Origin of the sequence: Colwellia sp. PAMC 21821 (genome assembly GCF_002077175.1) — a bacterium.
In the GTDB taxonomy this organism is placed as follows: Bacteria; Pseudomonadota; Gammaproteobacteria; order Enterobacterales; family Alteromonadaceae; genus Cognaticolwellia.
The window spans coordinates 1,441,785-1,499,455 of sequence record NZ_CP014943.1; the positions used below are offsets into that span (position 1 = coordinate 1,441,785).

The following is a 57,671-nucleotide window of genomic DNA, read 5'->3' on the forward strand; positions in this document are numbered from 1 at the left end:
TGTGTACGTTAATACACAGGCTTAGGTTACCAAATAATTTATACCAAGTTGATTACTTAGCCGCGAGTAAACTCTGGATAGGCTTCCATACCACAATCAGATTGATCACAACCTTCATATTCTTCGTCTTCGCTAACTCTGATACCAATAACTTTTTTCAGCACAAACCAGACTACAAAACTGGTCGCAAACACCCATACAAAAATGGTTGCAGCGCCGATTAATTGCCCGCTGATGCTCGATGCACTGTTCGTTACAGGCACTAACAACAAGCCCAGTAAACCCACTACACCGTGTACTGATATTGCGCCAACCGGATCATCAATTTTTATTTTATCCAAGCCAATAATAGACAGCACAACAACAATACCCGCCATTGCGCCAAACAATGTTGCTTGTATAGGTGTTGGGGTTGATGGTTCAGCCGTTATGACGACTAATCCTGCTAACGCGCCATTTAACACCATGGTTAAATCTGCTTTTTTAAATAACACTTTAGCTAAAATCAATGCGGCTACAGCACCCGCTGCTGCTGAAGCATTAGTATTTAGAAACACCATGGCCACTGAGTGTGAGCTGGCAATATCGCCCAGTTTTAATACTGAACCACCATTAAAACCAAACCACCCCATCCATAAAATAAATGTCCCTAAGGTCGCCATAGGCAAATTAGAACCTGGTATTGCGTTTATTTGACCATTTTTACCGTATTTACCTTTACGTGCGCCCAATAAAATAACACCCGCTAGTGCCGCAGCGGCACCGGCCATGTGCACAATACCCGAACCAGCAAAGTCTGAGAATCCAAGTTCAGATAACGTATATAAACCAAAAACGGCATTGCCACCCCAAGTCCAGCTACCTTCCATTGGATAGATAACCCCCGTTAACACAACAGCAAAAGCTAAAAATGCCCATAGTTTCATACGCTCAGCTACTGCACCTGAAACAATTGACATAGCTGTTGCTACGAAAACTACTTGGAAAAAGAAATCAGATGCCGCTGAATATATTGCGGCACCGGTAAAACCATCTTCACGGGTAGAAAAATCGGCTAATACTTTTGCAGGGTCAACCGTTTCTATACCTGATAAAAACATGCCGCCACCATACATAATGTCGTAACCAACAAATAAGTACATCATGCAGGCAATAGCATAAAGCGCGACATTTTTAGTCAAAATTTCGGTGGTATTTTTAGCTCTAACTAAACCCGCTTCTAACATCGAAAAGCCTGCAGCCATCCACATTACTAGCGCGCCACAAATTAGAAAGTAAAAAGTGTCCATTGCGTACTGAAGTTGAAAAATATTTTGTTCCATGAGTTTGCTCCTATATCGCTTCTACGTCTTGTTCACCAGTACGAATGCGCACGGCATGCTCAAGGTCATAAACAAATATTTTGCCATCACCAATTTTTCCGGTATGGGCAGCTTCTGCTATCGCATCAACTAACCGCTGTACTACCTCATCGTTTACCGCAATTTCAAGCTTTACCTTAGGTAAAAAGTCCACTTGATATTCAGCACCACGATATAACTCGGTATGCCCTTTCTGGCGACCAAAGCCTTTTACTTCACTAACGGTTAGCCCTTCAATACCTATTTCAGAAATAGCCTCTCTGACATTATCAAGCTTGAATGGCTTTATGATTGCGCTTACTAGTTTCATGTTGCATTTCCTTAATTATTATTAACCTTTACATATCAAGCTTTATGCCAGAAAAAATAAACAATAAAAAACAATACCATAGCTATTTTTCAGTCCATATTCCCGCACCACGACAGTGCGCATGAAAATGATTTGTAAGCTGCTGGTGCAATATTCTTGCAAAAAATGATCTACAGGAAGTAATTTGAATAAGTAGAAAGGAGGTAACTGAAGTTAATATAAAATACCGGAGCGGTAGTTAGTTTTAAGAGTAAAGGCCTAAGCCTAGAACTAGATATATAGATATAGATATAGATATAGATATATAGATATAGAGATAGATATATAGATATAGAGATATAGATTTAATGTTTCGACACGTAATTTGAGTAAGCAGGGGAAGCTTATGTATAGACATAATTATTAAAAAATCATGGCAGAGCCTGGGTTTATAATTGATAAAACACTTAAGCGCTCAAAATCACAAAAATTAACAGCCCCTTGCAGCATATCTTCGTTTATTGGTAACTGCTGCATAGCATCTTCGGTTAAAATCAGTTCAATGGGGTGCATACTACAATCAAATTGACTCAACATAATTCTTTTCGCTAGATACAATAATTTAGTTTCATCGGTGCTGTAGGCAAAGTCATTATTGTCTTGGTTGCGAATAGGCTCGATAATGCTATACGGTAATTGCCATTGTTTTAAAAGCTCGGCCGAGCACTCACCATACGTAAAGCCAAGGCTTTGTTTTTGCTTATCCCAAGGTAATTCTGTCGCGGTGAACTTATTAGCCACTGTTGCTTTTTCAGGAGACGATTGTTGTATAACAAGCTCGCCCAAGTTATGTAGTAAGCCAATAATAAATAGGCGTTCCGCATTGGGGATTCTCAGTTGAACGCCAATGTATTTAACGATTAATGCACAATCAACACTTTTACACCAAAAATCATCTAAATAGTCCGGATCTACATTTAATTCCTTAAACGCACGGCTAGTAAAAAAAGATATCACGAGGTTATATACTTCGGTAATCCCCAGCACCAGCAAGGCTTTAGAAATGGTATCAATTTTCCCTGGATAATTAAAAAATGAGCTATTAGCAAGTTTTAATATGGTTCCCGACAATGCTGGATCTAAGATAATAACATCTGCGATGTCGTCAATCGTTGAATCTTCATCATCAATTAATTCCTTGATACGGATAAAAGAATCTGAAAGAACAAATATTTCACTGGCTTGTTGTGCATAATCGATAGCATTCATCATAATGATCCTAAAATCGCTTTTATCGCTATAAATAACTTAGCTAAAACTAAATCTACGAGTAATAAATTCAGTTTAGCCTATGTAATACCAAATAAAATAATTAACTTACCTGTAAATTAACATGATAAGACGTAAATTTACGTAAATTAATCACGCCAGTTTCAAAAATTAAATATTGTCCTTTAATACCGAGCAATACACCTGAAACCTCTGGTGTTTTATCAAAGTTAAAGGATGAAATTTTTGTTAAATACTCTTTAACAGGAAAATGTAAATCCACCACACTTTCATCTAATTCTGTTACAGCATCAGCACCGTACTTGAGGCTAACGCTTGCCAATTTTTCTGCAATTTTAGGCTTCAACTCTTCCGCTATTGCTTTTAAATCTAGCGCATCAGCACTGCCTTTAAGCATTGCTCGCCAATTTGTTTTATCGGCAATAAATTCAGCTAAGGCAATTTCAACTAGCCCTGACTGTAAGCGAGTACTCACTTTAAAAATGGGTAACGCTTGAGTCGCGCCTTGGTCAATCCAACGAGTCGGTATTTGGGTATGACGCGTAATACCGACTTTTAAGCCAGAGGTATTAGCTAGGTAAACATAATGAGGGATCATACAATTGCTTTCCCCCCATGCTGGCTCTCGACAAGTCCCCTGCTCGAAATGGCAAGTTTCTGGCTTCATAATACACATGTCACATTGTGCTAGTTTTTGCATACAAGGATAACAATAGCCTTGAGAATAACTCTTTTTAATTTTTCTGCCACAATGCTGACAATCGATATAACCACTAAAATTCAGTGTCAGGCGCTTCCCAATAAGTGAATTTAGCTCAACTTCTTGATCGCCCAATACCATGCGATAATTTACCGTACCATCTGAAGCTAAATCCGCACGCATTTTGCGCAGAGCACCTGTTTCTGTTTGTAACATATCTCAACCTATTATTTTTTCAGACAGTTATAATATAAAAATCGCCTACTAGCAGCCACCATTAATTCATTTTTATCTCGAATATCGCCCAAAAAATTGCGAAAATGAATTATTAGCTCACTGATCAGACTTTATTATTATGTGGTACGTATATTTTCTTCGTTGTGCCGACAATAGCCTTTATGCAGGCATTACCACCTCGCTTGAACGACGTTTAGATGAGCATAATAAATGCAATAAAAAAGCGGCAAAATATACCCGTATTCGTCGCCCGGTAACTTTGGCATATTCTGAGCCTCAACTAAATCGGCAGCAAGCAAGCCGCCGTGAGTATCAACTTAAACAGCTGAGTAAACATAATAAAGAACAACTGGTTAATACTTATACATTAAGCAATACAGCTGAAAAATAACCGCTTAATCCTCTAAAGGCCTTATTTTTACTGGTCAGCTTAGTGAGTTATATATTAATAACCTTCGATTTTAGCAAGGCATACTGATAGAATAGCGCCGATTTTAATAGCTTAAAGTGATGACAAGTATCCATGTTTTTAGAGAATTATTGCCGAATTACGGATGATAAAGTTAGTTTCACACGCCAACAGGCAAGTGACTTTGCTAAGCAAATTGCTGATGATTTTAATCCTTTACATAATATTGATGCTAAACGCTTTTGCGTTCCGGGCGACTTGTTGTTTTCATTAATATTGGAACGTGCCGGTTTGCACCAAGAAATGAGCTTTAAATTTTCTGGCATGGTAACCGATTCCACAAAATTAAATATCCCAACAGAAATAACCACCGTGGCCAGTATCGTCGACGATAATCAAAAAGAATATTTGAATATGTCAGTGTCTGGCGACTACACAAAAAACAGCAACTCCATTACCGCATTGACCCGTGCCTATGTCGAATTTTCGGGCCACACTTTCCCACATATTCTCGTAGAATTGATGAAAGAATGTCAGGTGATGATCAACCCGACTCGCCCGATGATAATGTATGAAAGTATGTCAATTCATCTTGATAACCTAGATTTTGAAGACATCACATTACGCTTATCATCAACGACGTTAGATATTGATGGAAAACGCGGTAACGCCTGTTTATCGTTTGATTTAGTCTCACAAGATAAAGTCATAGGTCATGGCAAGAAATTCATGCTATTGAGTGGTTTACGAGAGTATTGCCAAGACACTATTGATAATATTGTTACTCAGTATAATAATACTAAAGCACTTTATATAGCGCAAAAGTAGCCTGTAACCTCAATAGCACTGTTGGGTTTTAGTCACTATGAGTAATTGCGATAAAGCCGATTACTCATTAAATTTTCGCTAATTAGGCTGTTACAACTTTTAGCCCAACGATATTAACCACGCAGTTTCCTGCCTACCCAATGAAACGCTTGATCAGTTTTGACCGCCGCTTGTCGAAAATAACGCTGACTTCTTTTTAGCCACACTTTTGCCCAATCATATTCTAGGCTTAATAATGCTAATCCAACTGGTATAAATATTACTGCTGGGCCGGGTAACAATATAAATATGGCTCCCAGCAATAAACACATAAAACCTAGTATGATGAGACCTGTTCGTTTTAATTTTGCTAGTGTAGTATTTTTCATATGTAGCCTGTGGATGATTAACTGTCTGTTTAGTAAATAATTAGCAAGAGTTGTTTCAAAAAAATTTACGCATACTTATCAGTCAATTAAAAACACACTGCACAAAATCATAGTAACAATGTGGCGTAAAAACCAACATATTAGCGGCTATTGCAAAGTATATTTAATCCCAAGTTGATCAATAGCTTTGTTCAAATTTTGCTTGCTGGCTACGTTTATCTTCAACACATGCGGCAAACTGTTGCGTAGATTTTGGCCGAGCACACATGTTCGCTGGTTTATAGAATAACAGCCAAGCTTGCAACTTTTCATCTTGATATATTGAACGTACTACCACAGGGTTATTACTGGCAAATGGCACTAAAGGTTTAATCGGTTTTTGAAAGGCTAGTTTAGAACTAGTCTTGTTGTATTTTTTCTTACTCGTGTACTTTTTCTTTGATTTTTTCTTCTTTTTTTTCTTTAATTTGGGTTTCAGTTTACCTGTTTCACATCGCCACCATGTATCTCGCGCCTTAGCTTCTTTATTGGATAAGCTTTGACTACGCTTGTTTGAGCTAGCTTGACGCTGTTGATTTTGAATATTATCGAGTTTACTGCGATAACCTTGGCAGTGTTTTTTTCCTGCTATCGCCGAAAATGAACCTAATAAAAACATTAATATTAAGCAAAAAATAAAAATCCGTTTCATCTTCTATCATCCATTAAATTCCATTTTAAGCCAGAGTGTAGTCAACATTGAGAAAATATCGACTTTATCTCAGTACTACTCACTACTGCTTGCTGGCTGCTCACTCCTAATAAAGTTAATTATTAATGGTTAATGTTAATTTCCTTTTGAGTATTAATAAGTGATGTACCAATAACAAAAAACACTTCTATACTGTATTCAAATCTACTGAAAATACGCGTTAACGTTTTTTAAATTCAACACTAATAAATAAAGGAACAAGGATGTTTCAATCAACTACCTATCAACAAATTATTTGCCTTATTTTTTTACTTTCCATATTGCCTAATCTGCAAGCTCAGCAATTATCAAAAGACAAAATGGGCCAAAAAAAACCACGATTACAACTTGCCACTAAATATCAAGAAAGTACGGTCATTAATGACTACTGGGTGAGTGAGAAATTAGACGGTGTACGTGGATACTGGACTGGTAAACAGCTATTAACACGAAGTGGTAATGTATTATCGCCACCAAAATGGTTTGTTGAACATTGGCCTAAAGTCGCTATGGGAGGTGAGCTTTGGAGCGAACGAGGTCAATTTGAACAAATTAGTGCGTGTGTCAGACGCAAACTCGCAGACGGTGCATGCTGGAAAAACCTTAAACTGATGATTTTCGACTTACCTCAACAAACAAATAATTTTACTGCGCGAATCGCCACCATGAAGCAATTAACTCAGGACAATAGCTCGCATTACCTAGCGATGATTCAACAACAAAGAGTAGCAAATAATGCAGAGTTGTATGCCTGGTTAAATCGCGTAGTTGATAGTCATGGTGAAGGTTTAATGCTTCATCTTGCATCAGCAACTTATCAAAGTGGTCGTAGTAAAAACCTATTAAAACTAAAAAGACATCAAGACGCTGAAGCCGTTGTTATTGGCTATTCCGCTGGAAAAGGAAAATATGAAGGCTTACTTGGCGCATTATTGGTTAAAACGCCTGAAGGCGTTATCTTTAAAATAGGGACGGGATTATCCGATCAACAACGCAAGGTAGCGCCTACAATTGGCAGCGTAATAACCTATAAATACATTGGTAAAACACAGCGAGGTGTGCCAAGATTTGCCAGTTTTCTTCGCATTAAAAATCTACATTAGTTTTCTAAAACACATTACCTAGCTAAGGCGTTTCAAATTATGGAATTTCATTTATGGTTATCATTGGTTGTTATTTGTATTCTTGGCGCCTTATCTCCAGGCCCTAGCCTTGCCATAGTGATTAAAAACACTTTAAACGGTGGTTCACGTCAAGGCTATGCCACAGCCATCAGTCACGGTTTAGGTGTGGCATTATACGCTGCGATAACAGCGACAGGTATTGGTCTGCTCATAGTACAATCGCCGATGCTATTTGCGACAATAAAATACGCGGGCGCAGCTTTTTTGTTGTACATGGGTATTAAGGCCTTAATGAGCAAACAAAAAAACATTCAATTTAGCCAAAAAGATAGCGCCTTAGACCCTACAATCAATGGTTGGCGAGATGGCTTTTTAATTGCTTTCTTAAACCCTAAACTAGCGATTTTCTTCTTAGCATTATTTAGCCAATTTGTTGAACCCGGAGCCGGTTGGCAGCAAAAAGGCGTGATGACCGCAACCGTAGGCATTATTGATATGCTGTGGTATGTCATTATTACTTTTACAATGTCACGTGGACCTATATTAGAAAAACTAAAGGCTAATAGTCATATAGTCGATAAAGTTACCGGTAGCTTTTTAATTTTATTAGCGGCTCGTGTGGTATTAAATTAGTAAACACTTATAAAATATAAACGTTTGCTTGAATAAAAAATTTATACAAGCAAACGGTTAAGGCTTACACCCTTGGTTTATATATAAAGTACAAACACTTCAGCCCTTTACCAACATGCGCTTCTTTAAAAACTTCAGGGGCATTAAGTTGATATTGAAATACGCAGTCGGGGCATTCTCTTGTGACTTCTGCCATTAAAAATTCAATATTGAGATCTGGCGAATTCAAGCATAACAATACGTCACCATTGTCTGACATTAAATCAGGTAAGCGACGAATAATTTTCTTATAATCTCTTTCAATATCAACGCTGCCTTTCTGAAAGGATGGCGGATCTGAAACTAACAGTTGATACGGTCCGTGCTTTTTCAGACGCCCGTAAGATTTAAAAATATCAACACCTTCAAAAATAACCTTACTGAGATCTTGATGGTTCAGTCGATGATTTTCTCGCCCTTTGGTTAAAGCGCTTTTACTCATGTCAATATTAACCACTTTACTTGCATTACCTGCCAATGCAGCGACCGAAAATGCACAGGTATATGAGAACAAGTTCAATACACGCTTATTTTCGCTGCGTTTTTTAACCCATTCTCGGCCATTTCGCATATCTAAAAACAAACCTGAATTTTGCGCTTTACCTAAACTGATATGATACTTTAAACCATGTTCTTTTGCGGTTAAATTGGCTATTTCTTGTCCCCAAAGTAGTTCACACGGGGCAAATTTTCGACAGCGATACTGTACTTGAATAGATTGGCATTTATCGGTCAAGGTTATTAATTGAACCACTTGCTCGGCTAACCAGCTAGGCTCAACTTCTTGATATAAGCTGATCAAAATAACGGGCTCAAACCAATCAATATTGACATGCGACAACTCAGGATATGCATGGCCACGACCATGGAATAGCCGCTGGCTTTCACTGAAGTCACATGGTTGGATAAATTCAATCATTATAAGAAGCTCTAGCTACAAAAAAATAGGGCCGGATAATAACAAATTATCCGGCCCTATTCATTTTAATTAATAATTAGCTGTATTTAAAAGCCAAAAATACTATAACCAAAGAACTTTTGCATAACCGTATTGATAAAAATACCAAATACTATCACGGGGATAAACGTCCCTAACGAAAAGTTAATATACTTCTCAACCCAAGAGCCTTTATAGTTTGCATTACCTACCGAAAGCTCTTCAGATAACTGCAATCTTTTCCAGCGGTAACTGACAAACACACATAATAAAAAGCCATTTAACGGCAAAATAGTATCGTAGAAAACATCATAAATTACATCAAAAAATGAACGAGTCCCACCAGCATAAGAGGTAAATTCGGTAAAGTATGACACCATACCAAATGATAACGTTGCAAAAACAGTTAATACCCCTGCCGTCATCAGCAATATCGATAAGGCTTTCTTACGGCTGTGCTTTTTCTCTGTTACTAAATAAGATACTGGCACCTCTAAAATAGAAACTAAAGACGTTATAGCGGCAAAAAACACTAGAATAAAGAAGAACGCGGCTACCGCACTTGCGCCGATATAACCAATTGAAGTTTGTAACGCTAAAAATATTTTAGGTAAAAAGGTAAAAATTAACGATACTGAACTATCACTCAATTCCGCTGGATTTACATTAGGATTGAATGAAAATACCGCTGGTAAAATCATTAAACCAGCAGTGAATGCAACCGCGGTATCGGTTAAAGCGACAAGTTTTGCTGAACCAACAATATCGGTTTTACGGTCTATATAAGAGCCATAAGTAATCAGTATACCCATACCTAAAGACAAGGAGAAAAACGCTTGTGATAACGCGCCATTAATCACCGCAGGCGTAATTTTAGATACATCAGGAATCAAGAAGAACTTAACACCTAAAAGTGCGTTATCTAACGTTAAAACATAGCCCACCATAATAAGTAACATAATGAACAAGGTCGGCATCAATATTTTTGACGCTCTTTCAATACCGTCTTTAACGCCGGCAACCAGTATAAAGTTAACAATGGCGGCAACTACTACCATACCCCCGAATAAATATGGGCTATTAACAAACTCACCAAAACCATTACTGCTGGCTAAGTAATCTAAATTACCACTTAATGTTAAAGCAATATAACCAAAAATCCAGACCGTAAGCACCATATAAAAAACAGCGATCATAAAGGGGGTTAATACGCCAAGAAAACCAGCAGCTCCCCAAGCCCTACTACCGCCACTTAAGGTTTTATAAGCCCCGACAGGTTCTTTTGCCGTTTTGCGACCAACCGCCATTTCGGCAACCATCACGGGTAAACAAATAAAGAAAACAAAAAGTGCATACATTAATAAAAATGCACCGCCACCATTTTTAGCCGCATTCACAGGAAAGCCGACCAAATTACCGATACCAACTGCTGAACCTGCAGCGGCTAAAATGAACCCTAAGCGGGAACTAAAATGCTCTCTTTCTGTACTCATAAGTATCCTTCGTTGTAATTTTAGGGCTAATGATTATAATTTTATTTAAAAAGTGCCCATTTACCTGCTGTTCGCCAAAATAAGCGCCGACCGATGCTAGCAGGCTTTATTCCTAATGTCTTGTTTTGAAAACAGTCCTTAGCAAGCAAAGTGTATAATATATATTGCACTTGCTAAGCGTGGTTAACCATAAAATTTTGCGTTCATAATGCTGAGGATATTTTCCGTTTCAATTGTGGCAAAATTTGCCGCATCTTCTAAATCATTGCTTGATACCTTCAAGGAATTACATATTTCGACATCAATACTGTCGTCATAACTAAATTCTTCGGGATGACATTCCACGAGTGCCAACCGAGAAGCCAAGTAAAGCACTTTCACATCTTTATTGATTTGAATGTTATGAGCATTATTATAATGACGAATTGGCAAAATTATTTTTTCTGGGATCTGCCAAATTTTCAGTAATTCGGCAGAAACTTCAGTGTAGGTAAAACCTAACACCTGTTTTTGTAATTCCCATGGCAGTATATCCGCATTATAGCCTTCGCACTGTTTGGCTAAATCTGGCGAAATTTTTGCGACAATAAGTTCGCCAAAATTTTGTAATAAACCAGCAACAAATAAGCGTTCTATATCTCGAATACCTGCGGTAATAGCTAAGTTTTTCGTTGCTAAACCACAAAAAACACTCATATGCCAAAAGCGTTTTAAATCAATAGATTCATTAGAAAAATGCTTAAATGCTGTCGCGGCAACATCAACTAGCATCATGTTATAAATCGCTTGTGTACCAATAATTGTAATTGCCCGTGAAATAGTACTAATTTCGCCAGGAAAACTGTAAATGGCGCTATTAGCAATTTGCAGTAAACGTGATGTCATTGAAGGATCAACACTGATTACATTAGCAAAATCTTCGATACTAGATTCGTCATCTTCCATCAAGGCCTTTATTTTAAAACACGCATCGGGAAGCGCAAAAGAACCATTGGCCTGTTCGGCATATTCGAGAGCATTCATCAATTAATAATTCCTTATTTAAATGTTTAATAGCTGTAATTAAACCAATTGAAATAAATACTCCAATTGGTATTAAACATTATTGCGCAAATGTTAGACCAAAAAAATCATCGTCATGCCACTGAGGACGCGCTGATTGGTTGGCAATCTCTAAACCTATCATCATGTTAACTAATGCAAAGTTCGCAGCAGCTTGGTAGTTAATGGGTAACGTAATTTCGTCACTGTGTTGATGATAGTGATTCTTTAAAAAGTCACCAAATACCGCACCACCATCAATACTGTCATCGGTTGATTTAAAGCCTGTCATCAAGAATACTGATGGAATACCCGCTTTAACAAAACTGTAATGATCACTGCGTGTGAATAGTGCCTGCTCTGGCATAGGGTCTTCACTCAGCTCTATATCAATTTTCTTCGCCGCCGTTGCCACAATTTCTCCCATAGTTGAATGAGTTGAACCAAAAGCGATAACATCTGCAAATGGATATAAAATTAACGGCATGTCCAAATTAACATTGGCTACTAATTTCGTGACAGGTATCGTTGGATTATTAGCAAAATAGCTTGAGCCTAACAAGCCTTTTTCCTCACCCGTAACAACAACAAATAATACTGAACGTTTTGGTTTTGTTGGCATTTGCGCTAACAAACGCGCAGTTTCAAGTAAAATAGCAACACCAGAAGCATTATCTAATGCGCCGTTATTAATGGTGTCTTCATCATCACTATGTGAGCTTATACCTATATGGTCAAGATGGGCGCTAAAGACAACATACTCATTTTTTAATTCGTCATCGCTACCTTCAATAGCCGCGATAATATTAGGACTGGTGATCTGTTCATGCCGAGAGCGATTTTTCAGTGTAACTTGGTAAGGTAGAGCAAAACCTTTTATCGCTACATTGTTCGTATCGGCGTCATAAATATCAGTTAAAGTAAGTGCTGCATCTTCAAACAGCGCTTTTGCTGCATCTTGATCGATATAAGCACCTGATACTATTTCTGGTTGTTTGCCAAATGGCACATCGTATTTAGTAAGCCAGCTTAAACGAGGTGTATTGGCGGATTGTGCAGATTTTTCAAAACTTCGAACTTTTTCACGCTTTGGGGTATGTATGGTGATAAAGCCAACCGCGCCATGTTCAGCTGCATGTCGACTTTTCTCTGCGCCTGAGCCAATGTGAGCACCTTCTTCAGACGGTAAATCATCAGGTCTGCCCGTTAACGCAACAACAATTTTTCCTTTTACATCGATATTTTCATAATCGTTATAACCAAACTCTTTCGATACCACCCCATAGCCAACAAACACCGTTGGAGCAGTAATAGCTACTTCATTTTGTAAGCTTGAGCCCGACATTAAAAATTCGGTTACATAATCAAGCTCAACATCACCCTTTAAACCATGAATGATTGCACTGGCTGAACCTTCGACAAGATAACTTTTACGAAAACGAACTTGTTGTTCAAACCCGCGTGGTTCAGTACCTATATTGGTACCTTGTGGCGTCAACCCAAGCTGTTTAAAGTAAGACTTTACATAGTTGGCGGCAATTTGATAACCCTGACTACCCGTATCTCTACCTTGTAATGTGTCATCCGCTAAAAATTCTATATGTGCTTTAATATTGTCGGCATTAACTTGGCTAGGTACTTCTTCAATGCTAGTTTGCAAAGGCGCAGTGGGCTGTTTATTACAGGCCGACAACGCGATAATAGAAAATGCAACTAGGCTAATTTTTTTGATTATTTTCGATGGGAGTATATTCATGGTTTCTCATTAACTTAAGCCTGATCGATATTTAAATCATTAAATAACTTGGTCATTAATATACCGATTTGGCTTAATTATTTTTATAATTACATCTGAGCTTTTTTGAGGTTTACATCAATAAAAGCAGCTAAAAAATATCTTCTGACACTATATCTGCTGTTATCTGAAAAAACTAGTTCACAATACGAAAAGCAAACAGCGCGTACACCACAGAGTGTTACTATAACTTTGCATTACCGTATTTTCTCATCAAAAATAGGAATGCCAGAGTGCCTTTTAACATGTTCCATCACCACATAAGTGTGGGTTTGTGACACCCCTGGCAACTCAACTATATTACCCAATAAGACCCGATATGCATCCATATTTTCAAAACGTAATTTCAGTAAGTAATCAAAGCCTCCCACTACCATATGACACTCAGCAACTTCCTTAATATCAATTACTTGCGAACGAAATTCATTAAAAATATCAGCAGTAGTACGATCTAATGTCACTTGGATGAAAGCGGTCATACCGCAATTTAGCTTGCTGGCATTTAAAAAAGCACCGTAGCGTTCGATATAGCCTTCTTGTTCGAGACGTTTTACGCGTTCCAAACAGGGACTTGGACTCAAATTAACATGTTGTGCTAAGGTGTTATTTGATATTCGACCATTTTTTTGTAAAATATCTAAAATAGTTAAATCAATGCGATCTAGCGTTCTGGGTTTACTATTTGTCATTTGTTGGTCTATTTTATGGTTAATGACTTAAATTACACAATAAATTACCGTAAAAACGCCAAAAGCGCCAACATATTATGTTGCTACAACAACTCACTAATCGCGATTACATTAATTAGTTGCTCTATTTTATACGCAGTAAAACGGTAAAATATAAGGCGTGTTTTAATCAATAGGAATGCTCGGGTAATTTTCAAATAGATATAATACTAATATGACTCATTAACTGTTCTCCTTTTTTATGATAAAAATGAATAAATACAAGACTTAAACTGAGTAAGGTATTTTTCTACTGATAAATTTTATAACGCCGTGGGGGGTTATTTTAACCATTAGAAATAAGCTGACGGATAATCTACTCGGTATCATCAACTCGGAATCATCAGTTAAATCGATAAAGCCAGGCATAAGTGAATTATTAGCGGCTTTTGAGGCATGTCACTTCAGAGCTTAAACCTTTGCTTTAGCTTTTACTCAGTAGAAAGCATTCGATTTCATCGCCCGGTAAAGGTTTAAAATAATAATAACCTTGACCATAATCACAACCCATTGATTTCAATAGTTGGGCATCCGCTTCGTTTTCTATACCTTCCCCCACTGTCGCCATATTTAAATTAGCCGCTAAATCAATAATGGTTTTAATTATCGCTTGATGATTGCCTCTTTCATGCACATTATGAATAAAAGAGCGGTCAATTTTTATGACATCCATTGGGAAACGATGTAAATAACTTAAACTCGAATACCCTGTACCAAAATCATCGAGTAATATTTTTACACCCATTTTTTTCAATGCTCGCATATTACCGAGCACAACGTCACTGTTTTCCAACAATGCACGTTCAGTTAATTCAACACGAACTTGGTGGGGTTGAACACCGGTTTTATCAATAATGGATTGAATATCTTGCGGTAAACTTAAGTTAAAGAAGTGGTTACAATACAAATTACAGCTAACATAAAGGTGATCTAACCCTAGGCGTTGCTGCCAAAGCATTAATTGTTGGCAAGACTTTTCTAGAATTTGTAAATCGATAGCCATGACTAAATTAGTTTCTTCTGCTAACGGAATAAAGTCGTTAGGATAGACAAAACCACGTTTGTCACTCTGCCAGCGCGCTAACGCTTCAAAGCCGATAATTTTACCATCGGTAATCTGCACTATGGGTTGAAAATACGGTACAAATTCCTGATTATCAATCGCTTCTCGAATGTCAGACTCTAACGATAAAGCATTTTGCACTTCTTTATGCATACTTGAGTCAAATACTTCAAAACGCCCCTTACCTTTATCTTTTGCATGATACATTGCAATATCGGCATCTCTAAGCATAGAGTCTGCAGTGTCATAACGCTCATTATTAAATAAAACACCAATGCTAGTACCAATAAAAACAGATTGATTTTCAATCATAAATGGTAAGGACATTAATGACGTTATGCGTTTCGCCACTTCGAAAACACCTTCACTGCCTTCTATATCTTCTACCAATATAACAAATTCGTCACCGCCTAAGCGTGCAACGGTATCTTTGTCTCGAATTACGTCAATTAATGCGGAAGAAATCTCTTTTAACAGGTTATCTCCAGCATGATGACCAAGGTTGTCGTTGACCACTTTAAAGCGGTCTAAATCCAGAAACAGTACGGCAAATTTAGATTCAGGGTGGCGTTTGTTACGGGCAATAGCACGGTTTAATAAGTCAATAAATACCGCTCGATTCGGCAACCCCGTAAGAATGTCATGTGAGGCGGCGTGTTGAAGTTTTTCTTCGGCTATTTTACGCTGTTTTATTTCATCTTCTAAGGCCGCGGTGCGAAGTTTAACTTGGTGCTCTAACAGTTCATAAGTTTTACGTTCATCATTGGCAATTTCACGGCGCTTCATCGCTGATGCCACATGCCTTGATACAAAGCGCAATAACTCTGCATCTTGCTCTGTAAAGAATACTGACTGTTGGTAACTTTGTATCACCATCGCCCCAAGCAATTCACCCGAATGAATTAAGGGCACACCAAGCCAAGACAATACGTCAGCTTCTGGCTTAATGGTTATGCCTTTTTGATGTAAGTCCTGCATACCCTGCTGATCAAGCAATACAGTTTCACTACTTCTTAACACTAATTCAGTAAAGTGGTTTGACAGTTTACGTGCCTTATAATATCCATCGTCATTACTAAATTGTTGATCAAGGTAATAAGCAAAAAACAACTCGTCATTTTTCGCATCATACTTAGCAATATAGAAGTTTTCGGCGTTGAGCAACTGCCCTACAATGTTATGAACCAAGCTGTAGAAAGTATCGATTTCTAGATCTGGATCATTGGTTAGCTCTGAAATTCGATAGAGTGACTCTTGAAGTAACTCAGCTTTTTCACGATCGCGTATTTGTTGCATTAATTCTCGAGTGCGAGAGTCAACAGCCTCTTTTAATCGTCCTCGATCTTGTAAGCGTGTTAATGCGGTAACAATATGTTGAGCGGTAAACTCCAGTAAATCTCGTTCCGCCTCTTGATAACGCGTTGCCGCTGAGTAACTTTGTACGGCCATAACGCCGATGACAAAGCCATCATGTATCAAAGGCACGCCAAGCCAGTCGACACCTGTAGTGCCGACGCCTATTGGATCTATTTTATGCTCTTTTTCTAATTGTGTGATCACTTCAGGCGTCGCTAATAAGGCTTTACCTGTTTCGAACACATAATTTGTCATGGTGCCTTCAAATTCACTATGTGCATATTTCCTTGGCTCCATTTCGTCCTTTTCATCAACATGATAAACAAATTCTAAAGTAGAAAATGTTTGATCATATAGCACGATGTAGAAGTTATTGGCGCTCATCACACCCGCAATAGCATGATGAACTTGTTCAAGGAGGCCGTTAAGATCGACACAATCAATGGATAATTGGTTAAGTTGCAATAACGCAGTATAGCGATTCTTCAACTTTTGATACTTGTGCAACAAGACAATAGATTCTTTTGCCAAATCTGCATTTGAATTTATTAATGGATCTAATGAGTCTGTCAACTTTTCACCATACTACACAGTTAAATTTTTATGAAGGGGGTAGCTATATGCCCCCTTATCCTTTCAAATTGAAATTAAAGTAACAAAAACAGGGCAAAATATCTACCTTAAGCTGTTGTTTTATTTATTAAGTTCTTGTGATTCTGCGACTTCTTTCTTGTTGCCACAAACAGCAGTTTGCTTGTCATCTCGATAATAACGAATATCAATACAATCTTGTTGGTATCTACGTTCCAACTCTGTACGTATTATAGGTTTATTTTTAGTATTAATAATTTGTTTATGCAATGACTGGCATTGTTGTATTTGTTCTGACGCTATTGTTACATCTTCACAAGCATTATTACTGGAGCTGCATGCCGAAAAAAACACCACTGAGGAAACGATAACTACCAATTTTTTTATCATGCTACTTCTCTTTTATTTAACAAAACTTATTTAACAACCGATTAATAACTCTTAGAAAATGTTATCAAAATTGAATTACTTGATGTGAGGCGAAGTCACTGTATGCTTGATACTCATTAAGTTATACCACATGCTAGATAATAAGTATTTGCCAACGATGATTGAATTCATCAACTTCCTTTTAGTTTGGTATATAATACGTAAAAATAAAGATTAAGCATTAAGATTATTGTATTAGGGGAAAACTATGCAAGTACAAGTTGTTGATTATCGCGCTGATGACGCCGCACAAAAATTTGTCGAGAGTCTACGTAACACAGGATTTGGGGTATTAACTAATCACCCTATTCAACAGGCATTAGTAGATAAAATATATCAAGATTGGTATACGTTTTTTACACAAGAAGAGAAACAAGGTTTTGCCTTTGATCCTGAAAAGCAAGACGGATACTTTGCTCCTGAGATTTCAGAAACGGCAAAAGGTCACACTAAAAAAGATATTAAAGAGTATTATCATGTCTATCCTTGGGGACGTATTCCTGAGCAATTAAAAACCGATATTCTTAACTATTATAAAATGGCATCGGATTTAGCCAGCGAATTACTTGATTGGGTAGAAAAGTATAGTCCACCAGAAGTCACAAAGCTCTATTCAGAGCCTCTGTCGAATATGATCATGGACACACCAAACACTTTATTAAGAATTTTACATTATCCGCCGCTTAAAGGGACAGAAGAACCTGGCGCTATTCGCGCCGCAGCACACGAAGATATTAACTTGCTGACTATTTTGCCTGCAGCTAACGAACCAGGTTTACAAGTGCAGGCCCAAGATGGCGAATGGCTTGATGTTCCAGCTGATTTTGGGCATTTGATTGTCAATATTGGCGACATGCTTCAAGAAGCGTCACAAGGTTATTTTCCGTCAACCAGTCACCGAGTTATCAACCCAACAGGTGAAAATGCGACTAAATCACGGATATCTTTACCACTATTTTTACACCCACGTAACGAAGTGGTCTTGTCAGACAAACACACCCATGCCAGCTATTTATTAGAAAGATTAAAAGAGTTAGGGGTTAAATAACGCTAAGTGTTAATCAAAAAAGCCATCACATTGTGATGGCTTTTTAATTTTAGCTTAACCCAGACTAGAACTAAGCAGATTTATCATTAGCTTTTCGAAATAATAACCAGTAAAAATTATCCCTATAAGGTTTCACTTTTAAGGTTATCTAAAGCTGGTGTAGTTGTATCAGGCACTTTTTTCTTACGTTTAAACAATGCCTTAATATCTTCAATTATGAGATAAAGGCAAGGTATAAGTACTAACGTCACAATAGTGGCAAATAACACCCCAAAAGCTAGCGAGACTGCCATAGGAATAACAATTTTTGCTTGTGCACTAACTTCAAAAAAGATGATAGGTACTAAACCAATAAATGTCGTAATCGAGGTTAACATGATAGCTCTGAAGCGTTTACCTCCGGCATGCATTACCGCATCAACCAATCGCACACCGCGTTTTCTTGCGTTGTTAACATAGTCAACCATGACGAGTGAGTCATTCACCACCACCCCGGCAGCCGCGAGTATCCCCATGATTGATAGAGCATTTAAGTCCATACCTAAAATAAAGTGACCTATTACAGCACCTATGACGCCAAATGGTATAACCACCATGATCATCGCTGCTTGTGAATAAGATTTTAGCGGTATCGCCAACAATGAAAATATGATCATTGACGAAATGACAAAATCGCGTAATTGACTATCAGCACCGTCCATTTCCTCTTGAATACTACCCGTGACTTCACTTTTAACTTGTGGGTATTTTCTTAACAGCTCAGGAATGAAATTATCTCGAATATCATTGGCCACTTTAAACGGTTCGACTTGATCAGCATCAACACTCGCCCAGACGTTAATCGTACGATTACCATTTTCACGTCGTATGCTAGTTACACCCTCTTGCAGGGTGATAACGGCTAACTCAGAGAGTGGTAATTCTGCACCGTTGGGCGCTTGAATCATCACGTCATCAACATGACCAACAGAACTGCGTTGATCGAGTGGATATCGCACCATTACTTTCACTTCTTCACTGTCTCGTAAAATACGCTGTGCTTCTAAACCGTAAAAGCTGTAGTTCACCTGTGAAGCAATATTTGCTAATGTTAAATTCAAGCTATAGGCTAACGCCTTTAACTCAAACTGTACTTCTTGGGCACTGGTTTGGCGGCTGTCATTAACATCGCCAATACCTTTTAAAGAATTAAGCTTAGCTTTTAACTCTTTTGCTGCCGCCAATAGTTCTGCATCGTTTTTACTTTCTAATCTAAAGGCAATATCACCATCGTCACGACCACCACCAAATAAGTTATCACCTATATTGAATGATTTAACACCCGGGTAGTTTGGTATAGCTTTACGCCATAAGTCAGAAAGCTCAAAAGTATCCATAGGGCGTAATTCAGGTATCACTAACTTGACCATGATTTGCCCACTTGTTCTGCTGCGTAAATCAACCTGCATATCAGAGATCATCGAATTACCGTATTTTGCTTCAATATCTTGATCAATTTTGTTAATAACACCTTGAATTTTTAACAATGTGTCTAACGTTGCTTTCTCTGAAGCATCAACATTCATCTCTACGGTAACACGAGGGAAATCATGTGGAATTTTAGGCTGGCCAACAAAGCGAACAAAACCGCCACTAAACAAACCAGCACTTATTAACATTAAGCTAATAAAAAACATGAATACGCCATAGCGATATTGAATAAATAGTGCCAAAGCTGGGCTGTAAACATTATCAATAAAGCCTTTTAACTTTGTATCAACCCATAAACGTAACCTATCAATCGGATTTTTAGGATTGAATGCTTTCATTTTCATTTTCACCAAATGAGCCGGTAAAATAAGTTTTGATTCAATCAAAGAGAAAATTAAGCACAAAATAACCACCGAGCCGATGGCTTTACCAAACGCTGAAGACGGTCCTTCGCCAAAAAGAAAAGGTAGAAATACCGCGATAGTGGTTAAAACACCGAAAGTTGCTGGCATCGCAACACGTTTAACACCACGAATTACATTATCGGTACTGTGGCCGTGCTCTTCAATTTCATCATGAGCACTTTCCCCCATAACAATGGCGTCATCAACCACGATACCTAGCACTAATATAAAGGCGAATAAGCTAATAACATTAATGGTGACATTAACAAACTCAAGTGGCATCACGAGTAAAGTACCAAGAAAACAAACCGGTAAACCCATCATTACCCAAAAAGCTAAACGAACACGTAAAAATAGCGCCAACATTAAAAAGACTAATACCGCACCGCTTTTCATGTTGTCTACCATCATGTTTAAACGACCTTCGAGGTAATAGGTCATATCTACCCATGTCTCTAATTTCACACCTGTAGGTAATATTAGTGACTTTTCTTCTACGTATTTTTTCACCACACTGGCAATATCTGTGATGCTTTGGTTGTCAGCAGCACCTATAAATAGCGTAACTGAGTTTTTACCATTAAACTTAGAATATTGTAATCCCTCTTCGAAGCCATCAATAATGGTGGCTAACTCGCCTAAAACGATGCGAGTTCCATCAGCTAAAGTAACCACGGGAATTTGTTCAAACTCATGCCCCCGATAAGCCTGATTTTCTACCCGTAAATTAATATAGCCATTTTCTGCACGAATTTGTCCCGCCGACATATTTCGAGAATAACTGCGCACCGCATTCGCGATATCATTAAAGCTTAAACCGTATTCGCGTAGCTTATCTTTGCTTACTTCAATTGATATTTCATAGTTTAAACCACTAAATAAATCAGAAATATTGATCGTGGGAAGTTGTTGTATTTCATTGTGGATCTTACGACCAAGCTCTTTTAATTCACCGTTGGTTAAATCTCCGTACAAGCTAAGATACATAACTTCTTGACGAAATTTTTCCCGCTCTATTTTTATCCGTTCCATACCATCAGGAAAACTAGAAATTGAATCTATTGCTGATTTAACTTCTTCTAGCACTACTTGAGGATCATAATCTAATTCAACTTCAAACCAGCCGTTTGAAAAGTTACGATTTGAATAAGTAATTACACGCTTAAGGCCTTGAACTGTTTCCAATGCTTCTTCAATTTTAATCGTTATACCTTCTTCAACCTCCTGCGGCGCAGCTCCTGGGTATGGCGCAGCATAAGAAATCCAATTAACTTTAACTTGTGGAAACATTTGCTTATTAATGGTTTGAATAGTTAAAAAACCACCCACTAAAATAAAAATCATTAATAAGTTAGCTGCAACGCTATTACGGGCAAACCAAGCTATTATTCCGCTGTTAGTATCAATGCTATGATCAATTTCTGCGGTTTTTTTAGGTGTAACAGTTGTCATGATTATTCCCCAGAGCCACTGTCATTTTTTGCAATTTGTGACTCGCTGTCTTTAATGTCAACGTCTTCTTCACTGCTTTGTTGCGACTTATCACCAATTAAAGCTAATTTCATACCATCGACTGGATAATCAAGTGCTGAAACTATCAATTGATCACCGTCAGATATACCACTTGAAATAATGACATTTTCACCATCTTGACGGACAATTGTAACGGTTGAATAATGTAATTTAGACTCACTATTTAACAGCGCAACACGACCATTTGTCACTAAATAACGAGGAACAATAGCGGCTTGGTCGAGAGCGACACCTAAGATTTTAGCATTGACGTAAGCGCCAAAACGTAGCGGTGTTTTTTCATTTTTTTCAGATAATGCATACGGGTCGAAAATTTCAGCCACCAAATAACTCATGCGGCTTGTACTATCAATAACGCCTTCGCTACGTGCAATTCTAGCCGCCCATACAATTTCACTGCCCGCAAATGTACCGGATAAATTAACCGTGGCGTCTTTACCTTGGGCAATTAAAAACTCTAGTTGATTATCGGCAACGGGCAAACGCACTTCAGCAACTGCCGTACCTAATAATTTACCTAATAGACTCCCAGTACCAACAAACGAGCCTAAGCCAACATTACGGCTGTCAATCATAGCGTCATAAGGTGCTCTAACTTCCGTTCGCTCTAAATTGCGTTTCGCCCGTAAAATTGACGCTTGAGCTGATTTTACTCGCGCTATTTCTTGCGCTAATTGTGGTTTACGTAAACTTAATTCTGTTGGTGACGTATCGGTAATTTGCTTCCATTCTTGCTTGGCAACTTGACCTTGAGCGCGTTCCGTTTCTAAAGATGCACGGGCTGATGCCATTGTCGCTTCAGCTTCAATAAGTGCCGCTTCATAATCATTAGGATCTATGCGCGCCAATAGTTGGCCTTCTTTGACAAAACCACCTCGAACAAATGTTGCCGATAGCTCGACAATTTGTCCGCTAACTTGCGCCACTAATTCAGTTTCATATTTAGGCTTAACTACCCCATACGAATCTACATCTAAGGTCATTGGTGCAAGCGAGATCGCTTCAACAGCAACAATAGGGGTATTATCAACCTCTTCTTTTTCTTGCGGCGGTTTTTTCATACTTGAAAATGCAAAGAAAATTAAAACACCGGCGATTAGAATGACAATAGGTATAATTATTTGTTTTTTCCGTGTCACAATGACGTCCTCATAGAGTCTATAATTTTATAATTTTTAGTTTCGTGGCAATAGGATACAGAAATTATTGGCTACAAAAACTAACAAAGTTGTAAATGCTTGTTACAAAATTCACGCCGACTTTCAGCAATTGACTAAATTATACTAAAAAAAGCCTATATAACAAACAGTTGGATAAATATATTTTCAGATATATAAAATACTTAGGTTAAAATTAATTATCACTTTATTAACATGTTGGTTTTTTTCGCTAAATAATTAACTTTTTAAAAAATTTTTAGTCGATATTACACACAAGAATAAACGTAATACCATTGTTATGAATGAGACGATTTACGGCAATACGTAGCGATAACAAAAAAAAAGCTAATCCATTGTTATAATTATTAAATAATTAAAAATTTATGTATTGCACTCCGTAAAGTTCAGCAGTAGCTTATTATGCTTGATATCAATATTGCGCAAACAACTGTACCTACTCCTGCCTCATCATTATTAACTAGTAGCGCTAAATTAATACGGTAAAACCAACAGTTACAATTTAATATGAAATAAACTCACTGGGAGCTTGTACCTGCAATTAAATACATTAAAATTAATCATCAACTCATTGAGGGTAATTTATGTTGTCAAAAATTAGTGCATTTTTTCAAGCGTTAGGTGAAGCAGATAACCAACAAGCAAACGAATTAAGCTTAGAAATCGCCTGTAGCGTTTTATTGTGCGAAGTCATGCTTGCCGATGGTCAACTCGATAATGCTGAACAACAAAAACTCAACCATATTATTGCTAGCCAGTTTCAATTGTCGAACGCAGAAGTGGCAGAAATCATAAAACACGCGCTTGTGCTTTGTGAAAACGCGACGGACTTTTATCAATTCACCTCTAAAATAAACGAAAATTACAGCCTTGAAGAGCGTATAAAAATGCTAGAGCTTCTATGGCAAATGGCTTATGCCGATGGTGAGTTGGCAAGTATTGAAGAGCATATTATCCGTAAAATCGCAGATTTGTTGCATTTGCGACACAGTGAATATATTCAAACTAAGTTAAATATTCAATCTAATATAAGCACAGTTAAATAAAATTTGTTTCTACAGGGAAAATGATAGTTAACTTGCCACTAAATCGGTTATTATAGCCGCAAGTTAACTGACCTCAAGAATCCACATGGCAAGCATCGGAAAATACAACACCCTCCCTGTAGTAGCAATTACTGATAAAGGCGCATATTTAAATGCAAATGAATTAGGCGAACTTTTATTACCTAATCGTTTTGTGCCTGAAGATTGCCAAATAGGCAGTGAAGTTAAGGTTTTTATCTATGCTGATACCGCTGACCGTATTGTCGCAACAACAGAAAAGCCATTTGCGGAAGTTGATCAATTCGCTTCTTTGAAAGTGAGCCAAGTAAATAAAATGGGCGCTTTTCTTGATTGGGGTTTACCGAAAGATTTACTCGTGCCTTATAACCAACAACATAGCGAAATGGAAGTTGGCAAATATTACTTGGTTAGAATATTTCTTGATTTAAAAACAGATCGTTTAGTTGCCTCTAGTAAACTGGATAAGTTTATCGATATTTGGCCAGCTGACTATCAAAAGTGGGATAAAGTCACATTAACTATCGCCTCTAAAACTGACCTCGGTTTTAAAGCCATTATTAATGACCTGCATTGGGGTTTACTTTACGATAATGAGATCTTTAAGCCACTACGTACCGGTAAAAAAATTACCGGTTATATCAAACAAGTGCGTGAAGATGGTCGCATTGATTTATCGTTAACCCGTCCAGGTGAAGGTAAAGTTAAAGACTTTAGTGAAAAATTATTAGCCCATATTGCTGAACATGACGGTTTTAGTCCACTGCATGATAAAAGCGACCCTGAATTGATAAAACGTATTTTAGGGGTGAGTAAAAAGACTTTTAAAGCTACGGTGGGTAATTTAATGAAAAACGGTAAAATTACCATCGAAGCTAACGGTATTCGTTTAAAAGATTCTTAATTTCAAGCTATTTGAAAACAAAAAAGCCCTTACGGGCTTTTTTTATGTCATTTGAAATTATAGACAGTAGTTATTGCGTGCCACCGACTGTCATTTCATCAATTTTTAACGTTGGCTGACCAACACCGACAGGTAAGCTCTGGCCGTCTTTTCCACAAACACCGACGCCAGCATCTAACTTCAAGTCATTGCCAACCATACTAACGTTTTTCATCGCTTCAGGACCACTGCCAATTAAGGTAGCACCTTTGATCGGTGAGGTAATTTCACCATTTTCAATTAAATAAGCTTCTGAGCTAGTGAAGACAAATTTTCCTGACGTAATGTCAACTTGGCCACCGGCAAAATTTGGCGCGTAAATGCCTTTTTTCACTGACTTAATAATATCTTCAGGCTTATGCTCACCAGCCAACATATAAGTGTTTGTCATGCGTGGCATAGGTAAATGTGCATAAGATTCACGGCGACCATTACCTGTTGGTTTTACACCCATTAGACCGGCATTATGTTTGTCTTGCATATAGCCTTTAAGCACACCTTTTTCGATAAGCACATTATATTGCCCTGGTGTACCTTCATCATCGATGCTTATTGAACCTCGGCGATTTGCCATAGTGCCATCATCAATAATAGTACATAAATCAGAAGTAACTTTCTGGCCGATTTTACCCGAAAATGCTGAAGAGCCTTTACGGTTAAAGTCACCTTCTAAGCCATGACCAACTGCTTCATGTAATAATACGCCTGGCCAACCCGCGCCTAGAACAACCGGTAATAAGCCAGCAGGTGAATCTATAGCAACTAAATTCACTAACGCTTGACGCACGGCTTCTTCAGCATAGGCTAAGTAGCGAGGTTTATTGTTATCCAACTCAAAAAAGTAGCTATAATCTGTACGCGCGCCACCACCAGAACTAGCACGTTCTCGCTTGCCGTTTTCTTCGACTAAAACAGAACAGTTAAGACGTACTAATGGCCGTATATCAGTAGCATACGTGCCGTCACTAGCAGCAACTAATATTTTTTCATAAACACCTGACAAGTTAACAATCACTTGTTTTACACGTTTATCGACACTACGTGCATGCGCTTCAACTTCATGTAGCAAGGTTATTTTTTGCTCTTGAGGCAAACTAGCAAGTGGATCTAATGCTTTATATTGCTCAGGATTTTGCTGCATTTTTTTGCCATCAAACACTTGCACACGTGCAGATTTTTCAGCATTAGCGATACCTTTAGCAGCGTCAGCCGCTTTGGTTAACGCAGCAGGTGAAATATCATCAGAGTAAGCAAAACCTGTTTTTTCACCAGATATAGCGCGTACACCAACACCACGCTCAATGTTATAAGAGCCTTCTTTGACTATACCATCTTCCAACATCCACGATTCGTGACTACTAGATTGGAAATACAAATCAGCTAAATCTATTTTACGTTGGAAAATGTTATCCAACGTATCCATGAGCATGCTTTCATCAATTTCACTATCAGCTAAAAGCTCTATCTCAACATTATTCATACGACATCAACTTATTTTTAAAACGATTATGAGTGGCAACAGGCATAGCTTTACGCACCTTGTCTACTTCTTGTTCTTGGTAATCAGCACAAATGATACCTTTTCCGGTATCAAGCTGAGTCAGTATTTCGCCCCATGGGCTGATAATCATACTGTGGCCCCAAGTTTCCCGGCCATTTAAATGCACACCTTCTTGCCCTGCGGCAACGATATAAACCTGATTTTCAATTGCGCGCGCCTGCAATAAAGTTTGCCAATGCGCGGCACCTGTTACGCGAGTAAAAGCGCTAGGTACAGTAATTATTTTTGCTCCTTGTTGGCACAACTGGCGAAATAGTTCAGGAAAACGTAGATCATAGCAAATCGTCAAACCAATATTAACGCCAGCAGCTTGTACCACACTGATACGATCACCCGCTTTGGCATAGCGTGATTCAAGGTAGTTTTTTTCACTGTCTTGTACCGCTACATCAAATAGGTGTATTTTATCATAACCACCTAATTCTGTACCTTCTGGTGAAAATACAAAACAACTATTAGTAAATTTTTCTTGTTGGTCTGATATCACCGGAATGCTACCGGCCACCAAAAAAACATTATATTTGCTCGCTAGCTTTCCGAGTCGACCTTTCAGTTCATTGGTTGCTTGATTTTCTCGTGCTAATGCCAATTGTTCTTTATCTTTACCACCAAAAAACAAGCAGCATTCAGGTAACAAAACCAATTGTTGTTGTGCTTTCTCTAGGGTAGCTAATTGCCGTTCAATATCCGCAATATTATCTTCAACACTCGTATTGGAAGACATTTGTATCGCACAAAGTTGCATTATTTTATTTGTCATTTTTATAAACCATCAAGATTATTGCCTTTAGGATCTGGCTCTTTCGGCTGTTCAGATCCCGAAGTTTCTGGAATACTATCAACGATTACAGGCGGAGAAGAGCGGCCAACGCTAATATTCTGGTTTTTTCGGCTTACTTGCTTAAATTGCGGTTCGTCTAAATTTCCGGTCACTTCAAAATTGATCTCTGCAATTACTGTCGAGGTGATCACTTCATCGAGTGCTACTCCGGCTAAAAATGTGACAGGATTTAAAGTCGCAATCCAAGCTAATACCGGTAAGCTAGAGGTTAAGTTAGGCTTATATGACATACGATAGTCGAGTTCACCATTATTTAAATTGGTATTACCCACTATGGTTAAATCACCTGCTGAGCCTTTCATCAGGACGTTATCTGTATATGCCACACCATCTTTTACCGTAAAATCACCTTTTAGCTCACTATAAAACATGCCATCACTAAAAATATCTCGAAAATCAAAACTTAATTTACGAACTAATGACTGCAAACTTAAAAAAGATAAAATACGTACGCCTTTATCATCAATATCAGCCAAATAACCATCATCAAATGTTGTAGACAACTCGCCATTAAATGTCGCTAGGGCAAAGTCATGCGGCCCACCTTGCCAAGTAACGTCATAGTTCACCTCAACACCACTATCTTTGATAATCGATACATAACCTAAATTTTCTATTTCTTGCGCAACATTGTTAGCCGCTAAAGTCCCTGTAACGCTGGTTTGTGAGCTATCTTTTGTTAATCGCCATTTAGCGTCAAAGGCAACATTATTTTTACCACGTTTAGCGGTGAAATTTTTCAATAAGAGTGTATCTTCTTGGGTGCGAGCGATGTTAAACATGACCTCACCAAAGTCATAGTTGTCGTATTGGCAACTCGTACAGGTTACTCTTAGCGGTGGCAGATAAGCAAAAAAAGCAGCATTATTAGCATGGTCAATAAGCGGTAATATTGTTTGCTCTTTGGCATTTATTGGACCAGTACTATCTGTGCTGCTAATTTCAGCTGGTTTTACTTCACCTTTAGCCACATTAACGTCGCCAGCAACCGATAATGTCGGTACTGCCTCATTAGTCGTTTTTGTAACATCAGTAATTTTTGTCTCAGCATCAACAGCAGCTTCAGTGCCTGCTTTTTGTATAGAATCACTTTCAGCACTCTTTATATGGATAAAGTCGGCATTAATATCGATACCTTGTTGGTGCCAATCTGGATAAAACTTAGCTGAGCCTCTTAACTCTTTGGCATTAACATTGAGCAGCCAACCGTCCGTTTCGGGTAAGAAATCAAAATTTACTTGCTGAAAGTCCTGCCCATAAACCTGCAAGTTGGCAACTTGGCCATGAATTTTTTCAGGTGCAGATAATAAACTTTGCTGACTCACCTCTGACACTACTTTATTTTCAGCAGTGCTTAATTCGGTTGGCGCTGATTCAACCGCAGCCAAAATATCTAACACTAAAGGTTGCCATTGCTCGAAATCCGCTTTTTCAACATCAGCAGTAATATGAAACCCGGAAGTTGGTAACCATGATTGTTGTTTTCCTAACACTAAGTGAGCCAAAGAAAAACTTGTTTTCTGGTGATCAAGTAAACCATAAAAATTCACTTTATTGCCAACTTCAGCTTTTATGGTGCTATTTAATTCATCACCAAAGGCATGAATACTCACCGCTAATTTTTCATCAGTAGCTTTAGTAAAGGGAGCAGGTATTGCTAAAGCTACATTATGTAGCTCTGTATTTATTTGATAATCATAAAAGGATTTATCACCAATAAACTCTAATGCCAATAGTCCTTGCCATGCTACTGCACCTTTAGCATATTTCACTAAATCATTGGGTAATTGCGCTTGCCAGTGCTTATTTTTCCATTGGCCTAGGGTTTCAATATTCACACTATAAAGTTCAGACTTTTTCTTCGCCTCAACATTTACCGTTAGTGGCATGCCACGCCAGTCGAGCTTGACACCCGTTGCTGTTATCACGTCATTGTAATAATCTAAACGGCCGTTAACTTGTGTAAAGTCCATGCTAGGTGCTTGCAGTGCCACGGTATTATTTTTAAAATCAACGTGACCCTTAGCAATAACCGCATCCGTGTTTTGTAACGGGAGTATTAGCGAGAAATCACCGTCGATAGGGCCTGAAATAATAACTTGTTCTAACGTTACACCGACCGAGTCTTGCATTGGACTAGCGTTCATTAATTGGGTGACTAATTGCGGCTGTGTTTGAGCAAAACTCGCATCAACCGTCAACACTCCCTCGCCTGCTAAATCTGCAATTGCAGCCTCAACGCCGGCAACATCAATGCCTGATAATGTCCCTTCTCGCCCTGTAATTAGCATACTGTTATTGGTAAAATTAAGATTTGCGGAAAAGTTTTCTATTGCTGGCCACTGTGGGTCAAACTTAAATGTACTTTGAGATAATTCTGCATCAACCACAAAAATGCCTTCATGGTTATTAAATGGAAAACTTTCAAGCGGGCCATTAAATAACACTAGTGCTTGATTAATCTCACCATCAACAATAGCAGCGTTGAGGTAGTTAACTAAATTGTCGCCCATTAATAAATGAGGATAGAAATATTCAGCGTATTTAGCATCGCCGTCACTCACACTTGCTAGCAATGCCATAGTAACGGGCTGACCTGCTACACTATTAACGTTAAGATCAGCTTGCAACGTTATTTGTGGCGAGTTAAACGCTATATTTTCAACTGAAAGCTGCCAGCTATTAGCTGAAAACTTTGCGTTGATCAAACTACTTAAGCGTTTATATGGAATAGGGTATTTAAAGTGTTTATCAAAATGAAGTGCGCCATCAACAGCATTCAGCGATATTTGCAGCTGGTTATTAGCATAAACTAATTCGCCACTAACATTATCAATGCCCGGAATACCTTGACTAAAATGGCTATCAACATCGCTAAATGTTGCGGTTATGGCGGTATCATTTGCGTTACTACGAAAATAAATATTTTCAACTCTACCTACAGCGTCGAGGTCGAATAGTAATTTTTCAAGACCAACATTGTCAGATAATAAAGGCGATATGCCGGCAAAACTTGCCAGTTCTATGGCATTAATATAACCATTAATATGTTCGCCATTAACATTAGCCAATAGCGATAGCTGGTTAGTTTCCACACCATTTCGTTTAATCGTTATTGGCGAAGTTGCCACGCTAAAGTTCAATGCTTCTAACGTTTTTATCTGAATATCACCGCCAGCAATTTCAAATGTTTGTGCTTTACCTTCATGCTGCCAGATAATTTCATTTTTACCCAAAGCGAACTGAATAAACTCTGGTTTACCTGCTTTAATTTTTAACCAAGCATTAAAATTAATGGCAGAATGCGTATTAGCATCCTTTATGGCTAAAGCTCGCCCTAGCCAAGGGGTAATATCGATTTCATTAGCCTCAAGATAAGCTTGCCCGCTCAACTTGTCGAACCTAGGGCCTTGAAAGTCTAATAAAACTTTTAAATTATTTGAGCTCAGGCCGTCAACAATAACGGTACCGTTAGCACGGTGACGATTATGCTTATTTACCCAAAACATTTCATTAATGGTAAAAGCTTTTACGCCCGCTGCAGTATGATAAAGCACATGACTATCGCGAATGGAAAAACGAGATATTTGTTCGAGTAATATCGAAGAAAGTGAATCTAATAAACTGTCATTACCTGCTTGGTCATTACCTATATCTTCAGCTGAATTGATCAAAGACGCTTGTTCAAACGCTAATTCTGCACCTGAAATAACAAAATCTTGTGTAACAACTTGCCCCGAGCGAATGGTGCGCCAAAAGTTTAATTCAACGGCTAAGCTATCAATATATATTTGACTGTTGTTACTGGAAAAAAGCTCAACTTTTTGGCTGATCAATGTCGGGCCTGATTTGCCCCAGCCCATACTTAGCGAGCCGATAGATATATTACTGTTATAGCTGCTATTTAAATAATCTTCGACATCTTGACGATAATTGTGCGCATAAGGCAAAAATAATCGTAATAAGCTGATCAACACGGCAAAAACTACTAACAAAACTGCTAATAGTTTATACAGGCGTTTAAGCCACTTATTTAATACCGAAGAAACACTCATTACGTTTTAACCAAACCTTCAAATATCCTAAAATTTTACTAGTGACCATACCAAAACGCGAGTAACAACTACATCATAACAACATCAAATTGCTCTTGATTATACATGCTTTCAGTCTGTACTTTAATTTGCTTACCAATGAAGAGTTCTAGCTCAGCAAGATTATGATACTCGTCATTTTCTAATGACTCACTCACCGATGCTGACGTGTAGACAATAAACTTATCTGCATCATAAGCTCGATTTACTCGGACTATTTCACGAAGAATTTCAAAACAAACGGTCTCAACTGTTTTCACGTAACCGCGACCATGGCAAGCCCCGCATTCCCCACATAAAATATGCTCTAAACTTTCCCGAGTGCGTTTTCGCGTCATTTCTACAAGACCTAATGCGGAAAATCCTGACAAACTGTATTTAACATTATCTTTGGACATCGCCACATCTAAGCTGTGCAAAACACGACGCTTATGCTCTTTATCATGCATATCAATAAAGTCGACAATGATAATACCGCCAAGATTCCTTAATCTCAGCTGACGAGCAATGGCTTGTGTTGCTTCTATATTGGTATTAAAAATAGTCTCTTCTAAATTACGATGCCCAACAAATGCACCGGTATTTATATCTATTGTGGTCATGGCTTCGGTTTGGTCTATGATCAAAGATCCGCCGGACTTTAACTCTATTTTTCGATGTAACGAACGTTGGATTTCATTTTCAACATCGAATAAGTCAAAAATAGGCCGTTCGCCCGGATAATACTCCAGCACCGATGTTAAATTAGGCACAAACTCAGTGGTAAATTCCACTAATTGTTCATAAGTTAGCTTTGAATCAACCCGAATTCGCTCAAGCGAGACACCAACAAAATCTCGTAACATACGAAATGCTAACGATAAATCTTGATAGATAGGATCTTTGGTTTGCTTACGCTCTTTTCGCTCAACAACCTTTGCCCAGACACGGCGAAGAAATTCAGCATCGTGTTGTAATTCTTCCTTGCCTGCACCTTCAGCTGCCGTCCTAACAATGAAACCATGGTCTTTACCACAATAAGGCGTAACTATTGATTTCAGTCGATTTCGTTCAGCTGGATCGTCTATACGTTGCGATATACCCGCATGACTAGCATCGGGCATTAACACTAAATAACGTGCTGCGATGGTAATATCAGTTGTTAGCCTCGCACCTTTAGTGCCGAGCGGGTCTTTAACAACCTGCACAACAATATATTGCCCCTCGTGCACTAAATTTCTAATATCAGGTACTTGATCGCTATTGTTTTCATCGTTTAAGATAAGTTTAGAGTTGATATCTGAGGCATGTAAAAAAGCAGCTTTGCCTAAATTAATATCAACAAAAGCGGCTTGCATTCCGGGCAATACACGAATGATTTTACCCAAATATATATTTCCGACTAGGCCACGACGAGCTTCACGTTCTATATGAACTTCTTGCAGTGAACCGTTTTCGATTAATGCTACCCTAGTTTCACTTGGCGTAACATTGATAAGTAATTCACCGCTCATTTCGTTCCCTATTTAATCTTGTGTCATTGGCGCTTTCACGCCAAATGCCGATAATAACTGCGAAGTTTCGTATAATGGCAATCCGACAACGGCAGAATAACTACCGCGAATTTGTTTAACAAATTGTCCTGCTATACCCTGAATACCATAGGCGCCGGCTTTATCTTGCGGCTCACCAGTTTGCCAATAACGCTTTATCTCTTGTTCAGTAAGTTCTTTAAAATCTACTTCAGTTCTGACCACAATAACATCACTACGTTCACCTTTAACTGCTGCAATAGCGGTAACCACCTGATGAGATTTCCCTGACAGCATAGTAAGTATAGCGATACATTCGTCAAGTGAGGCAGGTTTACCTAATATATGTTGCCCGAATATCACACTGGTATCTGATCCTAATACCACAACATTTTCATCATATTGCTTCGCAATAGCACGGGCTTTTTCAATCGCCAAACGTGCAACATATTGCTCAGGGGTTTCTTGGGGTAATACGCTTTCATCAATATCAGCAGGTAAGCAGATAAAGTCGTAGCCAAGTTGTTCAAGCAGTTCTTTTCGACGCGGTGATTGCGACGCTAAAATCAAAGTAGTAGACATGTTATTTTATTCGAAAATTTCGTCTTATTTTACGTAAAAGCAAAAAGGCCCAAGGCCAAAGTATGATTGTTGTAAATACGGGGTACAAATAACTAGGTAAAAATACCGCGTCAGTTAAAAATCGTTGTAGCCAGAAAACAATTAAGTGATATAAAGCTGATAATACACCAACAATAAGTGCTTGTTGCCAAACTGAAAAGTTGCGTATTTTTTGAAAATTACCGGCAACAATGTAAACAGCAATCGCCATTGCACCAGCATGTACACCTAAAGTTGAGCCTAATAAAACATCCAGAATAAAGCCCAGAACCCAAGCGGAAATAACATTCACGCGCGACGGCAGCGCCAAACACCAGTAAAGTAAAACCACCAATACCCAGTCAGGTCGAAAAGCGTCAACGCTTAATGGTAACGGCATGATACTGGCCATCAGTGCCACTAAAAAGGTTAAGAGTATAATCAAGCGACTAGCAAAGGTCATTGAGTTGCGGCCTCTTTTGCTGGCAATGTATCGGTTGTTTTAGCCTTTGGCGCATTAGCTTGTTCTGGCCACAATAATAAGACATATCGTAAGCGATCAATTTTGGCTACTGGCTGACTTTGAATTTGAGAAAATGCCCGCGACTCGTCTTGAATAACAGAAGTCACTTTCGATACGGGATACCCTTCTGGGAATTTACTACCTAAACCAGAGGTAACTAATAGATCGCCAGTACGCACATCACTACTGTGGGGAACATGATTATGGCTTAAACGGTCAATTACCCCAACACCGCTAGCGATCAACCTGACACCATTGCGACTGATTCTAACCGGTATAGCGTGGGTTACATCCGTGATCAATAATACGCGGCTACTGGTTGTACCCACATGTAATATTTGGCCGACAATACCTTCATCGTCAATTACGGCTTGGCCTTCATAAACGCCGTCGTTTGCACCACGGTTTATCACGACTTGATGCGTATAAGGGTCACTATCAACCGCAAGAATTTCAGCCACCATTTTTTTAGCGTCGCTGCGCACCGGAGAAGCAAGTAGCGCTCTTAAACGCCCATTTTCACGCTTAACAATCTCTAATTGTAATGCCTGTTCATGGAAGACTAACTCGTTGATTTTGTATTGTTCATTGTCATCTATGAGTTTACGACGCGTAACAATGTTTTCTGCCGCCCAATTCATCATTTGTTTAGGTGCGGTGGCTAAATATTGTAATGGGCTCACTATAGATTGCAAAAAGCCTCGAGCGGACTCGAAGCTATTCATTTTATGGTCAAAAAATATTAACGCTGCAGAGCAAAGCAGCACCAAAAAAAGTCGGTGCTGTGGGGCCGGTCCATGCTTAAATATAGGATTCATAAATTAAACTTGTATAAATACTAATTTAGTATTTTATTCGTATGAGAATAAATCGCCGCCATGCATATCAATCATTTCAATTGCCTTACCGCCACCACGAGCTACACAGGTTAACGGATCATCAGCAACGACAACTGGAATACCGGTTTCTTCCATCAGCAAACGGTCTAAACCTCTAAGTAAAGCTCCACCGCCAGTTAGGATCATGCCGCGCTCTGAAATATCAGCCGCTAATTCTGGAGGAGATTGCTCTAAAGCGACCATAATAGCACTAACAATGCCTGATAAAGGCTCTTGCAATGCTTCTAAAATTTCATTGCTGTTTAGTGTAAAACTACGAGGTACACCTTCAGCTAAATTTCGGCCACGTACTTCAATTTCAATAACTTCTTCGCCTGGGTAAGCAGAGCCAATTTCATGTTTAATACGTTCAGCGGTAGCTTCACCAATTAAACTACCAAAGTTACGGCGTACGTAATTAATAATGGCATCGTCAAATTTATCACCACCAATGCGTACTGAAGAAGAATACACCACACCATTAAGTGAGATAATGCCGACTTCGGTAGTACCACCACCAATATCAACCACCATTGAACCGGTTGCTTCAGATACTGGCATACCTGCGCCAATCGCTGCAGCCATTGGCTCATCAATCAAATAAACTTCACGTGCGCCAGCACCTAAGGCTGATTCACGAATAGCACGTCGTTCTACTTGCGTAGAGCCGCAAGGAACACAAACTAAAACCCGTGGACTAGGTCGTAAAAAGTTATTGCTGTGTACTTGCTTTATAAAGTACTGCAACATTTTTTCGGTAACAAAAAAGTTAGCAATAACGCCATCTTTCATTGGACGAATCGCTTCAATATTTCCCGGTGTACGACCTAACATTTGTTTGGCTGCAGTACCAACCGCGGCAACACTTTTAGAGCCACCAGAACGGTCTTGACGAATAGCGACAACAGAAGGCTCATTCAAAACGATGCCTTGGTCTTTTACATAAATCAGGGTATTTGCGGTTCCTAAGTCGATTGATAAATCGTTAGAAAACATGCCGCGTAATTTCTTAAACATATTGTCGAAATGTCCTTTAAACATCACCTAGGCAACAAGCTGCCGGAATATTATTGTGCTGAATTTACAAGCCTGTATTTACTTGCAAAAGGTATTTTATACTATTAACACGCTATCATACCGCAGACGATAGTACTTGTGTTATTTCAATGACAAAAATATCATGAAATATTAAGATATTTTTGCATTCATTAAGCTAAGTTGCGGTTAAATAGCATAAATGCGTGTAGTTTACTGAATACTACTAACATTAAGGCTTAATTCACCACTTCACGCCATGAAATAATTCGATCGTTACCGCGATAGAAACCAAAACTTAATACCGCGCTTGGGTTGTCATCGTAAAAATTACCGTCATTATCGCTGTCTACCCCATCCCACTTAAATTTTAACCAGCTTGGCACTTCATATTCCCATTCAAGCATGCCACGTTTCCCTGGGCTACTGAATGATAACCCTGCTTGAATACCACGGTCAAAAACACCTGAAACGCTCGCTGCGGTATCACTAACTTGTATTGCATCTGTATCAATGTCGATTAAACGATAATCCCAAAGGTTCATATTACCTGAATATTTCGCGCCGGCTTTTTTATCGCCAATAAGTGTTGATAAGCAAGATTCATCGGTATGCAATTTAAACGTTGAATCGTCATAAATTTGGACATTTAACGGCGCGCGTAACTTGGCATTTTCAGAGCCATAAGCATTTTCTAACACCATACGAGCAAAGCGAATTTCTACACCATCGGTTATCAGTTTCTCTGTCGCATCAGTATTACTGCTGAGTAACACACCATCACTATCTTCAATTCGACTCGTCACAAAAGCTATTTGAGCATTAAAAGGCGGTAATAAACTTGAAGCATTTTTGTTATAACTAAAATGATCATCATTAGATAAAGTATAAAGCCATTCGCCAGCGATTAAATTCCCGCTAACATCAATACTAGCGCTCAAACTGCCTGCTTCCATCACCGCAGAAATAGCAACGGGGTTGCCGCTAGCACTGCCTACTTTTTGTTGGCTATCGTCGTTCGTTGGTAAGTTAATATCAACCCCACTAAAGAGTAGCTTCATAAAACCTTCTGAATCGCCCAAGGTGTAGTTTTTGGTAAGGCCGTCATTGGCATTATATGCCGTTATCGTTATTTTAGGCTCAAGACTATAGCTAATAGCGCCCTTACCGTTAGTGGTTTGCTGGCCGGTATAGGCCCAATCAGAAATAGAACATATACCTGTTGCACTATGGTACGCGTCAAGCTTTCCTTTATGCTCTGTTTTAACCGTTTGCTTAAAGTAAGCAGGCGTAAATCGCCCAATAGTCAGATCATTAGCGGTAATTAAGCCGTCAACATTACCTAAACCACCATAATTAATATCTTGTATATCAACATTAATTACGCCAACTTCATTATATTGCGCGCCACTAAATGCTGATTTACCTTTCTCGCCATCACTAAAACTCGTTAATATGGCGCTTTGAAAACTTGCATTCGTTGTCGCCGCGCGATTTTGTCCTAGCGCGTAGGTAAATTGCCCGTCAATTGCGCCATTAAGTACTGGCGCAACGCGTAATATTTTTAGCTGTAGTTCGCCATCGGCTTGACGGTAATTTTGTGTTAGATTTCCTGCGGCATTAAGCGCACTCAAGGTAAAGCCGAAATTATCCCCAGCTTTATGGATTATTGTACTCGAAGCGCTACTACCATTTATTGCACCTAGCGCGTTTGTTGCTGAAATCGCAAAACTATGCGGTTTCACCCAAAAATCATTCGAACTACCTTCCAGCGAAATATTAGCGTTTGAGTAATGGGCATGCAGTCGAATTTCGCCAACGTCCAAGTAGCTAGGGATTGGTATAACAGCAATGCTGTCGTTGCCAAAGTTCAAGGTAACATTATCAGTAAATAGTGGCTGTTTGGCGATACTAACTCCATTGGTTTGAAATGCTAACCCGGCGTTAAAGCTGCTATCAGGCGTGACATTTAGTTGAGCAAGACTAACGTCAACATTACCGGCGAAAATCCCTTCGCAAGCACCATTATTGTTTTTTACTGCTTGTATCTTTAACGTCTCACTAAAAATAGCGCCAGCGGTTTGGTGTCCAATAACTTCGCTATTAGTGTCACCGTATAAGAACCTGAAACCTGCATCAGTAAAGGTAATGTCGCAACTTGTTCCAAAACCTGAACATTCCACAGCGTTGCTAGCGGCAATGCTTGCGCCATCAATAGATAACACCAGCGTTTCTGCCGTTGTATGACTTAAATTAATCTGGGTACTGCCGTTAAATGTCGGCGAGGCTTTAATCTCTTTGCCCGTAACTGAGCTCGTAATATTAAGATTTAAGCTAACTGATTCAGTGCTTTCGGTTGTGCAGTCACTATTACTACATGCTTTTATAGTTATTGGCTCGGCGGCACAGGTTAAACCATTACCGTCATGTACTATTTCATAATGATGTATAACGGGCTCAGCACAAGCGTGTCGCTCATTATAAACCTGATTAACTTCAGTGGCATTAAGTGCGCCCGTATATATCTTTACCTCATCAATAAAGCCGTGAAAGTAACGAGAGTCTGAACCGTGCTCTTGATTTTGATCTTGACCAATATTTAACGGAGCATCATTTAAGGTTAACTGTTCGCTAAAAGTACCTGAGCCTCTTTCAACACCATTAACATAAATGACTTGTTGACCACTTTTGTAGGTTATTGCTATGTGATACCAACTATTAAGGGTAATACCAGCTCCTGTAGTCGTAAGCTCATTGGTTTCCCACCACCAGTTAATTTCACCTGTAGGTTTCAAATGAAACTCATAATTCTCATCTTTTGAAACTATGGTATGAAAATTTTCGCTAGCGCTTGGTAATGATTTAGGGTTTATCCAAGCTGTAATGGTCAATTCTCTTGGTATGTCTAATGCTGTGTTGTCTGCAATACTGACATAATCGTCAATACCGTCGAAAACACCAAAACCACAGGTACCAGGATTGCCCGTTAGGGCGGGCGAGTTTAATGCAGTGTTAGCACCATTAAACGCTTGTCCATTCAAGTTCGCATTACTCTCTATAACCTCACCTGCTACGCTGCTCCACGAGCTTTCATCTAGTGAATATTGTGCAATTAATTCTATACAATTAGGACTGGCCCTCACGCCACCATCATAGTTTGCACCACCATTTTGGTTGTTATAAATTGTGCTGATTTCACTCGCTTTTAACGCGCCATTAAAAACAATAAATTCATCTAAAGGAGCCCGAAAACCTTGCGGGTCATTGGTACTTATTTCATCAAAAGATGTACCAATATACTTAAGTGTGCCGGCAGGAATTAGATTAATCGCTTCTATAAATGTGCCATCTATATATAAATTGGATTGCCCATTTTTATACACTAGCGCCATATGATGCCAACCATCACTTAAGGTATTAAACTGATACGTACCGTAAATAGTTTGTTGCGGATTTGAGCTATAAATCGCCCACTTCCAATCATTTAATCGATCGATAACGAGTAAATCGCTGCCATTTACCATAGCCCCAAGCACAAAATATCGACTGCCTGTAATATCAGTAGGTTTTTTAAACCAAGTTGAAACACTGTATCGACTGGGTAGCGGGATATTAGTTTGCATATGGTGAACTGCATTGTTAATTGCCAATGCATTTTCTATTTGTGCATCGTCTGACGTATTCACGCCGTTATGACTGGTGCCCGAGTAGTTACCAAACTGGTCAATAACTTCGTTGCCTGAGCCAAGGTATTTACACTCGTCAAATTGAAAGTTTGCTATAGCAACGGCGGGATCTGGTACTTTAATCGTTAAACTGACATAGTCACTGTATATAATATCGTCTTTATTTTGCCCAGATTTTTTATCTTGAGCGACCATATATAACACCATGGCATTTTGGTTGCTACCACCAAAGAAGTCAGTAATATTACTTGTTGCCTGACCTAAGAGCGTGACCTCATTACTTGTCGAGGAACCTTCTTGAACCAAGACATAAGATGCTGTTCGAAAGTTCCATATATAAAAGTTAACGCCATCGCGACGGCCATTATTACTATTGATGCCATATCCGTTCCACAAAATATTAAATTGTGTAATATCTGCTTCATCTTCATCTATATTAATTACATATTGCGTGACAGGATAACTTCCATTTGTCGTTGCAATACTTTGCTGATACGTTTGGTCGTCAACTTTTAAACTGGCGTACTCAGATGCTGAGACAGCAGAGCCTACAGCGCTTAAGGTAGTAGGGACCTGTGTACTTGACTGCCCTTTATATGCAAAGATATCTGTACTCGGCGTGCGGGTATTGAAGTCATATAAAATATCTTCAAACGCACTGGCAGTAAATGGCAGTAAACAAACAACAAACAATAAAAGATACTTCATCGGTACAACCCTTAAACATCCAAAGTAACTGAGTTTTACAGCTAAACTACATCCGCGCTTTGACCATCATGAAGGCCTACGGGATGGAAATTATAAATTTATACCAATTTGATTAATTAACTTGGTATTAGTAGCAAGAAAGGTAATGAAATCAACACAAGGTTTACTGGGTACAAGATTATTATTCAGCTACCATAATTTATTAAAGGTACCGCTATGTGGTTTAATAAGCAATAAAAAACCCGCATATAGCGGGTTTGGTAAACGGTGGTTTAAATTATTTTGCGTTACGCTTACGCAGTGCAAAACCTACAAGGCCAGCCGCGAAAATGAATAATGTGGTTGGTTCAGGAACTTGGGCAGTTTCAGGTAATGACGCACGAACATAGAATGTTTCGTAATTTTCAACTAACGATTCTTTAGCGGACTTTACGCCCGACTTTGAACCGCTCTCAAAATCACTTATATCAACATGTACAAAATCCGAGTTCCAATAAGCAACTGACTGAACAATCTCGCCGTTGCGCTGAAAGTCAGCCAAGGTTAATTGTAAGAATAATTCTTTAAGTTCGCTACCCTCAATGAACATCCAACCAGCATGAAAGCTAGGGTCTTCAAAAACATTAGTAACATACTCATTATGAGTAGGGTCTGTACCTTTATAAATCGAGGTATTAACTGGCGACGCCCATGTCCAATCATAACCTTGGTATGTTATGTAGGTATCTTTAGTCAGATCAGTGGTAATTAAACCCGCAAATGCAGAGTTACTAATTACCAACAACAATGGCAATAGTAGTTTCAATGTAAACTTAATCATTATAAACCTCAATTAATGAAAAACAGCAGCAATACAGTTAATCTATATTAACTTATAACTCACTTAAAGCAAATATCAAGCCAAGAAGTAAAAAACATTACAAATCAATGTCATTAGAGTTTAGTGAAATTTAAGGTTACTAAAAGTGTAAAATAATCAAACACTTTTACGACGAAAAATAACAATCAATACAACGGGAAATTTTAGGCTTATATTTTTAACTATTATAAACTACGCGCCTCAACAGCAACGGTTCTCGACGTCAACTCACCATCTATGGTGCATTCAGCACTACTCTCGATGGTATAATATCGAACACTATTGAGTGTAAAGTCATCACAACTGACATTAACTTTACACTGTGCTAAACCTTTCGATGCGCTAAAACTAGGCGTAATACTATTAATGTCTGCTTGGCTTTTGCACGCTATAGCCGCACTACTTAGTGGAAAAATCTGGGCTAATTGCCATTGCAAACCACTTTGTGCGGCGGTGTAAGCGCGGGTGCCTAATACTTCGTAAGCAACACCTTCTTGGCTTGAATCGAGCATATTAATTAACGCAGCACCTAGCGCAGATAAAACAATAATAATAAAAATAGCAATGACTAGAGCACTACCTGATTGTGCTTTGCAAGCTAACGGTTGACGATTAGATAATGGCAAACTTTTAACTAATATAGGTTTTTGTTTAAGGGACATTAGGCACCTGTATTTCGTTGTTAAATACAATTTCTTCTAGGTTACGCACAAACTTCAATCGAATTAATGCTAAGCCATTTCTTTGTAAAGTTGCCGGAAAGGTTTGAAATGGTAATACGGTGCCAGAGGCCGAAATATTAGCAATATCTTCAGCCATTAGTACTTTTGTGGCTGTAGAGTCAGGCATGCCATTACTATTATAACTGCCAAAATTGTAGCCTTGATAGCGATATACTGCATTACTCTCGACACAATAACTAACAGGTGAACCAATAAAATATAAGCGTTGTGTAGGGGATTCGGCATTAAACAATATATTGCTAGCAAAATTAATCGTAGATGGCGTAGATTTTACGCCAGAATTGGTGACAGAAGAAAAGTTTTCTACGACGCCTGATGCCGTACTATAAATATCATCACTATTTAAGGCATAAACTGCCGCATATTGTGTAGTGGACAATAGGGGTTTTTCTAACATGAGCACTTCAACGCTATTAGTTGCCGCTTCAGGCGCGACAGGAATATCAAGATAAATAACACTTTTATCTACTGGAACAAACTCTAAGCATTCATTATTTGCGCCAATCGTTCGAATGCTGTTAGGTAGTGCATTTCTGACTTCACGATTAAGCCTTTCTATAACAAATCTTGCACTGGAAATTAGCGCTTCACGATCGGAGGCATCGGTATAACTTTTGGTACCAAAACGTAAAAAAGAGGTAATACTGGTTGCTAGCACGCCGAGTATGACAATAACAGTCACTAACTCTACCAGCGTAAAGCCTTGCTGATTTTTAGTTAATTTTACCATTAAAAATTCACTCGATAAACTGAGAAAGTAAAGTCAAAATCTTGCGGCGTAGTAACAGTTACGGTAATAAGTTTGGCTGTCACATTATTATCTGCACCATCACTGTCACCATCGTAATCACTGTCATTAATAACTTGTACATTAACTTTATAACCTAAATAGTAATCTGCAACTGACTCAGCACTGCCTAGTGAGCCGGCAATGGCATTTAGACCGTGATAGTCATCAACATCATCAAAAGTTTGTCGGGTTTCACCGCTTTCAGGACCAAGGTTCGCACTGGCAGTACAAGTTTCACCGTCTGCTGCTTTAATTTCACCGTCATTATTTTTATCTTCACCACAGCGATAATACCCTCCTGACATTTCTGAGTTTTCGTCGAAGGCTTTACCTAGTATTTCATTGATCATTGACTGGCCAAGCTCTGCCGCTTTAATTTGATGCACTTGTTCAGCACTTTGGTTAGCTAAAGGGTAAATTAAGGTAGTAAATATTGAAAACGCGATTGAAAGAACAACAATACCTACAATAGTTTCAATTAATGTAAACCCATGCTGCGATATGTTGTTCAGTTTGCTGATGCTGCTAAAGTTGTGGGGCTTAAATGGCATGGATATACCCCTCAGCTTCTATTTTTACGCTGATACTTTGTTCACCAATAATTGTAATAGTACAAGGAGAACATGACGGGCGCCCCATATTATCGAATGAGAAACTATTGCCAGTAAAATTAGTGGAAAAGGTAATGTTGTCATTGCTATCTACTTGCAATTTTGTCGCACTGTCTTGCCATGCTGCAGAAAAACTAGGTGTTGTAGCGCAATTATCAGGTTCACCAAGTCTTGTTGCTGTGACTAAAACGGTATGACAGTAACTGCTATTGGTTTGTTGCATAGCCTTGGTTTGAATTAAGCGCAGTTTGGCGATGATATCGCTACGATAAGCATATTCTGAAAAGCCTTTTGAGGTAAGAAGTTTAGGTACAACGTTAACCGATAGAATACCTAAGATTAGGATGACAATAATCAGTTCAATAAGTGTAAAACCTTGCTCAAAGGTTGAAGCACTAACTTTAGGTATACTTAAATTTTTCAAATGTCTCCCACCTTCACCACTTCAATTATAAGCATTTGTTCATAACTATTTTTGGTAAACTTCCGGCGCTAACTGGCTTAGCATAATAAACGATACACGGGTCCGTTTTTTGTGTTGGGGCTGGTGTTACATCATTGCGATAGATTGCCACAACCCTACTGCCTGATGTTCCACCAAGTGCTCGATAACTAAAGATATTTGCATCAACTTCTATTAGTCTTCGCCATTCCCCTACATTAGCTTCAGGGTAACCAAAAGCAATAGCAAGCTCTCCATTACCACTAGTACCACCACCATCACCAATACTTACCGTGCCGCTTGATTCCTTGTGGTTACCTTTTACTAATGATTTCGTATGTATTAATGCTGATGCACCTTGCATTGTTGCTTTTAGAGCTTGCAATGTCGCCGTTTGCGCATCGGCCTTTAAGTTAATAAATTTAGGTGCAGCTGTAGCTGCCAAAATACCGAGAATGATAATGACAACAATCAACTCAATTAAAGTAAAACCTCTGGAATTCATACTTAATACCTAACCACTATTTTTTATTAAATAATGTAAAACGTAAAAATTAATCTATAGCGCACAATCTAAATTTCGCTTGATAGCTTAGTCTAAATACAGATGAAAATATAACATCATTTCAGGTTATTATATTTATAAAGTGTAAATCCAAAGTCGCAATTCAACTAAAAAATCAATTAAATGACTAAATTTAGAAATAAAGTTAAGTTAAAAAAAAGGAGAGCTAAGCTCTCCTGACTTTAAACTTTTTTCGATGTTTTTAACATCCGCTAGTAACTATCGTAGATTTGGCAGCAGTTACGACTGATGATGCAAACGTTGCATCGGAATAAGTCACTGTACAATTAGCTGTATCCGACGCTTGTCCATGTGTAAACACAGCCGTGGCATAAGTAATAGCTGAACCATTATCTAATTCAATAAGTTTATCAATTCCCCAGCCATTACCGGTAGTACCGGCAGGCGTACCTGCTCCAGCAGCTGCCGGATAACCATATTTAACGGCATAATATTCGCCATTAACTAGCACCTCTCCGGTTGCACCGGTTTGATTGCTAACAAGTGCCTTTGCGTGCACTAAATTAATCGCACTATTAACACTGCCTTGTACACCTTGCATTACCGACGTTTTAGCATCGCCCGTTAAATCAATAAATTTAGGTGCAGCTGTCGCTGCTAAAATACCTAAAATTACAATCACGACCACTAATTCAATTAGGGTAAAGCCTTTTTGTGCATTAAAACTATTACTTGTTAACTTCTTCATAACATAAACCTTTATTGTTAATAATTAATTATTGTTGATATAAACAATCACTGAACTGTTCGCTGGTTGATAAGTAAAGCTGTTACCTGTGCTTGTTGCTGTGCCTGGATCAGCAAAGCCATTATTACTATCTTTATTTAATGTGTCTTTTAAATAATAGTGACACAAGGTACTAGCACCACTGCCAGATTTAGCGGCTAAATAATCCATAGAACTATCACTATTTAACGTGGCAATAGCATCAGTTAGACGTGGTGGCTGTTGAAAAATATTCTGCCAGATGTCCACACAATTTGCAGAAGTAAAATCAGTGTCTAACGTCGCTCCAGTAGCACCACCAGCGACAGATGAAACAACATAACCTGGACGGATACCTGTGCCTTCTGTTGTTAAAATTAAATCTGAGCCATCATAATCAACGATATTTTGACCATTGGTATCTTTTGGACGAGCTTCAGCTTCCCATTGAGAACGAGCCAGAGAAACAGCGGTAGCGAATCCGCCTGCCATGCCTTCAATATTGGCTTGTTTGGCTTGATCAGTTAAATCGAGGAATTTAGGTATTGCGGTAACCGCCAAAAACCCTAAGATCACAACCACTATAACTAATTCTATTAGGGTAAAACCTGACTGTTTATTCATAACAACCTCTTAACGATTATATTAATTTGATTCTAACAACGAAATACCAACAAAGTCACTTACTTAGTGATATTTTACCTAAATACTTACAAAAGAACGTAAATTCACAATATTAATAGCATTTAATATGCCAATTTAACCTCGCTCACTTTGCCATTATGGCGATGATAAGTGAAATATTCACCGCTTGATAAGCTGTATTGGCAATACGGCACCACTTGGTTTTCATATTCAACCAACACCGCACCTACGGGCTCCTTCATATACAATAATGGGGCTTCCATGACATATTGCCAGATAATTTGGCATGACAATGATGTATTAGTTGTATCTACCCAACCTGATTTATTAACCTGCACTTTCACCATGTGACTGCCATCAGGCTGTACTTGACTACTTTCAACGCTAACCGAGCGCGGTTTTGAGTCCATAAACCATTGAGCACGAATGCCTGTAACTCGGGCGGAAAAAACTTGTGCTATTGATTCAAAACCTGCCCGGGTTATTTGTCCTTGTTGTTTAAAGAAATAGAAAATAAAACTCGCCATTAACAACGCTACTAGCACAATAACAACAATAACCTCTGTAAGTGACTTTTCACTTTTTTCAGAAACTTGCAATGCTGTCATAGCTTTATCATCCTATAAATCAACATTTTTACTTACCTTGAAATGCTGACATCATATCCCACATCGGGCTGAAAATACCTAGCGCCAACACAAGTACCATTGCTGCCACAATGGCGATCATAATAGGTTCTATACGTGCTGTTAGCGTACTAAGTTCGTAATCGACTTCGCGCTCATAGTAATCACCCACTTCTGCTAGCAATTCATCAACACGTCCGGTTTCTTCACCAACAGCAATCATTTGCAGCACTAAAGGCGTGAACAACTTACTGGAAACCGATGAACGCAATAAACTTTCGCCACTTTCAATACTGCTGCGCATAGCCATAATTTTATCTCGCATATAAGTATTATCGACCGCATCTGCTACGAGTGTTAATCCCGTGGTCATTGGCACACCTGCACGTAATATAATAGAGAAACTGTGAGCAAAGCGCGACAATATTGAACGCTCAATAACCCCACCAACAACCGGTAGTTTTAATTTACGTTTATCCCATAAATACATTCCAGCGGGTGTGCTTAAATAATGGCGTAATGAAAAATAGCCGACAATGCTGGCTATTAGCATGTGGGGCCAATAGTTAAGAAAAAAGTTTGAACTGCTTATTAGCATTTTTGTTGACCAAGGAAGATCTGCGCCGAGCTTGCTAAACATATTAGCAAACGTAGGAATAACAAAAATGTTCAAAATAACTAAAGCAGCGATTAAGGCAATTAACACAAAACTAGGGTAACGCAAGGCTGTTTTAATGCGCTTGCGTGTTTCTTGCTCGCGCTCGAAATAGCCAGCAAGTTTTAAAAATGCGTCGTCGAGATTACCGGTATTTTCGCCGACATGTACCAGTGAGACAAATAAGGGTGTGAATATTTTCGGATGCTTGTGCAAAGTAGTCGACAGTGGAAAACCGCCTTCTAATTGTGCTGAAATATCAGTTAACGCCGATTTTAATTTTATAGAGGTACTTGATTCTGCCATACCTTTAATGGCTCTTAAAATGGGTACGCCTGATTTTACTAAAGCATACATTTGTCGACAAAAAACGATCAAGTCATCAAGGGTCACTTGATTTAGACCTAAAAGCTCACTGATATCGACATTTTTAGCGCCAACTTTTTCATTCTCTTTCTTTGCACTTTCAATTGATATTGGAATAATGCGCTCGCGGGATAATTGCTTTGCAACCATGGTAGAATCCGCTGCTTCAATAGCCCCCTTTACTTGGCTACCGCTGGCATCTCGCCCAATATAATTAAATGCTGGCATAATATTATTACTTATCCTGTGACGTCAATGGTTTCAACTAAACGTAATACTTCTTCAACACTGGTTACCCCTAGCTTAGCATAATCAAAAGCGGCCAATGCTAAAGGTCTAAATTCAGGATGTTGTTTAGCTGCTAGCGTGAAGGCTTCAGTATCATCTCGCTTTAAAGCTGCCATCATAGGTTCATTCATTTCTAATAATTCGAAAACACCAATGCGGCCTTTGTAACCACTATATTGGCATGTTTGACAACCTCGTCCATGACTGAACTCAATTTCTTTAACGTTTTCATCTACAAGGTGCGAAAGCCACATCAACTCTTGCTCATCTGGATGATAAACCTGTCGACAGCTATCACACACTTTACGTACTAAGCGCTGAGCAATAATTGCTCGCAATGAGCTACCCACTAAGAAGCCGGCCGCGCCCATATCTAAAAGACGCAAAGCACTGGTAATAGCATCATTGGTATGCAGTGTTGATAACACTAAGTGACCCGTTAATGCGCCTCGTAAACCTATTTCAACGGTTTCTTGGTCACGCATCTCCCCGACCATAAGAATGTCGGGATCTTGTCGTAATGCTGTTCGTAATACACTAGAGAACGTGAGGTTAATTTTACTATTAATTTGTACCTGATTAACCCGCGGTAAACGATATTCTACCGGGTCTTCTACTGTGATAATTTTCTTACTGGCTTTATTGAGTTCACTTAATGCCGCGTATAAAGTGGTCGTTTTACCACTACCAGTAGGGCCGGTCACCAGCACCATGCCATGTGGGCGTGAAATTTGATGACGAATGCGTTTTACAAAGTGTTCTGGCATACCCGTTTCGTCTAACGACAGTAATCCCGCTGATTGGTCGAGTAAACGCATAACCACAGATTCGCCGTATTGCACAGGCATTGTAGACATACGAACATCAATATTGTGGCTATTAATTTTTAAATTAAAGCGCCCATCTTGTGGCAAACGCTTTTCAGATATATCTAAACCAGCCATCAGCTTTAAGCGCAATACCATCGCGGAGGCTATTTTATTTTCTTTTAAAATATTTTCTTGTAACACGCCATCGATACGTTGACGAATACGTAATGCGTTTTCATCGGGTTCAATATGCACATCTGATGCGCGCATTTGTACGGCATCTTCAAATACTGATTGTAGTAATTTACCAACCGTCGCGTCTCCGCCTTCTTCAAGGAAGTTATTTGATAAGTCGAAGTCGCTACTTTGATCGTATTCTTCTTCTAATTGGCTAGCAAAAGACTCAATGTCGGCGGTACGTCGGTATAAACCGTCAAAGGCATTAAAGAGCTGAGACTCCATAACAACGGCGAGTTGCAAACGTTTGGGTGCTAGCATTTGCTCAAGTTGATCAAGTGCACTTAAATCCGCCGGGTCGCTCATCCCAATGAGTACTGAATCTCCTTGGTCTTCAATAATAATAGCGCGCAAACGGCGGGCATGAACTTCTGGCAATAACAAAGCGACTTCAGATGAAATTCTACGCTGACTAATATCTAAAAATGGTACATCTAACTGCTGGGCGAAAAATGCTAATAACTGTCGTTCACTAATATGCCCCAGCTCAATTAAGGTGTCACCAAGCTTTCTACCACTAGTTTTTTGGCTGTTTAAAGCCTGCATGAGTTGTTCATTGGTAATAATGTGTTCGTGAACAAGTAAATCGCCCAAACGCATTTTTAATTTAGGTGCTGCCATATTATTCTCCTAACTCTATCAAGCGCTGCCGAGCAAATTGCATCGCACTAGTTGATAAATTATTGCGTGCTATTGATTGCTGGTATGCATCTCTTGCGGGCACAAACTTGCCAAGGCTATCTAATGAAACCGCGATACCTAACCACCATCGTCCCACAGTAGGCTCAAGTCCTATTAATTTTCGATAAGCCGTAACTGCACTTTCATGCTCATTTAATTCTGCCGATACATTCGCTAATAAAGTTTGTATTTCGGTGCTATTACTACCATTGACTGGATTTAATATATTGAATGCTTGCCTTGCTTTTCCTTGTTCGTAGTAAATTCTAGCACTCATTAATCGCATTTCTTCTGCTTCAGGTGCTAAGGCAATACCTTGAGATAATAAGTTAACCGCTTCTTGATAATATTTTTTACCGTACCACAATGCAGCAAGCTGTTTACGCGCTGTTTCGTGCGCGGGCATCACGAGGAGTATTTCCTCGAATAACGATTCAGCTTTGGCAATATCATGACGTTCCATTGCTTGCTCGGCTTGAATAATTTTATTTGCCGCCAATTCCTGTGGAGATAACTGTGTGCGAGAAATGGTTAAACTTGATTTAACTGGCACAGTTTCAGTAACTGTTTCAGGCTTAACTGCAGTCTTTGCTGCTTGAACCGGCGCAATGATCACAGTTGTGTCGTCTGTTTCTGCGATTTTTTTCGTTAGCGCTATTTGTTCAGACGTCTCATTTAGATCACCCTCTTGGATATTGTTATTGTTATCGCTTTCGTTCACAGTTGCTAATGAAGACTGTGGCATATTGGCTATCTCATCACGTTCTTCAAGCACATTCTTTATTGGTTTAGCAGTAACTGGAAGCGGTAATACTTGTGTCGGTGATAGATTCGAGCTTGATACTGTATTTTGCTTGGTATCTGAGCTGAATTGATCGTTTTTCAGCGTCATTGCTTCTTGATGTGCTTGTGCTTTGAGTTGCTGATTTTCGCTATAAAGTTGCCAACCAAATATGCCAACAATATTGACAATAATGATGGTCGCGACAATAAAAAGTATTAATTTAGTGGTTGAGGTTTTTGCTGGTAAATGTACAGAAACATTCGACGCGCCTTGTTGATCGTGCTGGCGCTTGTCTAAATCTTTTAACATTTGGTTAATTACACTCATACTAACGTCCCAACAATATCCCATGAAAAGTACAAGCCAGCCAATATTGTAACCAGTAACAAGCTAATTAAATAAAATTTTAACGACGTTTTTTGTTGCGCACCTTCGGTGTCTACAATGGCAGCGGCTAAATATTTATGAGTTAATTGATAACTGCCTTGACCATAACCAAGCATCAGTATTTTATGACAAATAATATTCACTAGTCTTGGAATGCCACCACTTACTTTAGCTACTCGGTTTGCCAATGAGCGACTAAATAAATTAGGTCCTTTATGACCCGCAATTTGTAGACGATGTTGAATATAATAGTCAACTTCACGTGCGTTCATAGCGCGTAATTTATAAGAAAATGTAATACGTTGTTTTAACTGTCTAAATGCATTTTCTGCTAGTCTTTCATCTAGCTCTGGCTGAGCAAATAAAACCACCTGTAATAATTTTCGTGTTTCTGTTTCAAGGTTTGTAAATAACCTTAATGCCTCTAGACTTTCCGACGGTAATGCTTGTGCTTCATCAAGAATTAGCACCACCGAATGACCTCGAATGTGAAGCTCCAGCAATCGTTGCTGAATTCGCTGCGTTAAAAGCTCTGCCGAGACAGTTTGCGATTGCTTTACGCCTAATTCTACTGCAACTGCACGTCGCAACTCATCTGGCTTTAAATAAGGGTTGGGAATATAGGCGGTGACAAAATGTTGAGGAATTTCATTTAGCAATTTACGGCACATTAAAGTTTTACCCGTGCCGACTTCCCCAACCACTTTAATAAAACCTTCACCCGTTTGTAATGCGGTTAGAAGTACTGCTAGAGCCTCGTTATGAGACTCTAATCCCAAATAAAAATTGGTGTTTGGTGTCAAGGTAAATGGGAGTTCCTTTAAACCAAAGTGTTGCAAGTACATAAGGTTACAACTTAGTATGTCGTTGTGTTTGCATCTGCATCTTCAGGAAACCATTGTTTAAGTAAAGCACGAGCGTCTTGCAGTTGATTCTTCCAAGTGTCATGTCCGATAACAATAGGTTTTAGCAAGATAATTAACTCTTTCTTTTGCACAGACTCGCTTTTGCTTTTAAATAATGCGCCCATAATTGGGATATCACCAAAGAAAGGTGTTTTAGATTCCTTGTCAACTTTGCGTGTTTCAATTAGGCCACCAATGACAACAATTTCACCTGATTTAGCTCGAATAATAGTATCAGATTCACGAACGCTGCTTTGGGCCAAGGGTAATACAATATCTTGGTCGCTTAAGCGAATAGTTTTAGTTTGCTCGGCGGTAATGGTCACCGACGGGTGAATATGTAGAATAACTTCGCCATCAGCATCAATTTGAGGTGTTACGTCAAGGGCTATACCCGAGAAGAAAGGTGTTAGATCTATTTCAGGTGTAGTCGTTGTTGAAGTACCTGTGGTCGTTGTACTAGAGACATCAGTAACAAAGTATTCATCTTCACCGACTTTTATAATCGCTTTTTGATTGTTTGTCGCGGTAATTCTTGGACTAGAAAGTACCTGCACATTACCTTGAGTAGATAATAAATCAATTACACCACTAAAGTCTTTATTGAGAAAACTTAAACTGGTTACACCACCAATAGCAGAAGAAATTGCATTACCTGCAATGTTGCCAGTCGTTGAGAAACCAATATTTGTGCTTTCAACATGCCCTAATACTTGGTCCCACTTAACCCCTTGTTGGTAATCATCATTTAAGGTGACTTCCATTATTTTTGCTTCAATAATAACTTGGCGACGCAAGTGCTCTTCAGTACTTTCAATAAAGCGTTTTACGGCCGCTATTTCAGCAGGTAATGCTTTAATAGTGACTAGTCCCGCCTGTGGCGACACAATGACAGAACGACCAGCTTCATCACCCACTAAGGCATTTAAAGTCTCTTTAAGCTCGGTCCAAAAATCAGATTCATTTTCAGTATAAATATTTACACCGCTACTACTTTGATTTCCATTCCCGTTTTGATTGTTATTATTACCGCCGCTATTGCCGCCATTATTATTGTTATTATTCCCGCCGTTACCGCTTGAATTGCTACTGTTAGGATCGTTTTCAGAAACGCCACCAGAGTTAATGCTCGTGCTAGAAATACCACGACGCTTAACATACAAATAATCTAACGGGATAGTTTCTGTGCGAATACCTGACGGATATACCTGAATTACTCGCCCTTCACGGCGAATATCGTAACCATAGATTGATTCAACCACGTCGAGTGCTTCATCTAAGGTGACGTTTTTTAAATTCAACGTGATGTTACCGCTAACCTCAGGGTGTACCGCAATACTATAAGATGAGTCATCAACAATAGCGGCAAAAAACTGCTCTGCAGCAACACCGCTGGCAGCAATTTCTAAACGCTTTTCCGCCAATAAACCATGACGTGCTTGCTGAATTTCTTTTTGCATAAGCTCTTGGCGAACAGCATTAGGCAAAGCCTGTAGCGGTTTAGGTGCTGTAGGCTGATTAGATTGCGCGATCGCTTTATCTAATGCTTGAGTAACATCTGTTGGAGGTTTGGGGGCAGATTGGCAACCCACAAGTGCGATTACCGCTGAACAGCATAATAGTTTCATTTGGTGCTTTTTAATTTTAATTTTTTTATTCATTTTGAGTTCGCTATTACACCGGAAAATAATAATAATTCCATTCTACCTTGTGGTGAATCTAATACCACCCCATTTGCATTGATTGCAATCAAATCGAAACCTTTATACTTATCGCCAACATTAAGAACTTGACCATTAATGATCGCTTTTTTCTTATTATTACCCTGGATAATTGATTGCAAAACTAACGCCGCTCTCTTTTCGCTGCTATTAGCTGATGCAACCACGCCAAATGGCCGGGTAGGGTCTACTTGTTGACCTTTTGCACATTGCGACATAAATATCACAGATATAACGAAGATAATTTTATACACCAATAAACTCCTTGGACGTACTTAAGCTATAAATTTCAATTTCTAACTCGCTGACAGGATATGCTTTTAATTGATAATCAAATTCTTGCCAGAAAAACTTCCAAGACAAACTCTCTAACTGAGTTAAATAGTCTTTTAGCTCAAAATATTTCCCTTGTAGCTTTATTTTGATGCCATGTCGGTATAATTGTAATTGCGTTGGTTGCGACTGCGAAGCATCTGCTTTAACCGTTGTTATTTTTTCCGCTTTATCTGCTTCAGCTTTATGCTCAGTAACTGGATTTGCTGGCAGCACTTCAAATGAAAGTAACTTAACACCTTTTTGTAATTTTAATAACTTGATCAAGGCAAAGCGCATTTGAATGGGGTCAATTAAATCTGAGGTTAACGCGAGTAACTTTTCGTCAATACTACCGAGCTTTGCTTGATATTGTGATAACTCTTTTTTTAACGCTGTATTTGGGTCTTCGCGTAACGCTTGCTCTAATATTTGAATCGAATTTTGCATATTTGCATTACTTTGCTGAGTTTGCAAAACTTGCTGATTCAACTTATCGATACGCTGAATCGATTCATCCATAAAGACACTGTATAAAATAAAAACGATAGCAACCATGCCTGACGCGATAATTAAATATTGCTCACGCGGTGTCGTACTCTTAAATTTTTCACTATAAGCTAACCACTGAGACATACGCTACTCTCCTTTACTTTGTGCAGAGCTAACAACGAACTCAGTTAATTTTTGTTCATTTTCAATTAAAGAAAAATTAATAAATCGCTTACCAGAAAGAAATGTCGATGATTCAAAACCAGATAACCAATTAGGTACGGCATCGGGTGTACGTGCAATTCCCGAGAAAGTCATATTGCCATTACCAATATTAACTCTTTGTAAACTTATGTTTTTATTATGCAACGCAGCTAATTCAGCCATTGCGCTTGAAAAGCCCGCACTGTAAGTTTTAGTTGGATCCGTTAATTGTTTATGTAAATGTTCTTTATTGGCAATCACGAGTTTGATTGTGCTTAATTGCGTCAGTAATGCTGTGTCTTGACGATTTTTACTAATGGCTAATTCTAAGTTTGTTAACTGTGATGTTTGGCTAATATTTTGCGCGTTTATGACTTTAAATTCTGCTGCTAAATTATTAACTTGCCACTGGGTAATAAAAATTAACACCAGCATAACGACCAGAGTAATTATCCATAATGTCACCACACGATTAAGTGTCCAGAGCGCTTTTGCAGGTAGCAAGTCTGCCTGTAGTAAGTTGATTGAATATTTAGCCACGTTAGTTTGGCTCCATAAAATTTAACTGTGTTGCACCAACGGCTACCGCATTATTGCGGAGGCTTTCTAGCTCAACTGGCATAACGAACAGCTTCACTTCTACATTGGTATTCTCTGCCAATTTACGGGCTAAAAACGCTTCTTTGTCTATCGGCAGCAAAACCTCAATAGCTTTGATTGGTGCTTGTTTTAATTGTCGTTCGAAATAATCGGTAGAACGCTGAATCTCTAGACTTAAAGCGTCAACAACGCCCATAGTTAATTCATCTTCGCTTTTAGTCGCAATTTGGGCGAAACCACGCAAACGTCGACTAAAGAATAGTTGCCCATTTTTAACAATTAAAATGTTTATTTCTTCATTGGGCTGTTGGCAAACAAGCAATACTGCATCTTGTTGTACTGGTAATAAACTGGCAAATGCAAACTCTTCAGTCGTAATGCTGTCAATCTGTAGTTGTTCGTCGGTAAATGCGGTAACCAGCTCAATTAAGTCATTTTTAGCGACACATACTACATTAATTTTTTCATGTCCCCCGGCTAAGGTTGGGCCATCAAAATAATCCAAGACCATATTTTCGGGTGCAATACTGACAAGATCTTTGATCTGCCATTTCAAAGCAGCGTTCATTTCATCAACCGGTACATTAGGTTTATCTACTTGGACAATTTGCGAATGAGCATTCGCTAAAACCAAATGACACTGTCCTGAAAACGACTGAGCACTAACTAAGTGCTTAAGCGCCTTTGCAATTGAATTTCCTTTGTTTTCAACAACGTCACTTTTATTTTTATTAGTTTTTTTAACAAAATAACTAATAGACTGCTGTCGTAAAGACACGCCAATTAAGTCAGCTGACTTTACTTTTGAGAAAACATTTTTGATACGTGTAATAATTGTCATTAAGCGATATTATTATTCTATTATCTTTAACCGTAAAGTCATTATCGCTGATTCTATTTTCGGCGCAAGTGTTTTAATTACTTCATTATTTTGAGTTACAAAACTTATGTCTCCTTTATCAGTTTTACAACCCATAGCTCATCCTGTTTTTACTCAGCATAAAATATCCGTACAAGTTAAGCGCGACGATCTCATTCATCATGTTATTTCTGGCAATAAATGGCGCAAGCTGAAATACAACTTAGCGCATGCTAAAAATATTGGTGCTGCAGGTGTTATTACTTTTGGCGGCTGTTTTTCTAATCACATTCATGCTTGTGCATTCGCCTGCCACCAACAAAAACTGCCTGTTATTGGCATTATTCGAGGCGAAGAGAATAATCAAAATAACTACACATTAGCGTGGGCTAAACATTGGGAGATGAAGCTAACTTTTGTTGACCGAAAAACTTATCGTATGCGCAATGATGAACATTATTTACAGCAATTACAGCTAAAATACCCTGACTACATCATAATTCCTGAAGGTGGCAGCAATGGACTGGCGTTAACTGGTGTCGCTGAAGTGATTGATGAACTCAACCAACAATGCGAATTTGATACCCTAATAACACCTGTAGGCAGTGGCGGTACTTTGGCAGGCCTAATTCTAGGTGATAAGTCGCAGCATAACTTACTCGGAATAGCAGTACTAAAACAACAAGGCTATCTTGAAAATGAAGTAACCGCCTTGCTACCCTTAAGCAGTAAACATGACAAAAACTGGCGAATAGCGCATGAATTTCACTGTGGTGGATACGCTAAATTTAGTCCGCAAGACGCAGAAAAAATACGTAATTTTAGTAAGGTAGTTGGTATTGATTTTGAGCCAGTCTATTCAGGGAAAATGATTTTAGCATTACTCGATCTGATCGAATCAGGTTATTTCCCTGCACATCATCGTATTGTGCTTTTACATACAGGTGGTCTGCAAGGTTTAGCGGGTATGTTTGAGCGCGGCTTACTTAGTCAAGATGAATGGCCTTCGCTACCTGGGCCATCGGCTCCGTAAAAAAGTGCCCTTGCCCGCCTTTTACGCCCAGCTGTAGTAACGTGCGCCACTCCGCTTGTTTTTCCACGCCTAAGGCATACACCGGAATGTTTTTTGCAGCCGCTAGGGTTTTCAAGCTTTGAATAAATACTTGATTCTCTGTTTTTTTATCAATGTCTATCACGATACTACGGTGTAATTTCATCGCATATATTGGGTAAATATTAATATAATGGGCGCTAACGACATATTGCCCCACTTTGTCAGCAATAATTTTTACACCTGCATTGTTTAAAGCCGCTAAAGCTGGCTGTAATTGAGTCAAATTATTTACTAATTGATATTCGCTAACCTCAATCATGATCTTCTCTTTCACTGCAGGGAAACGGTGCGTTATTGATAAAAATTTATCCGTAAATCCTTCTGAAAGCAGCGAATCAATCGAAATATTAATACTACAATGGTCTTGTTGCTCTTGCTCATAAGCTAACACGCGACAAACTTGCTCAAGTATCAGTAAATCTATTTGTACTGTTAGTCCACATTTTTTAGCCATAGGAAAGAAAATCCGAGCACTGATCATAACGCCATTTTTATCCCTTACTTTTGACAGCACTTCGTGATGTAAAACCTTAGCACTGTCACTCGCAATTACCGGCTGGAAAAAAATAACAAAACCATTTCCCTTAATCGCTCCATTAAGAAAGGTTCGCCATTTTAAAGAGCCTTTAGCTTTGACTTCCTCTAACTCGCCAACTTCAAACATAAACCATTGCGAAGGCCCCTGCAGTTGTGCTGTGCGTAAGGCCATGTCGGCTTCCGACATTACTTGA

General features: G+C 38.8%; 51 protein-coding genes (1 of these 51 only partly in view). 8 read left to right on the forward strand and 43 right to left on the reverse strand.

The features are described from left to right. Positions 1 to 56: 56 nt before the first annotated feature. From A3Q33_RS06040 to A3Q33_RS06055, 4 genes are all read right to left on the reverse strand, one after another. Complete coding sequence (locus tag A3Q33_RS06040) at positions 57 to 1,322, reverse strand: ammonium transporter AmtB (protein WP_081179172.1); 1,266 nt, start codon at positions 1,320 to 1,322, stop codon at positions 57 to 59. A 10-nt stretch (positions 1,323 to 1,332) separates the two neighbouring features. Then, positions 1,333 to 1,671 carry a P-II family nitrogen regulator gene (locus tag A3Q33_RS06045; protein WP_081148267.1) on the reverse strand — a complete coding sequence of 113 codons (339 nt, stop codon included), beginning with the start codon at positions 1,669 to 1,671 and terminating at the stop codon, positions 1,333 to 1,335. 402 nt (positions 1,672 to 2,073) lie between these two features. After that, positions 2,074 to 2,922, reverse strand: a complete 849-nt coding sequence (locus A3Q33_RS06050) for an HDOD domain-containing protein (protein ID WP_231295785.1) — start codon at positions 2,920 to 2,922, stop codon at positions 2,074 to 2,076. Positions 2,923 to 3,022: 100 nt separating this feature from the next. Beyond that, on the reverse strand, positions 3,023 to 3,823 hold the full coding sequence (locus A3Q33_RS06055; RefSeq protein WP_502687242.1) for a DUF2797 domain-containing protein: 801 nt from the start codon (positions 3,821 to 3,823) through the stop codon (positions 3,023 to 3,025). Positions 3,824 to 3,995: 172 nt separating this feature from the next. On the opposite strand from A3Q33_RS06055, the gene A3Q33_RS06060 reads away from it, so the two are divergent. Both A3Q33_RS06060 and A3Q33_RS06065 read left to right on the forward strand, forming a co-directional pair. Then, positions 3,996 to 4,268, forward strand: coding sequence for a GIY-YIG nuclease family protein (locus tag A3Q33_RS06060; RefSeq protein ID WP_231295786.1), 273 nt, complete (start codon positions 3,996 to 3,998; stop codon positions 4,266 to 4,268). Positions 4,269 to 4,400: 132 nt separating this feature from the next. Beyond that, positions 4,401 to 5,114: a DUF3581 family protein gene (locus A3Q33_RS06065; RefSeq protein WP_081179176.1), complete on the forward strand. Its 714-nt coding sequence runs from the start codon at positions 4,401 to 4,403 to the stop codon at positions 5,112 to 5,114. A gap of 113 nt (positions 5,115 to 5,227) precedes the next feature. Here the strand turns inward: A3Q33_RS06065 and A3Q33_RS06070 are convergent, their stop codons facing one another. Continuing rightward, entirely contained in the window at positions 5,228 to 5,482 is a 255-nt protein-coding gene (locus A3Q33_RS06070) for a PGPGW domain-containing protein (protein ID WP_081179177.1), read from the reverse strand. 178 nt (positions 5,483 to 5,660) lie between these two features. Continuing rightward, positions 5,661 to 6,173 (reverse strand): hypothetical protein, encoded by a 513-nt coding sequence (locus A3Q33_RS06075; protein WP_081179178.1) that lies wholly within the window; start codon positions 6,171 to 6,173, stop codon positions 5,661 to 5,663. Between the two features lie 263 nt (positions 6,174 to 6,436). Between A3Q33_RS06075 and A3Q33_RS06080 the strand changes: the two genes are divergently transcribed. Both A3Q33_RS06080 and A3Q33_RS06085 read left to right on the forward strand, forming a co-directional pair. Further along, positions 6,437 to 7,315: a DNA ligase gene (locus tag A3Q33_RS06080; protein ID WP_081179179.1), complete on the forward strand. Its 879-nt coding sequence runs from the start codon at positions 6,437 to 6,439 to the stop codon at positions 7,313 to 7,315. A gap of 39 nt (positions 7,316 to 7,354) precedes the next feature. After that, complete coding sequence (locus A3Q33_RS06085) at positions 7,355 to 7,969, forward strand: LysE family translocator (RefSeq protein ID WP_081179180.1); 615 nt, start codon at positions 7,355 to 7,357, stop codon at positions 7,967 to 7,969. 64 nt (positions 7,970 to 8,033) lie between these two features. Here the strand turns inward: A3Q33_RS06085 and A3Q33_RS06090 are convergent, their stop codons facing one another. The 7 genes from A3Q33_RS06090 to A3Q33_RS06120 all read right to left on the reverse strand — a co-directional run bounded on the left by A3Q33_RS06090 (position 8,034) and on the right by A3Q33_RS06120 (position 17,402). Continuing rightward, positions 8,034 to 8,927 carry a class I SAM-dependent methyltransferase gene (locus A3Q33_RS06090; RefSeq protein ID WP_081179181.1) on the reverse strand — a complete coding sequence of 298 codons (894 nt, stop codon included), beginning with the start codon at positions 8,925 to 8,927 and terminating at the stop codon, positions 8,034 to 8,036. Between the two features lie 86 nt (positions 8,928 to 9,013). Continuing rightward, complete coding sequence (locus tag A3Q33_RS06095) at positions 9,014 to 10,438, reverse strand: sodium-dependent transporter (RefSeq protein ID WP_081179182.1); 1,425 nt, start codon at positions 10,436 to 10,438, stop codon at positions 9,014 to 9,016. 183 nt (positions 10,439 to 10,621) lie between these two features. Continuing rightward, a complete protein-coding gene (locus A3Q33_RS06100; protein ID WP_081179183.1) occupies positions 10,622 to 11,461 on the reverse strand; it encodes an HDOD domain-containing protein in 840 nt (279 codons plus the stop codon). Between the two features lie 79 nt (positions 11,462 to 11,540). After that, positions 11,541 to 13,235 carry a M28 family metallopeptidase gene (locus tag A3Q33_RS06105; protein ID WP_081179184.1) on the reverse strand — a complete coding sequence of 565 codons (1,695 nt, stop codon included), beginning with the start codon at positions 13,233 to 13,235 and terminating at the stop codon, positions 11,541 to 11,543. Positions 13,236 to 13,471: 236 nt separating this feature from the next. Continuing rightward, the gene (locus A3Q33_RS06110) at positions 13,472 to 13,963 is read right to left on the reverse strand and encodes an Lrp/AsnC ligand binding domain-containing protein (protein WP_081179185.1); all 492 of its coding nucleotides are present in this window, start codon (positions 13,961 to 13,963) and stop codon (positions 13,472 to 13,474) included. 463 nt (positions 13,964 to 14,426) lie between these two features. Then, entirely contained in the window at positions 14,427 to 16,994 is a 2,568-nt protein-coding gene (locus A3Q33_RS06115; RefSeq protein WP_231295787.1) for a sensor domain-containing phosphodiesterase, read from the reverse strand. Between the two features lie 120 nt (positions 16,995 to 17,114). Continuing rightward, complete coding sequence (locus tag A3Q33_RS06120) at positions 17,115 to 17,402, reverse strand: hypothetical protein (RefSeq protein ID WP_081179186.1); 288 nt, start codon at positions 17,400 to 17,402, stop codon at positions 17,115 to 17,117. Positions 17,403 to 17,649: 247 nt separating this feature from the next. Between A3Q33_RS06120 and A3Q33_RS06125 the strand changes: the two genes are divergently transcribed. Further along, complete coding sequence (locus A3Q33_RS06125) at positions 17,650 to 18,489, forward strand: isopenicillin N synthase family dioxygenase (protein ID WP_081179187.1); 840 nt, start codon at positions 17,650 to 17,652, stop codon at positions 18,487 to 18,489. Between the two features lie 122 nt (positions 18,490 to 18,611). Here A3Q33_RS06125 and A3Q33_RS06130 read toward each other — a convergent pair whose 3' ends face one another. Further along, a complete protein-coding gene (locus A3Q33_RS06130; protein WP_081179188.1) occupies positions 18,612 to 21,815 on the reverse strand; it encodes an efflux RND transporter permease subunit in 3,204 nt (1,067 codons plus the stop codon). A 2-nt stretch (positions 21,816 to 21,817) separates the two neighbouring features. Then, positions 21,818 to 23,035, reverse strand: coding sequence for an efflux RND transporter periplasmic adaptor subunit (locus A3Q33_RS06135; protein WP_155866712.1), 1,218 nt, complete (start codon positions 23,033 to 23,035; stop codon positions 21,818 to 21,820). A gap of 623 nt (positions 23,036 to 23,658) precedes the next feature. On the opposite strand from A3Q33_RS06135, the gene A3Q33_RS06140 reads away from it, so the two are divergent. Then, positions 23,659 to 24,120: a tellurite resistance TerB family protein gene (locus A3Q33_RS06140; protein WP_081179189.1), complete on the forward strand. Its 462-nt coding sequence runs from the start codon at positions 23,659 to 23,661 to the stop codon at positions 24,118 to 24,120. An 85-nt stretch (positions 24,121 to 24,205) separates the two neighbouring features. Further along, positions 24,206 to 25,042, forward strand: a complete 837-nt coding sequence (locus tag A3Q33_RS06145) for a CvfB family protein (RefSeq protein WP_081179190.1) — start codon at positions 24,206 to 24,208, stop codon at positions 25,040 to 25,042. 70 nt (positions 25,043 to 25,112) lie between these two features. Here the strand turns inward: A3Q33_RS06145 and tldD are convergent, their stop codons facing one another. The 27 genes from tldD to A3Q33_RS06280 all read right to left on the reverse strand — a co-directional run bounded on the left by tldD (position 25,113) and on the right by A3Q33_RS06280 (position 55,808). Continuing rightward, entirely contained in the window at positions 25,113 to 26,561 is a 1,449-nt protein-coding gene (gene tldD, locus A3Q33_RS06150) for a metalloprotease TldD (protein ID WP_081179191.1), read from the reverse strand. Beyond that, complete coding sequence (locus A3Q33_RS06155; RefSeq protein ID WP_231295788.1) at positions 26,554 to 27,402, reverse strand: carbon-nitrogen hydrolase family protein; 849 nt, start codon at positions 27,400 to 27,402, stop codon at positions 26,554 to 26,556. Before A3Q33_RS06155 ends, tldD begins: the two co-directional genes overlap by 8 nt. A gap of 2 nt (positions 27,403 to 27,404) precedes the next feature. After that, positions 27,405 to 31,538, reverse strand: a complete 4,134-nt coding sequence (locus A3Q33_RS06160) for a YhdP family protein (protein WP_081179192.1) — start codon at positions 31,536 to 31,538, stop codon at positions 27,405 to 27,407. A gap of 68 nt (positions 31,539 to 31,606) precedes the next feature. Next, positions 31,607 to 33,070 (reverse strand): ribonuclease G, encoded by a 1,464-nt coding sequence (gene rng / locus A3Q33_RS06165; RefSeq protein WP_081179193.1) that lies wholly within the window; start codon positions 33,068 to 33,070, stop codon positions 31,607 to 31,609. A gap of 12 nt (positions 33,071 to 33,082) precedes the next feature. Next, the gene (locus A3Q33_RS06170; protein ID WP_081179194.1) at positions 33,083 to 33,670 is read right to left on the reverse strand and encodes a Maf family protein; all 588 of its coding nucleotides are present in this window, start codon (positions 33,668 to 33,670) and stop codon (positions 33,083 to 33,085) included. 1 nt (position 33,671) lies between these two features. Then, positions 33,672 to 34,151, reverse strand: coding sequence for a rod shape-determining protein MreD (mreD, locus tag A3Q33_RS06175; protein WP_081148221.1), 480 nt, complete (start codon positions 34,149 to 34,151; stop codon positions 33,672 to 33,674). Then, positions 34,148 to 35,029, reverse strand: coding sequence for a rod shape-determining protein MreC (mreC, locus tag A3Q33_RS06180; protein ID WP_081179195.1), 882 nt, complete (start codon positions 35,027 to 35,029; stop codon positions 34,148 to 34,150). The genes mreD and mreC overlap by 4 nt, the downstream gene beginning before the upstream one ends. A gap of 33 nt (positions 35,030 to 35,062) precedes the next feature. Further along, positions 35,063 to 36,106, reverse strand: a complete 1,044-nt coding sequence (locus A3Q33_RS06185) for a rod shape-determining protein (protein WP_081179196.1) — start codon at positions 36,104 to 36,106, stop codon at positions 35,063 to 35,065. A 257-nt stretch (positions 36,107 to 36,363) separates the two neighbouring features. Further along, a complete protein-coding gene (locus tag A3Q33_RS06190) occupies positions 36,364 to 40,518 on the reverse strand; it encodes a LamG domain-containing protein (RefSeq protein WP_081179197.1) in 4,155 nt (1,384 codons plus the stop codon). 277 nt (positions 40,519 to 40,795) lie between these two features. Continuing rightward, entirely contained in the window at positions 40,796 to 41,338 is a 543-nt protein-coding gene (locus A3Q33_RS06195; protein WP_081179198.1) for a PEP-CTERM sorting domain-containing protein, read from the reverse strand. Between the two features lie 224 nt (positions 41,339 to 41,562). Next, positions 41,563 to 42,039, reverse strand: coding sequence for a PilX N-terminal domain-containing pilus assembly protein (locus A3Q33_RS06200; RefSeq protein WP_081179199.1), 477 nt, complete (start codon positions 42,037 to 42,039; stop codon positions 41,563 to 41,565). After that, a complete protein-coding gene (locus A3Q33_RS06205) occupies positions 42,029 to 42,850 on the reverse strand; it encodes a PilW family protein (protein ID WP_081179200.1) in 822 nt (273 codons plus the stop codon). Before A3Q33_RS06205 ends, A3Q33_RS06200 begins: the two co-directional genes overlap by 11 nt. Further along, positions 42,850 to 43,461: a type IV pilus modification PilV family protein gene (locus A3Q33_RS06210; protein WP_081179201.1), complete on the reverse strand. Its 612-nt coding sequence runs from the start codon at positions 43,459 to 43,461 to the stop codon at positions 42,850 to 42,852. Before A3Q33_RS06210 ends, A3Q33_RS06205 begins: the two co-directional genes overlap by 1 nt. Continuing rightward, positions 43,451 to 43,945, reverse strand: coding sequence for a prepilin-type N-terminal cleavage/methylation domain-containing protein (locus A3Q33_RS06215; RefSeq protein ID WP_081179202.1), 495 nt, complete (start codon positions 43,943 to 43,945; stop codon positions 43,451 to 43,453). Before A3Q33_RS06215 ends, A3Q33_RS06210 begins: the two co-directional genes overlap by 11 nt. 25 nt (positions 43,946 to 43,970) lie before the next feature. Then, on the reverse strand, positions 43,971 to 44,468 hold the full coding sequence (locus A3Q33_RS20940; protein WP_081179203.1) for a prepilin-type N-terminal cleavage/methylation domain-containing protein: 498 nt from the start codon (positions 44,466 to 44,468) through the stop codon (positions 43,971 to 43,973). A gap of 262 nt (positions 44,469 to 44,730) precedes the next feature. Next, the gene (locus A3Q33_RS20945) at positions 44,731 to 45,237 is read right to left on the reverse strand and encodes a type II secretion system protein (protein WP_081179204.1); all 507 of its coding nucleotides are present in this window, start codon (positions 45,235 to 45,237) and stop codon (positions 44,731 to 44,733) included. A 24-nt stretch (positions 45,238 to 45,261) separates the two neighbouring features. After that, positions 45,262 to 45,879: a type II secretion system protein gene (locus tag A3Q33_RS20950; RefSeq protein ID WP_081179205.1), complete on the reverse strand. Its 618-nt coding sequence runs from the start codon at positions 45,877 to 45,879 to the stop codon at positions 45,262 to 45,264. Positions 45,880 to 46,001: 122 nt separating this feature from the next. After that, on the reverse strand, positions 46,002 to 46,508 hold the full coding sequence (locus tag A3Q33_RS06235; protein ID WP_081179206.1) for a hypothetical protein: 507 nt from the start codon (positions 46,506 to 46,508) through the stop codon (positions 46,002 to 46,004). 28 nt (positions 46,509 to 46,536) lie between these two features. After that, positions 46,537 to 47,775, reverse strand: a complete 1,239-nt coding sequence (locus tag A3Q33_RS06240; RefSeq protein ID WP_081179207.1) for a type II secretion system F family protein — start codon at positions 47,773 to 47,775, stop codon at positions 46,537 to 46,539. A gap of 11 nt (positions 47,776 to 47,786) precedes the next feature. After that, positions 47,787 to 49,502 carry a GspE/PulE family protein gene (locus A3Q33_RS06245; RefSeq protein WP_081179208.1) on the reverse strand — a complete coding sequence of 572 codons (1,716 nt, stop codon included), beginning with the start codon at positions 49,500 to 49,502 and terminating at the stop codon, positions 47,787 to 47,789. Position 49,503: 1 nt separating this feature from the next. Continuing rightward, complete coding sequence (locus A3Q33_RS06250) at positions 49,504 to 50,673, reverse strand: tetratricopeptide repeat protein (RefSeq protein WP_081179209.1); 1,170 nt, start codon at positions 50,671 to 50,673, stop codon at positions 49,504 to 49,506. Then, positions 50,670 to 51,578: an ExeA family protein gene (locus tag A3Q33_RS06255; RefSeq protein ID WP_081179210.1), complete on the reverse strand. Its 909-nt coding sequence runs from the start codon at positions 51,576 to 51,578 to the stop codon at positions 50,670 to 50,672. The genes A3Q33_RS06250 and A3Q33_RS06255 overlap by 4 nt, the downstream gene beginning before the upstream one ends. A gap of 11 nt (positions 51,579 to 51,589) precedes the next feature. Beyond that, positions 51,590 to 53,299 carry a pilus (MSHA type) biogenesis protein MshL gene (gene mshL / locus A3Q33_RS06260; protein ID WP_231295789.1) on the reverse strand — a complete coding sequence of 570 codons (1,710 nt, stop codon included), beginning with the start codon at positions 53,297 to 53,299 and terminating at the stop codon, positions 51,590 to 51,592. Next, entirely contained in the window at positions 53,296 to 53,613 is a 318-nt protein-coding gene (locus A3Q33_RS06265) for a hypothetical protein (RefSeq protein ID WP_081179211.1), read from the reverse strand. The genes mshL and A3Q33_RS06265 overlap by 4 nt, the downstream gene beginning before the upstream one ends. After that, positions 53,606 to 54,307: a type II secretion system protein M gene (locus A3Q33_RS06270; RefSeq protein WP_081179212.1), complete on the reverse strand. Its 702-nt coding sequence runs from the start codon at positions 54,305 to 54,307 to the stop codon at positions 53,606 to 53,608. Before A3Q33_RS06270 ends, A3Q33_RS06265 begins: the two co-directional genes overlap by 8 nt. A 3-nt stretch (positions 54,308 to 54,310) precedes the next feature. After that, positions 54,311 to 54,907 carry a PilN domain-containing protein gene (locus tag A3Q33_RS06275; protein WP_081179213.1) on the reverse strand — a complete coding sequence of 199 codons (597 nt, stop codon included), beginning with the start codon at positions 54,905 to 54,907 and terminating at the stop codon, positions 54,311 to 54,313. A gap of 1 nt (position 54,908) precedes the next feature. Beyond that, positions 54,909 to 55,808, reverse strand: a complete 900-nt coding sequence (locus A3Q33_RS06280; protein ID WP_081179214.1) for a hypothetical protein — start codon at positions 55,806 to 55,808, stop codon at positions 54,909 to 54,911. 106 nt (positions 55,809 to 55,914) lie between these two features. Here A3Q33_RS06280 and A3Q33_RS06285 point away from each other — a divergent pair, with 106 nt between their 5' ends. Continuing rightward, positions 55,915 to 56,859 carry a 1-aminocyclopropane-1-carboxylate deaminase/D-cysteine desulfhydrase gene (locus A3Q33_RS06285; protein ID WP_081179215.1) on the forward strand — a complete coding sequence of 315 codons (945 nt, stop codon included), beginning with the start codon at positions 55,915 to 55,917 and terminating at the stop codon, positions 56,857 to 56,859. On the opposite strand, the gene A3Q33_RS06290 is transcribed toward A3Q33_RS06285, so the two are convergent. Beyond that, positions 56,813 to 57,671, reverse strand: partial view of an EAL domain-containing protein gene (locus A3Q33_RS06290; protein ID WP_081179216.1) — the end only. It continues 992 nt past the right edge of the window; 859 of the gene's 1,851 nt are visible here — the last part of the coding sequence; the start codon falls outside the window, past its right edge; its stop codon occupies positions 56,813 to 56,815. The genes A3Q33_RS06285 and A3Q33_RS06290 overlap by 47 nt on opposite strands.

Excerpts from the sequence above, each read along its gene's own strand:
- A3Q33_RS06040 (WP_081179172.1), bottom strand. The coding sequence starts at position 1,322 with ATGGAACAAAATATTTTTCAACTTCAGTACGCAATGGACACTTTTTAC.
- A3Q33_RS06045 (WP_081148267.1), bottom strand. The coding sequence starts at position 1,671 with ATGAAACTAGTAAGCGCAATCATAAAGCCATTCAAGCTTGATAATGTC.
- A3Q33_RS06050 (WP_231295785.1), bottom strand. The coding sequence starts at position 2,922 with ATGATGAATGCTATCGATTATGCACAACAAGCCAGTGAAATATTTGTT.
- A3Q33_RS06055 (WP_502687242.1), bottom strand. The coding sequence starts at position 3,823 with ATGCGTGCGGATTTAGCTTCAGATGGTACGGTAAATTATCGCATGGTA.
- A3Q33_RS06060 (WP_231295786.1), top strand. The coding sequence starts at position 3,996 with ATGTGGTACGTATATTTTCTTCGTTGTGCCGACAATAGCCTTTATGCA.
- A3Q33_RS06065 (WP_081179176.1), top strand. The coding sequence starts at position 4,401 with ATGTTTTTAGAGAATTATTGCCGAATTACGGATGATAAAGTTAGTTTC.
- A3Q33_RS06070 (WP_081179177.1), bottom strand. The coding sequence starts at position 5,482 with ATGAAAAATACTACACTAGCAAAATTAAAACGAACAGGTCTCATCATA.
- A3Q33_RS06075 (WP_081179178.1), bottom strand. The coding sequence starts at position 6,173 with ATGAAACGGATTTTTATTTTTTGCTTAATATTAATGTTTTTATTAGGT.
- A3Q33_RS06080 (WP_081179179.1), top strand. The coding sequence starts at position 6,437 with ATGTTTCAATCAACTACCTATCAACAAATTATTTGCCTTATTTTTTTA.
- A3Q33_RS06085 (WP_081179180.1), top strand. The coding sequence starts at position 7,355 with ATGGAATTTCATTTATGGTTATCATTGGTTGTTATTTGTATTCTTGGC.
- A3Q33_RS06090 (WP_081179181.1), bottom strand. The coding sequence starts at position 8,927 with ATGATTGAATTTATCCAACCATGTGACTTCAGTGAAAGCCAGCGGCTA.
- A3Q33_RS06095 (WP_081179182.1), bottom strand. The coding sequence starts at position 10,438 with ATGAGTACAGAAAGAGAGCATTTTAGTTCCCGCTTAGGGTTCATTTTA.
- A3Q33_RS06100 (WP_081179183.1), bottom strand. The coding sequence starts at position 11,461 with ATGAATGCTCTCGAATATGCCGAACAGGCCAATGGTTCTTTTGCGCTT.
- A3Q33_RS06105 (WP_081179184.1), bottom strand. The coding sequence starts at position 13,235 with ATGAATATACTCCCATCGAAAATAATCAAAAAAATTAGCCTAGTTGCA.
- A3Q33_RS06110 (WP_081179185.1), bottom strand. The coding sequence starts at position 13,963 with ATGACAAATAGTAAACCCAGAACGCTAGATCGCATTGATTTAACTATT.
- A3Q33_RS06120 (WP_081179186.1), bottom strand. The coding sequence starts at position 17,402 with ATGATAAAAAAATTGGTAGTTATCGTTTCCTCAGTGGTGTTTTTTTCG.
- A3Q33_RS06125 (WP_081179187.1), top strand. The coding sequence starts at position 17,650 with ATGCAAGTACAAGTTGTTGATTATCGCGCTGATGACGCCGCACAAAAA.
- A3Q33_RS06130 (WP_081179188.1), bottom strand. The coding sequence starts at position 21,815 with ATGACAACTGTTACACCTAAAAAAACCGCAGAAATTGATCATAGCATT.
- A3Q33_RS06140 (WP_081179189.1), top strand. The coding sequence starts at position 23,659 with ATGTTGTCAAAAATTAGTGCATTTTTTCAAGCGTTAGGTGAAGCAGAT.
- A3Q33_RS06145 (WP_081179190.1), top strand. The coding sequence starts at position 24,206 with ATGGCAAGCATCGGAAAATACAACACCCTCCCTGTAGTAGCAATTACT.
- tldD (WP_081179191.1), bottom strand. The coding sequence starts at position 26,561 with ATGAATAATGTTGAGATAGAGCTTTTAGCTGATAGTGAAATTGATGAA.
- A3Q33_RS06155 (WP_231295788.1), bottom strand. The coding sequence starts at position 27,402 with ATGACAAATAAAATAATGCAACTTTGTGCGATACAAATGTCTTCCAAT.
- A3Q33_RS06160 (WP_081179192.1), bottom strand. The coding sequence starts at position 31,538 with ATGAGTGTTTCTTCGGTATTAAATAAGTGGCTTAAACGCCTGTATAAA.
- rng (WP_081179193.1), bottom strand. The coding sequence starts at position 33,070 with ATGAGCGGTGAATTACTTATCAATGTTACGCCAAGTGAAACTAGGGTA.
- A3Q33_RS06170 (WP_081179194.1), bottom strand. The coding sequence starts at position 33,670 with ATGTCTACTACTTTGATTTTAGCGTCGCAATCACCGCGTCGAAAAGAA.
- mreD (WP_081148221.1), bottom strand. The coding sequence starts at position 34,151 with ATGACCTTTGCTAGTCGCTTGATTATACTCTTAACCTTTTTAGTGGCA.
- mreC (WP_081179195.1), bottom strand. The coding sequence starts at position 35,029 with ATGAATCCTATATTTAAGCATGGACCGGCCCCACAGCACCGACTTTTT.
- A3Q33_RS06185 (WP_081179196.1), bottom strand. The coding sequence starts at position 36,106 with ATGTTTAAGAAATTACGCGGCATGTTTTCTAACGATTTATCAATCGAC.
- A3Q33_RS06190 (WP_081179197.1), bottom strand. The coding sequence starts at position 40,518 with ATGAAGTATCTTTTATTGTTTGTTGTTTGTTTACTGCCATTTACTGCC.
- A3Q33_RS06195 (WP_081179198.1), bottom strand. The coding sequence starts at position 41,338 with ATGATTAAGTTTACATTGAAACTACTATTGCCATTGTTGTTGGTAATT.
- A3Q33_RS06200 (WP_081179199.1), bottom strand. The coding sequence starts at position 42,039 with ATGTCCCTTAAACAAAAACCTATATTAGTTAAAAGTTTGCCATTATCT.
- A3Q33_RS06205 (WP_081179200.1), bottom strand. The coding sequence starts at position 42,850 with ATGGTAAAATTAACTAAAAATCAGCAAGGCTTTACGCTGGTAGAGTTA.
- A3Q33_RS06210 (WP_081179201.1), bottom strand. The coding sequence starts at position 43,461 with ATGCCATTTAAGCCCCACAACTTTAGCAGCATCAGCAAACTGAACAAC.
- A3Q33_RS20940 (WP_081179203.1), bottom strand. The coding sequence starts at position 44,468 with ATGAATTCCAGAGGTTTTACTTTAATTGAGTTGATTGTTGTCATTATC.
- A3Q33_RS20945 (WP_081179204.1), bottom strand. The coding sequence starts at position 45,237 with ATGAAGAAGTTAACAAGTAATAGTTTTAATGCACAAAAAGGCTTTACC.
- A3Q33_RS20950 (WP_081179205.1), bottom strand. The coding sequence starts at position 45,879 with ATGAATAAACAGTCAGGTTTTACCCTAATAGAATTAGTTATAGTGGTT.
- A3Q33_RS06235 (WP_081179206.1), bottom strand. The coding sequence starts at position 46,508 with ATGACAGCATTGCAAGTTTCTGAAAAAAGTGAAAAGTCACTTACAGAG.
- A3Q33_RS06240 (WP_081179207.1), bottom strand. The coding sequence starts at position 47,775 with ATGCCAGCATTTAATTATATTGGGCGAGATGCCAGCGGTAGCCAAGTA.
- A3Q33_RS06245 (WP_081179208.1), bottom strand. The coding sequence starts at position 49,502 with ATGGCAGCACCTAAATTAAAAATGCGTTTGGGCGATTTACTTGTTCAC.
- A3Q33_RS06250 (WP_081179209.1), bottom strand. The coding sequence starts at position 50,673 with ATGAGTGTAATTAACCAAATGTTAAAAGATTTAGACAAGCGCCAGCAC.
- A3Q33_RS06255 (WP_081179210.1), bottom strand. The coding sequence starts at position 51,578 with ATGTACTTGCAACACTTTGGTTTAAAGGAACTCCCATTTACCTTGACA.
- mshL (WP_231295789.1), bottom strand. The coding sequence starts at position 53,299 with ATGAATAAAAAAATTAAAATTAAAAAGCACCAAATGAAACTATTATGC.
- A3Q33_RS06270 (WP_081179212.1), bottom strand. The coding sequence starts at position 54,307 with ATGTCTCAGTGGTTAGCTTATAGTGAAAAATTTAAGAGTACGACACCG.
- A3Q33_RS06280 (WP_081179214.1), bottom strand. The coding sequence starts at position 55,808 with ATGACAATTATTACACGTATCAAAAATGTTTTCTCAAAAGTAAAGTCA.
- A3Q33_RS06285 (WP_081179215.1), top strand. The coding sequence starts at position 55,915 with ATGTCTCCTTTATCAGTTTTACAACCCATAGCTCATCCTGTTTTTACT.